This is a genomic window from Pseudomonas graminis (genome assembly GCF_900111735.1).
In the GTDB taxonomy this organism is placed as follows: Bacteria; Pseudomonadota; Gammaproteobacteria; order Pseudomonadales; family Pseudomonadaceae; genus Aquipseudomonas; species Aquipseudomonas graminis.
The window spans coordinates 1-46,001 of record NZ_FOHW01000038.1 but is presented as its reverse complement, the minus strand read 5'-3'; the positions used below and the strand labels follow the sequence as shown (position 1 = coordinate 46,001).

Sequence of the window (46,001 nt, the reverse complement as noted above, 5' to 3'; positions counted from 1 at the left end):
AGCCGGTCCCACTAGCTACCGCGTGCAGTCAGTCAAACCGGGTGGAACGCCGACTATGGGACTGCCTGGACCTCGACTGTGGGACCGGCTTTAGCCGGGAAGACGTCAGGCGTCACTCCGCAAATCTGATGGCGTTCACACCGGCCCCTTCCCGGCTGAAGCCGGTCCTACTAGATGCCGCGTGCAGTCAGTGAAACCGGGTGAAACGCCGACTGAGGGACTGCCTGGACCTCGACTGTGGGACCGGCTTTAGCCGGGAAGACGTCAGGCGTTTCACCGCAAATCTGATGGCGTTCACACCGGCCCCTTCCCGGCTGAAGCCTGTCCCACTAGATACCGCGCGCAGTCAGTGAAACCGGGTGGAACGCCGACTGTGGGACTGCCTGGACCTCGACTGTGGGACCGGCTTTAGCCGGGAAGGCATCAGGCGTCACTCCGCAAAACCCGAGCCGAACTCGTCACCCATTACTCCCTGCTAGATGAAGATTCACCCCATGCGGCATCCCGTCCCTAGAGAACCCTCGCCCATCGCTGTATAGTTTTTTACACACCGAAACAATGAGCAACAGATGTTCCCTTCCAAGCTGTATACCCCTCTGTTGCTCAGCCTGTTGGCGTTGATCGTGACGGCCCTCTGCGCGCTGTTATTGGGCCGCTATGAGATTTCAATCCACGAACTCAGCACGTTCATCGCAACCCTGCTGGGCCTCAGCGACATGCCGGCGCAGCGCTACGACCTGCTGCACAGCCTGATCATTGAGGCGCGACTGCCCCGGGTCGTCGCGGCGGTGCTGGTGGGCGCCGGGCTTTCAGTCTCGGGCGCGGCGTATCAGGGCGTGTTCCGTAACCCGCTGGTGTCGCCGGGCTTGCTTGGGGTGTTGAGCGGCTGCGCGTTCGGCGCGGCGCTGGGGATTATCTGGCACCTGCCGCCCCTCGCCATTGCGCTGGTGGCGTGCGTGACCGGGCTCATCGCCGTGGCGGTCGGTCTGGGCATCGCCCACATGTTTCAGACCCCCTCGATCCTGCTGCTGGTGCTCGGCGGCATTGTTGCGAACGCCCTCTTCACCTCGCTACTGTCCATCGCCCAATACATGGCCGATCCGGTGGATCAGTTGCCGAGCATCGTCTATTGGCTGCTCGGCAGCCTCAGCGCCGTCGACGTGCAGGCGCTGTGGATCATCGGTCCGATTCTGGCCGTGGCCATCGTGCTGCTGTGCCTGACCGGCCGCGCCATCGATGCGCTGTCCCTGAGTGATGACGAGGCCCTGAGCCTGGGCGTGCCGGTGGAGAAAATTCGTGGAGCCCTGATTGTGCTGACCACCCTCATCTGCGCACTCACTGTGAGTCTGGCAGGCATGGTCGGCTGGATCGGCCTCTTGATTCCGCACCTGGCGCGGCTGCTGGTCGGCCCCGGCAATACTCGATTGCTGCCCCTCAGCGCCTGCCTCGGCGGGATCTTCCTGCTGGCGGCCGACGGCGTAGCTCGCAGTGTGTCGGCGGGAGAAATCCCCCTCGGCATCATCACCGAACTGTTCGGCGCGATCGCCTTTGTGCTGGTGCTGCATCGCGTGCGCAAGGGTTGGCTATGAAGCGCTTGCAGGCCCGCCAACTGAGCTATCGGATCGGCGACCGTTTGATCCTCGACAATGTCTGCCTGGACATAAAAGCCGGCGACAACATCGCCCTCCTGGGGGCCAACGGCGCTGGCAAAAGCACGTTGATGAAGCTGCTGCTGGGTTTGCTGACGCCCCACGCCGGCGAGGTGCTGATCGACGGCCAGCCGATGGCCTCGATGAAGCGCCGCGCCGTCGCCCGGCAGATCGCCTACGTGCCCCAGAGCCACGTGCCGAGCTTTCCGTTCAGCGTCGCTCACATCGTCGGCCAGGGTCGACTGCCCAACGTGGGCCTGGGCCATGCACCGAGCCGCGACGACCAAACCTATGTCCAGCAGGCCCTGACCGACCTGGGCATTCTTCACTTGAGTGAACGGCCATACACCGAGCTATCCGGCGGCGAGCGCCAGTTGGTACTGATCGCCCGGGCCATGGTCCAGCGCGCCAATATCATCATTCTCGACGAGCCGGTCACCGGTCTCGACTACGGCCACCAGCTGCGCCTGCTGGCCTTGCTCAAGCGCCTCGCCGCCCAGGGCATCAGCCTCCTGTCCAGCACCCATCGCCCTGAACACGCTCTCGCTTCGGCCAATCGCGTGCTGGTCCTGCACGAAGGCAGACTCATCGCCGACGGCGCTCCCCATGACGTCATCGACAGCCCCCTCATGGCGCGCCTTTACCAGGTCGCCGTCGAGCAGATCGACACCGACGGCCACCGCTTTTTTATTCCTTGCCGAGTGTTTACATGACCCGATCCTTCTCATCGCGCCTGGCGTTCGCGCCGCTTTTGTTTGGCGGCTTCGCCCAGGTCAGCCTGGCGCAAGAAATGACCCTGGCGCCGCTGGACATCAGTGCCGAACAGTCGATTACCGATCAGGCGCGTGAGAAGTCGGCGACCCTCGGCCCCATGGGTGAGCGCAGGCTGCTGGACACGCCCTATTCCATCAGCGTGCTGTCCTCCGACCTGATCGACAGCCAGCAGCTGAAAAGCTTCAAGGACATCATTCGCTACATGCCCTCCGTACAGGCCGACGGCGCCCGGCCACAAACCCGGGGCCTGCAGGGCAGCGTGGTGCAGAACAGCCGGCTCGACGACCTCAACGTGGTGTCGACCACCGATTACCCGGCCGAGCAACTGGGCGGCGTCGAAGTGCTGAGCGGGCTGTCGGGGTCGCTGTATGGCCCGGCGAATCCGGCCGGCACCTTCAACCTTCTGTCGAAACGCCCGACCGATTTCACCCGCAATCGAGTGACCCTCGGCGTAGGCACCGGGCTGACCTGGCTCAAGGCCGCTGACCTGAGCGGCCCGTTCGACCCGGACGGCAAGATCAAATACCGCCTGAACGTGGCCGACGAACAAGGCCACAGTTATGCCCCCGGCAGCACGTTGCGCAGGCAGCTGGTTAGCCTTGCCACGGATTTCCAGATCAGTGATGACAGCGTCATCGAAACCAATTTCAGCCACTACGACTACCTGTCCAAGGGCCTGCCCGGCAAGTTCGCCGTCGCCTCAGGGGTGACGCTGCCCCACGCGCCGGACCCGACACGCAGCAATCTCGGGCAAAATTATTCCGGCGACAACAACACCACGGACACCGCCAGCGCGCATTTCAAGCACGACTTCGACGGCAACTGGAAACTCGACATTGGCGCACTGCGGCAGATCGCCGACCGCGAGTCCACCGCGGTCACCAACACCCTGATCAACAACGCCGGCACCTATCGCAGCTCGGTGGCGAGCGCGACCGCCAGCCGCTTCACCATCAACAGCTACCTGGCCAACCTCAATGGCAGCGTCTACACCGCCGGCATTCGCCATGATTTGACCGTCGGCGTCACCGGTTTTGACTGGGACAACTACAACCCCGTGGCTGGCGGCACGAAAACCCTCGGCACCGCGTCATTGAACAACCCGATCGCCTTCGACGGGCCGGACTTCCCCGATTTCACCGACCGCTACCACTCGGCCAACGCCCGCCAGCGCTCGTTCGTGCTGGGCGACACCCTGACGTTCACGCCGAAATGGAGCCTGATGCTCAGCGGTAGCCAGAGTCGCCTGACCGCCGACAACTATTCTCAAGCCGGCGTCCACACCTCATCGCAGGACTCGGGCATCAGCACGGCGAGTAGCGTGATGTACAAGCCGGTGGACGACCTGACGCTGTACCTGACCTACGCCGACAGCCTGCAACAGGGCGACAGCGCCGCGGCTGGCAGCAGCAACGCCGGGGCGATCCTGTCACCGTACCGCAGCCGCATGTGGGAGCTGGGCGGCAAATGGGTCGCGCGCGGGGTCAACCTGTCGCTGGCGGCATTTCAGATCAAGCGCCCCTTCGCCTACACCCAGCCCGATAACGTCTATGCCGTGGCGGGTGATCAGCGCAATCGCGGGGTGGAATTCCTGGCCGACGGTGACCTGAGCCAAAACCTCAAGATGTTCGGCGGCATCACCTGGCTGGACCCAAAGCTGCTGTCCACCGGCAACGAAAGCACGGAAGACACCCGGATCGTCGGGCTATCACGGATGACGGCCAGTCTGCTGACCGAATACCGCATCGATCAGGTGCCGGGCCTCGCCGTCAACCTCAACGCCCGTTACGCCAGCGCCCGCCCCACGGACGACAACAACGATCACTGGGTGGGCAGCTACAAGACCTTCGACGCCGGCGCCAGCTACAGCACCCGGTTGATGAAGCGCGACACGGTCTACCGCCTCGAAGTCACCAACCTGGCCAACGAACGCTACTGGACCAACATCGTCCCCGGCGGGCTGAACGGCTATACCGGTGCCGGGCAAGCCAGCGCCACCCCGGCCGCGCCGCGCATGGTGCAGGCGTCGATTCAGGTGGACCTGTGAACAGGCGGCGGGGCGGCATGGGCCGTTTGCTGAGCGGTTTGCTGCTGGTCAGCCTGAGTGCCAGCGCCTTCGCTGATCCGGGCGACGAGGGCCAGACCATTCAGGCCAGCCCGCTGAAATCGAGGCAGGTGCAGGACGATGGCGGACAACAGGTCAAGGTCCCGGCAGCACCCGCGCGGATCGCCGATGGCTGGTATGCCCATCACGTACTGCTGATGACGCTGGGCGCCGGCTCGCGCATCGTTGCGACGGTCAACCATCCTGAAAGCCAACCATGGATGTTCAAGATCCTTCCCGCCCTAAACCAGGCCACGGCCATCGAAGGTACGGGTTTCAATGCCGAGACCCTGCTGGCCGGGCACGTCGAGCTGGTGTTCACTGCCCTCGGCGACCGGCAGGCCATTGCCTACAGACAGCTTGGCCTGCCGGTCATGCAGATGGGCTACACCGACCTTGCCGGGCTGAAACGCTCGATGCTCAACACGGCCGAGGCCCTTGGCGGTGCCGAGCCACGCACGCGGGCACTCGCCTACAACGGGTTTCTGGATCAGCAACTGGCATCGGTCAATGACGCAGTGGCCGGCATCCCGGCGGAGCAGCGGCCGAAAGAGCTGCACATCGCGTCGGTCAATCCGCTGAAAGTGGATGGCGCCGACACGCTGATCAACGACTGGATCAAGCTCGCCGGAGGCCGCAATGCCGCGACGGGGCTAAAGGGCAATCTGCAGATTGTGTCGGCCGAGCAGTTGCTGGCCTGGCAGCCGGATGTCCTCATCCTCGCAGCGAACGCAGGCCGGCTGGACCAAGCGGCACAAGCGCAACTGCTGAACCAGCTTGAGGCCGTGCGCAACGGACGCGTCCTGCGCAATCCGGCCGGGGTTTTCCCGTGGGATCGGTACGGCACCGAAGTGGCGCTTCAGGTCCCGTGGGCGGCGCAGCAGTTGCATCCCGCGTTGTTTACGGACGTGGACATGGCGGCACAGACGGTGGACTTCTACCGGCGCTTTTTCGATTACCCGCTGACGCCCGAAGATGCCCAGAGAATTTTGCACGGTGAGCCGCCAGCGACTGCCCCCTAGGACTCGACCTTGGGGAAGACTACAATCGCCGTCCTCGTGCACTGACTGATCCACGCCTCGCATGCCAACTTGCTCCGTACACCCACTGCCCTATCACGCTGACCCCAGCGGTTACTTCGCCCGCGTGCGCGTTGCCCCGGGCGCCGTGCTGCTGGACAGCGGTCGCCCGACGGCGGACCGTGGCCGCTTCGATCTGCTCAGCGCCTGGCCGATGGAAGCCCTGCTGCCCGTTGCGGACGAATCCGGTCCGGCCTTTCTTCAGCGCCTGCGTGAATCACTGGCCCGCCTCGGTGAAGCCGACCTGCCCGAGCACTGCGCGCTGCCGTTCGCTGGCGGATTGATCGGTTATCTGGCGTACGACTTCGGTCGTCTGTTCGAGCCCCTGCCCGATCAAGCCATTGATGACTTGTACCTGCCCTCGGCGCGGCTGGGGCTGTACGCCTGGGCGCTGATCAGCGATCACCACGAGCGCACCAGCCAGTTGGTGTTTCACCCGTCCCTTGACCACGCCGAACGCCAGCGGCTCATCGCGCTGTTCGAGCAACCGGGGGCGCAAGCGGACGCCTCGTTCAAGCTGACAGCGCCCTTCGCGCCGGACATCGATGCCGAGCAGTACCAGCAGGCCATCGAGGGGATTCACGCCTACATCCAGGCCGGTGACTGTTATCAGGTCAATTTCGCCCAGCGCTTTCGTGCGCAGTACCTCGGTGATCCGTGGGCAGCGTATCAAGCACTGCGGGTGGCCTGCCCCACGCCGTTCGCCGGGTATCTTGCGCTGCCAGCGGGCGATGCGGTGTTGAGCCTGTCGCCGGAGCGGTTTGTCAAAGTCAGTCAGCGTCAGGTCGAGACACGGCCGATCAAAGGCACGCGGCCGCGGGGACGGGATGCCGATGAGGACGCCGCGTTTGCTCAAGCGCTGCTTTCGAGCCCGAAAGATCGCGCCGAGAACCTGATGATCGTTGACCTGCTGCGCAATGATCTAGGGCGCACCTGCCGGATTGGTTCGGTGAGCGTGCCGGAGTTGTTCAGCCTCGAGAGCTATCCCAACGTGCATCATTTGGTCAGCGCGGTGACGGGCGAACTGGCCGACGGCAAGGACGCGCTGGACCTGATTGGCGGCAGTTTTCCCGGTGGGTCGATCACCGGCGCGCCGAAGATCCGCGCGATGCAGATCATTGACGAACTGGAGCCCACTCGGAGGGCGCTGTATTGCGGCTCGTTGATGTACCTGGACGTGCGCGGCAGCATGGACAGTTCAATCGCCATCCGCAGCCTACTGGCAAAAGACGGCCAGATGGCGTGCTGGGGCGGCGGCGGCATCGTCGCTGATTCGCAGTGGGAAGCGGAATATCAGGAGACCTTCACCAAAGTTCGGGTGTTGATGCAGACGCTTGAGGGGTTGTGATCAACCGATTGGGGATTGGTGCTGGATCGCGCGCCTACGCGAATCTATGGGTCTAGGGTGGCCGTTGGGGCGTGAGCACACGTAGATACCTAGGAGCCGGCTTGCTGGCGAAAGGAGTCGGTCATTGAATAGCTCATCTCCTGACCTGACGCGTTCGCCAGCAAGCCGGCTCCTACAGAGGGAGGCGTGCGTCCACTGAGAACATGCCAGCGACAACCAACGGTGGCAGCCGTCCGGAGTCAACGCCAGGTATGAGATCCGTAGGAGCCACATCCGCGTGTCCGTCTCCGTGCAGCTGCTTTCGGGCAAACGGCCCGACGTTTTTTGTTACCATCTGCGCCATTACGAGCGCCTAAGCGCCAGCCCTGATCAGGAAGCCGCCCAGATGAACCACCCTTTCGACGTTGACGACATCGCCGCCACTTTCGCCAACAAATCCCCGTCCGACATCCTCAAATTCGCCTTCCAGCACTTTGGCGACGACCTGTGGATTTCCTTCAGCGGCGCGGAAGACGTGGTGCTGGTGGACATGGCCTGGAAAATCAACAAGAACGTCAAGGTGTTCAGCCTGGACACCGGCCGGCTGCACCCGGAGACCTATCGCTTCATCGATCAGGTCCGCGAGCAGTACAAAATCGACATCGACATCGTCAGCCCGGACCGCGAAAAGCTCGAGCCGATGGTCAAGGAAAAGGGCTTGTTCAGCTTCTACCGCGACGGCCACGGCGAGTGCTGCGGGATCCGCAAGATCGAGCCGTTGCGCCGCAAGCTGTCCGGCGTTACCTCTTGGGCCACCGGCCAGCGTCGTGATCAGAGCCCGAGCACGCGCAATAACGTGGCCGTGGTTGAAATCGACGGCGCGTTCTCGACTCCGGAACGCACGCTGTACAAATTCAACCCGCTGGCCCAGATGAGCAGCGCCGATGTGTGGAACTACATCCGCATGCTCGAGCTGCCGTTTAATGCCCTACACGAGCGCGGCTTCATCAGCATCGGCTGCGAACCCTGCACACGCCCTGTCCTGCCGAATCAGCACGAACGCGAAGGCCGCTGGTGGTGGGAAGAAGCGACGCAGAAGGAATGCGGGCTGCATGCCGGGAATATGATCGCGAAAGAATAGAAAAGCAGCTTCAAGCCTCAAGCCTCAAGCTGCAAGAGAACGGCGGTCCGCGTGAGGTCTGCTGTTTCTTGCAGCTTGAAACTTGCCGCTTTAAGCTGAGGCTCGCCTCTCAATGCTCCGGCAGTTGAACGCCGGCAAACAGCTCTTCCAGTTCCTGCTTGTTGTGGCACTGAATGGCTTTGGCCATGACGTCGCGGGTCAGGTGCGGGGCGAATTTCTCGATGAAATCGCACATGAAGCCGCGCAGGAAGGTGCCGCGGCGGAAACCGATCTTGGTCACGCTGGCTTCGAACAGTTCGCTGGCGTCGAGCACCACCAGATCGCTGTCCAGCTTCTGATCGACGGCCATTTTCGCAACGATGCCTACGCCTAACCCCAATCTCACGTACGTCTTGATGACGTCAGCGTCGGCGGCGGTAAACACCACTTTCGGCGTCAGGCCACGGTGGCTGAACGCTTCATCGAGCTTGGAACGGCCGGTGAAACCGAATACGTAAGTCACGATCGGGTATTCGGCGAGAATCTCGAGGGTCAGCTTCGGCACCTTGGTCAGCGGATGGCCCTGGGGGACGACCACGCAGCGGTTCCAGGTGTAGCACGGCATCATCACCAGATCGCCGAACAGCTCCAGCGCTTCCGTGGCAATGGCGAAATCGACCGTGCCGTCCGCGGCCATTTCCGCGATCTGCATCGGTGAGCCCTGATGCATGTGCAGCGCGACATCCGGGTACTGCTTGATGAAATTGCTGATGACTGGCGGCAGCGCATAACGTGCCTGGGTGTGGGTGGTGGCGATGGACAGCGTGCCCTTTTTCTCGTTGGAGAATTCCTGGGCAATCTGTTTGATGCTCTCGACCTTGCGCAGGATCTCGCCGGCGGTGGTAATGATGCGCTCGCCCGCCGGAGTGACGCGTGTCAGGTGCTTGCCGCTGCGGGCGAAGACCTCGACCCCCAACTCGTCTTCCAACAGGCGGATCTGCTTGCTGATGCCTGGCTGGGAGGTGTAGAGGCTTTGTGCCGTCGCTGAAACGTTGAGGTCGTGGTGCGCCACTTCCCAGATGTAGCGCAGTTGTTGAAGCTTCATATGTATCCCTCAAAGCCGGAAGACGCCACGGGCATCAGCGACGGTATATAACTGGATTATTGGTCAGGAAGGCAAAGCTAGAACTTTTTATCACTTTTACCCGGCAATGGCACGCAGCTTTTAGCGCCCTTGGCACATTCCCGGAACGCAATCACGTTTGTGTACGCCTGTGCAGCATTGGCACCATGTACACCGGCACGTCGGACAGTTGCAGAACTCGCGCCGCCGTCCGGCCGATCGGCGTATCGCCCTCCCCTCCGTGGCTGCGACTGCCCACCACCACCAGGTCGACGCTGAGCAGGCGCGCCTGATCGAGTATCACATTGGATGGATCGCCCTGGACCACGCGAACGCTGCGGATCAGGGCAAGGTCCTCATGCCCCTCCCCCAGTTCTTCACGGAAACTGGCCATTACCCGGGCCTCAATACCGTCGATCACCGTGTTGACGCCCTCGCTGTGCAGCTCTTTGAGCACGTCGGCGGCCAGGTAACTCTGCAGCACGGACTCGGCGAACAGGCCCATCGGCTCGACCACATGCACGACGTGCAATTCGGCATCGAAGGTCCGCGCGAGTACCAGCGCGTGCTGCAGCGTATACGGCGCATAAGCACCAAGGTCCGTGGCGTAGAGCATCGAGCGGATCATGGGACCCCCGGTCAGCCTTTGAAGTGAAGACTTGATCAGCGTAGCAGCGCGCCGCGCACTCCGACGGGCAACGGGTACTTTTCGTTCTAACGCCTCAGGGTTTTAGCTCGTTGCTGATGCCATGGGGCACATGGCCGGTCGCCACGACTTCCCGCGCGCGCTCACAATGGCCGGGCTGATCGTCGAAGAACACGTCGGCAGCGAATGCCTCCAGAAACGCCGATTTGTCCAGGCCGCCGAGGAACAGCGACTCATCCAGACGGATGTCCCACTCGCGCAGCGTACGAATCACCCGTTCGTGAGCCGGAGCCGAGCGCGCAGTCACCAGGGCCGTGCGAATCGGGCAGGACTCTTCAGGGAATTCGCGCTGCAAGGCGTTCAATGCCGCGAGAAAGGGTTTGAAAGGCCCGCCGGGCAAGGGCCGTCGCGCCGCCTCGCGCTCGTTGGCCTGAAACGCCTCAAGGCCACCAGATTGATACACGCGCTCGGACTCATCGGAGAACAGCACAGCGTCGCCGTCGAACGCGATGCGCAGCTCGGCACTGGCCGCGCGACGGGCGCCACCGGAGAGAATCGTCGCGGCGGCGAACCCCGCATCCAGCGCGCTGCGCACGTCTTCGGCGTGGGTGGACAGGAACAGATGACTGCCGAAAGCGGCCAAATACGGAAACGGACTGCGCCCGCCGACGAACGCCGCGCGGGAAATGTCGAGGCCGTAATGCTGAATCGAATTGAACACACGCAAACCGGTGTCGGCACTGTTGCGCGAGACCAGCACCACTTCCACCCGGGACTGGTTGAGGCTGGCGTTCAGGCTGAGCAGTTTTTCCACCAGACGGAACGCATCACCAGGCTCGAGGATTTCATCCTCGTGGTCGATCTGGTACTGACGGTACGCAGCGACCCCGCTGGCCATATAAACGTCATGACTTTCGCGCAAATCAAACAGCGCCCGCGAGGAAATCGCCAGCACCAGCTTGCTCCCCGGGGTTTTAACGTTCAGCTGAGTGCTCATCAGTTTTCCTTGAAGCGGGAGGTGGGCAGACGTACGGCAATGGCCATCAACGATTGCCGCGATCAATAAACGCCAGCGCGTGATACAGGGCGCGCACCTTGGGCATGTCGCAGCCGGCGGCAAGCGCAGCCGCGAGGGGCCGGGCGTAGATGGCGTCGAGTTCCAGAGGGCGTTTTTCGGTGAAGTCGTGGTACATGCTCGGCCGGTAATCCGGCATCTGGCCGGTGACCTTGAGCAATTGCTCGGCGTAGCCCTCCGGCAGCACGTGCCCGCACGCTTCGGCGCCTTGCACCACTTCCGCCATCAGCCCCTGGATCAGCGCGCGGCTGTCGCCGTCGGCCATCAGCGGCGTGGTGCTGGCGTTGAGCAGAACGGAAAGCCCGTTATAGGGCACGTTCCACACCAGCTTTTGCCAGCGCGCCTTGTCGAGGTTGTCCATGGCCACAGAGTCGATGCCCGCCTGGTGAAACAGCGAAGCGCCCTGCTCGACCCAGTGCCCGCGCGTTGCCGTATCGGCCGGCCCGCTGTGGTAACCGATATTCACGGCACCGAAGGCCTGATGGGTGATCTGCCCCGGCCCTGTGCGATAAACGCAGACGAAACACAGGCCGCCCAATAGATGCAGGGAATCAGGCAAGGCTGCGCGCAGCTCTTGCTCGACACCCAAGCCGTTTTGCAGGAGCAAAACCTTGGCGTCCGGCGCCGCGGCCTGAACGATGGCGGAAGCGACCCCGCCGTTGCCGGTGGTCTTGGCGCCGATCAGCAACCAGTCGCAGGGTGGCATGTCGGCAGCTGAGGCGTAGGCATGGACGTTTTCCAGCACCAACGGGCCATGCACCTGACTGTCGACGTGCAGGCCATTGCGGGCGACGGCATCGAATTCGCTGCGCAGCAGAAAATGCACATCAAAACCGCCCCGGGCCAGCATCACGCCGTAGAAACCGCCGATCGCACCGGTGCCGATGATGCCGATCCGGGGTTTGATCGCGCTTTTGCTCGCTGCGTCTTCGCTCATGGAAACTCCGCTTCAGGGTAATTCGTCTGGTGGCGTTGCCAGCGCCTGGGCCAGGCCCGTGACAATGGCTTCGGCGGACATCTGCGTGCGAAGGGGCCCGAAGAAGGCACCGTCACGCACCACAAACATCGTCGGCAGATGAAACACGCCATAGCGCTCCACCGCGCCGCCGTTCTCTTCGGCATCAATCCAGCACAGGCGATCCAGGGGCAAGGATTGCTCGGGTAAATGGTGCCGGGCCCAGCGGCAACTGGAGCAGCCCAGGCTGGTGAAAATCAGCAGTGAGACGCCGGGCAGGTTGAGAAGTTGCTGGTCGAGGTCGAAGTCCGTCAGTTGCAATTGATCCACGCGCTTCTCCTCTGAATGATGTTCGGTTGATTGAATATCCGGCGCCTGCTTTCGTAGGACCGGCTTCAGCCGGGAATCGCGGTCTATCAGTGGGACCGGCGTTAGCCGGGATGATCCATCGTGCGGTTCCGCAGCCTGAAACAGGTCAGACAATGCCGCAAGCGTTGGACGAAAGCCACGTTTACCCATTGTCGAACCACCGGCTAACGCGCTAAGGTTCGGCTCCCCCGTTGCGCTCAATCATGCTCGGCTCCGCCGCACGGGGACGCTGGCGGCCAGCATCCGTGACCTGATGAGTAACACGATGGCTGATTTACCGATTGACGACCTCAACGTTGCCTCCAACGAGACACTGATCACCCCGGATCAGCTGAAACGCGAAATCCCGCTGACTGCCGCCGCACAGGCCACTGTCAGCCAGGGCCGCGAAGTCATCCGCAATATCCTCGATGGCAAGGATCACCGCCTGTTCATCGTGATCGGGCCCTGCTCGATCCACGACCTCAAGGCCGCCCACGAATACGCCGATCGCCTGAAAGCACTGGCCGCCGAGGTGTCCGACACCTTGTACCTGGTCATGCGCGTCTATTTCGAGAAGCCACGCACCACCGTCGGCTGGAAAGGCCTGATCAACGATCCGTACCTGGACGACTCCTTCAAGATCCAGGATGGCTTGCACATCGGCCGTCAATTGCTGCGCGACCTGGCCGAAAAAGGCCTGCCGACCGCAACCGAAGCGCTCGACCCGATCTCGCCCCAGTACCTGCAGGACCTGATCAGCTGGTCGGCCATCGGCGCGCGCACCACTGAATCCCAGACTCACCGGGAAATGGCCTCGGGTCTGTCCTCGGCAGTCGGCTTCAAGAATGGCACCGACGGCGGTTTGACTGTGGCCATCAACGCCCTGCAATCGGTGTCCAGCCCCCATCGCTTCCTTGGTATCAATCAGGAAGGCGGCGTGTCCATCGTCACCACCAAAGGCAACGCCTACGGTCACGTGGTATTGCGCGGCGGCAACGGCAAGCCCAACTACGATTCGGTCAGCGTCGCCCTGTGCGAACAGGCGCTAAACAAGGCGAAGATCAAACCGAATATCATGGTTGATTGCAGCCACGCCAACTCCAACAAGGACCCGGCGCTGCAGCCTTTGGTGATGGAGAACGTTGCCAACCAGATTCTCGAAGGCAACCAGTCGATCATCGGCCTGATGGTCGAGAGCCATCTGAACTGGGGCTGCCAGGCGATTCCCAAAGACCTCGCCGACCTGCAATACGGCGTGTCGATTACCGATGCCTGTATCGATTGGGATAGCACCGAAAAAACCCTGCGCAGCATGCACGCCAAGCTCAAGGACGTACTGCCCAAGCGCACACGCGACTGACCGGCCCGCAGAAACGACAACGCCGAGCACATGCTCGGCGTTTTACTGTGTGAAGCGCTTCGGTCAGATCTTGGCAGCCTGCCGCTGGTTGCGCTCCATGTAGCGCTCCACGTAGGAACACGACGGAATCACGGTGTAGCCGATCCGGTCGGCGTAGTCGAGGGCCACCTTGGTCAAGGCCGCCGCTATCCCCCGCCCGCGCAGTTCGTTGGGCACGAACGTACGGTAGATATCCAGGGTCTCTTTACCCAGGTCCATGTACGTCAGATAGGCACGGTAGCCGTCGATATTGACTTCGAACTGGTGACCGGTCTCGTCATGGTGGATGGACAACGCCTCGCTCATCACTACTCCTCGCGGGTCTTGGAATTGGACCCTTACCTTATCGACATTTTCCCGGCGAAGGAACCTCTACAGGCAGTATGACTACTATTGGCTTTCGCAATAGCGCCCTCTGCAATAGAGCGGACTGCGCCACCCTGTGCGGTTTGGACACCGCGAAGAGCATCGCTGTTCTCAAACAATTTGAGCACAGGCAAATAGTAGGCGCCCTGAGCAAGCGCGCTCAAGTGAATCAACTGTTAATTGCGCTGCCGCACATCTGACTGCGTGACCATGGAACCTGTTATCGCCGGCGAATGTCCATTGAGACGGAACGCCCGGATTCAAGTCACTTGAAGGTCGTCCAGACCTCCCTGAAATGGTGCGCCTGCCACGATAATCCACTCGGCTAAAGAGATTGCCGGCACTGCGAAATTGCGTGGACCGGGGGTCGCCTGACAGACGCTTTCGGGTGGAGGTTTTTGTCTACGAAGAAAAGGCGTGAGGAGTGGCACGGAACCCGTTCAAGCCCAAGAATTTTATGCACATCTTGCGCGCGGTCCGTTTACTTACTACAAACAATGAGTAAGATGTACGCCGGTCGTTTTCTCACTCTCGAGAGATGACTAATTTGATAGAAGTCCTTTAAGGGGAACACGATGAACAACGTTCTGAAATTCTCTGCTCTGGCCCTGGCCGCAGTTCTGGCTACCGGTTGCAGCAGCGCATCCAAAGAAACCGAAGCTCGTCTGACTGCAACTGAAGACGCAGCCGCTCGTTCGCAAGCCCGTGCCGATGAAGCCTATCGCAAGGCTGACGAAGCTATGGCTGCAGCTCAAAAAGCTCAGCAAACTGCTGACGAAGCCAACGAACGCGCTCTGCGTATGTTGGACAAGGCTAGCCGTAAGTAATAATCCCTCGGGATTATTAATAAGCCGACCCGTTACCGGGTCGGCTTTTTTATTGCCCGGGATATGCCGGTGGCGTCTCTTGACGAGGCATTTGCCGGGCAATAAAAAACCCGCCCCCCTGCGGCGCAGGACGGACGGGCATCAGCACCGCTCTGGTTTGCAGCGCGAGTGTTATTGCAGCGTCATCGGCGCGCCGCCCAGAACGGGCGCCGGCGTTGTCGGCACGGCGATCTCGACCGGCATGCCGTCTTCGGCAGCGACCACGTCCCGCACTTCATCCCAGTTGATCCGCAGGCTGTTGGCCAGGTCTTCACGCTTGAGCAGTGCATTGATCACGGCGGTGTGCTTGTCGACCACCGACGGCTTGCCGCTTTCGTCCAGCGGCGTGTGCGCTTCCAGGTAGACCTTGCCGCCGCTGACGCCGAACTTGTAGGGCTCGCTCATGATGCGCACGGTGGTGCCCACCGGGACCATGTCCGCCATTTCCAGCACGTTGTTGTTGTACATGCGGAAGCAGCCGTGGCTGGTGCGCATGCCGATGCCGAACTTCTTGTTCGAACCGTGGATCAGGTAGCCCGGCAGGCCGAGGCCGAATTTGAACGGTCCCAGCGGATTGTCCGGCCCGGCCGGTACAACATTGGGCAGGATGTCGCCGTCGGCGGCGTGCTCAGCCTTCACCGAGGCCGGCGGCGTCCAAGTCGGGTTAGGGGTTTTGGCGGTGACCTTGGTGGTGGAAACCGGCGAACCCCAGCCCTCGCGACCGATACCCAGCGGGAAGGTGTACACCACGTTCCGGCCTTTCGGGTAGTAGTACAAACGGTACTCGGCGAGGTTGATGACGATGCCTTCGCGCGGACCCGGCGGCAGGATGAAACGCGTTGGCAATACCACTTGTGTGCCTGCGCCCGGCAGCCAGGCATCGACGCCCGGGTTGGCGGCGATCATCTCCAGGTAGCCCAGGTCGTAACGGGTGGCCAGGTCGGCGAAGGTGTCTTCGTACTTGGCGGTAACGGTTTGCACCTGGCCGATGATGTCCTCACCGGGCGGCGGCAACGGAAACTCCAGGGCGGAGACGGGGCCGGCCGCGCACAGCGCAGCGAGCGACAGACAGCGGGCGAAAGCTGGAATGCGCGACAACATCCGGAGAATCCTTGGTAAACGGAAGGCTTGATTGTGCGCGATTGTACACGCACGCCTTCGCGTTCGGGGAGTGCTCGCGCGCCCTTATACGCCGGCTTCCAGTTCCGGCCAGATCGGGTGCCAGCCGCGCCGTTGGGCGTCGATGATCGCCCGGCACAGGGGGCACAGCCGCTCGTCCTGATAAACCGTCTGCTGCACTTCCGACCAGCGCGGCTGGGCGGGCAACAAAGTGCCACACAAGGTGCGGTCGGCAGAACCTGCCAGTTCGAGCTGGCGAGCGACCAGATGCACGAGGATTTCCTGGCACGCGAACAGGTCGAGCTGTTCGTCAGGCTCGATCAATTGATAGGCATAAAGGGACCAGGCAGGACGGCGCGGCATTGGGGGCTCCAGAGCGGGGGCGCCACATTAGCCGAAAGCCCCCGTCCGGAAAAGGCCTGCAGGCCTTTAAATCAGCGGTTTTGGTCTGAGGGTCTGGAAACCGTACAGCTGCCGTCGCGGCATCGGCGGCTGCCATCCGGATGAGGTAACCACGCCAACTGGGGACGAAAGCGGCAGAACAGCCGATAACCGACGTTGAGCAAAGGCCGCAGGGGCCGCCATGACAGCGGTGCAGCCCATGCCCCAAGCCCGGCGGCGCGCCAGCTCCAGAGGGTAGCGTCCAGTCCGGTAACCCAGGTGCCGTCGTCGAATCGGGCATGCAACACAGACTGCATCTGCTCATGGGTGAATCCGAGAGCCTGTGCATCAAAGCCCTCTTCGCTCATGTCGACAAACCGCAGTCGAGGTGCCGTTGCGTCAGCCGTAGCGGGCGCTTCTGCGTGGGCACGCAAGAGCTTGATCTCCCGCGCGCAAAGCGGGCAGTCACCGTCGAAATAAAGCGTGAGTGGCCACTGCTCTTTCTTGTACATCGTCAGCGTCCTGTATAGGTTTCGCCCACCATAGGCGCAAACCGGGCCGCTGACAATGGACGGCTGGTGCAGACGTCATGCCGAACACGGGCCACGCCACAAGACCAGTGGCGGTCTCACGCCCGGCAGAGAAAGACGCCTATGGTCCAGGTCTGCCTCCAGACAGTCCCGTTTAATTTATTAAAATGTCCGACTCATCGACCGGTTTGTCGAAAAAGTGCCGTGGGACCATCACGGTAGGCCTGAACAATCCATTTATTACGCGGTTAACAGATTCGCCTTCGAGTAGCTCGCGACTCATGTCGTCCGGCATGCTGTTTCTGCAGGTTTGAATAATGGACAAAGCGAGCCCTATTTTCATATGCGGGCCATGAAATGTGGCTTCGCCAGGGGTAAAGGCGCGCGATTCAAGTTTATCGATAGCGTCCGCTGCCTCTTCTTCGTCCATATGCTCTTCAATGGCGTCAAAGCGTAAGCCCACAGAGGGCGGTATGGCGGTCAATGGGTCGACAAGATGCAGGGTCGCATGGCTGAGGATCTTGGGCTGATCAAACTTGAATCTCATCAATTTGTCGCCAAACCGGCTGCTGTCTTTCTGAGGTTGATCACCCGCCTCAAGTGAAAAAAACACGTGATCATCGTTGGCAAGCATGTCGATATCGTGGTCCGTCGTGTTTTCAGTGTTGAATGCTATTTGCCTTTCCTCCAGCTTTCTTCTGGAAAATAACGAAACCGTACCGTCCGGACGTTTTATGTCGGCATCAGATGGCGCTGCGTGGGTGATATAAAGCGGCTCATCAATCAGGCTTTTGATGAAGGCCTTTTCATAACCTTTGAGGTTTGCAGCATTGACCTCGCCTCTCAGGGTGCCGATGTTTTCGGCTGAAAGCTTCTTGAGCGTCAGGTCTTCCCCGGATTCCAGTTCCCAGTACCATTTCGGACCGTTTTTCAGCATTGATGCCTGGACGTTATCCGCGGTTTTCGACCTCAATCCTGAGATCAGTTTTTCTGCAAAGTGGCCGAGCTTGCTATCAAATCGAAGATCCAGAACTGTTTCTTTATCAGAGACTCGGGCTGCCACGAGTGATTTAAGGTACTTATTTTGATCCACGTCAACGGACACGGCTAAAACATCGGGTCCGGGCGTCTGGTTATCGTCCGTCTCGTGCTGCACCAAATAGGAAACGATTCCGTCCTGACGTTGCGTGGTAGGCGTGTTTTCGTCTGGATTCAGCGCCGTACGCAAATAGGCTCTGGACTGAGCATCAAGACGGCTTCTGAGCGTTCCTATCAGAAAGGAATCTCCGCCTACTTTCACCTTTGAAGGCATCGCTACGGAACGGTTTCTGGAAGGCGCCAAGTCGGCTGGATAGGCTTGGTTCGACGACCGCGTTGAGGTTGGGGCATTGGAACTGTGCAGCTGCGCGCTTTCAGGAATGTGGAAAGCAGGTTGCTGACCTTGATAGGGGCGAATGGGATTCATGTGGGCCTCCTGGTGCCTGGAAGCATCTAGGTGGTCTAAAGCGGTCCCGCGGTTCCCGGCGTGATCATGACTTGCTCATCACATTGGGCGTCACCGTTGCTGATGAGAGCATTGGTTGTAACAACGGTGGGACAAAGCTGTAAAAAAAAACCGCATCACGAGCCGATGAGGCACCAGGAGGGAAGTCCATCCTGAACGCCTCAGCGATTGCATTTAAAGAAGTGGCTTAAGCACGGGCCAGACGTTATCCAGCAAGTACGGCTGAGCCGGCACATTGGGGTGGATGCCGTCTTGTTGCGTCATGTCGGGTCTGCCACCCACACCCTCCAGCATGAACGGCACCAGCGCGACATCGGTGGCTTCGGCGACTTTCGGGTAAACCGCCGCGAAGGCCGTGGTGTAGCGTTCACCGTAGTTGGGCGGGATTTTCATGCCCAGTAGCAACACCTTCGCCCCTGCCGCTTTGGACTGCTCAACCATGTCGGTAAGGTTTTGTTGCAATTGCGCCGGCGGTTGCCCGCGCAGGCCGTCATTACCCCCCAGTTCAAGGATCACCAGATCCGGTTTGTGCTCGGCAAGCAGCGACGGCAGCCGCGCCTGGCCCCCTGCACTGGTGTCGCCGCTGACCGACGCATTGACCACTTTTTCCTTGAAGCCTTCCTTCGCCAGACGCTGTTCCAGCAGACTGACCCAACCCAACCGGGTATCCAGGCCGAAAGCCGCGCTGATACTATCGCCAACGATCAGCACCGTGCCTGCCATCGCGCCTTGTGATACCAGCAGCAAACCCAGGCCAGCACTTAAAAACCACGCACGCATCGGATTCTCCATGAGCGAAAGTATTCTCAGTGCTCGGAACCTCAGCAAAGTGGTCCCAAGCACCGAAGGTGACTTGACCATCCTGCACGAACTCTCCCTGGAACTAAACAAGGGCGACACGCTGGCCATCGTCGGCGCGTCGGGCTCGGGCAAATCCACCCTCCTCGGTCTGCTGGCCGGCCTCGACCTGCCCAGCGCCGGTTCCGTCGTCCTGTCGGGGCGTAACCTCAGCGAGCTGGACGAAGATCAACGCGCCCGGGTGCGCGCCGAGCACGTGGGCTTTGTGTTTCAGTCCTTCCAGTTGCTCGACAGCCTGAACGCGCTGGAAAACGTCATGCTGCCGATGGAGCTGGAAGGCCGCAAAGACGCCCGCGATCAGGCCCGGCATCTGCTGGAGCGCGTCGGCCTGGGTCAGCGCCTGACCCACACGCCACGGCAGCTGTCGGGCGGCGAGCAGCAACGGGTCGCCATCGCCCGCGCGTTTGCCGCCGACCCGGACGTGCTGTTCGCCGATGAGCCCACCGGCAATCTGGACAGCCACACCGGCGAGCGCATCAGTGATCTGTTGTTCGAACTGAACCAGGAACGCAACACCACCCTGGTGCTGGTCACCCACGATGAGCGTCTGGCCCACCGTTGCCGGCGCCTGATCCGTCTCGAGGGTGGCCGACTGGTCGCCCCAATGGAGCCTTGATGGCACGCCTGCCTTTTTCACGCCTGCTCAGCCTCGCGGCGCGCCAGCTCATGCGCGATGCCCGCGCCGGCGAGCTGCGCGTGCTGTTCTTCGCACTGGTGGTGGCGGTTGCCGCCAGCACCGCCATCGGCTATTTCGGCGCACGCCTCAACAGCGCCATGCTGCTGAGAGCGACGGAGTTTCTCGGGGCCGACCTGATCCTCGGTGGCTCCGCGCCGGCAACCCCTGCGCAGATCGACGCCGGCAAGGCGCTGAAGCTGGATCACTCGCAGATCGTGATTTTCTCCAGCGTGGTGGCCACCGACAACGGCATCCAGCTGGCCAGCGTCAAGGCCGTAGATGAGGCGTACCCGTTGCGCGGTGAGCTGAAAAGCGCCCCTGCCCCCTACGAAACCGAAACCGTTGGCGGTGAGCCGCAACCCGGTGAAGCCTGGGCGGAAGCGCGGATCCTGGTGGCGCTCAACTTGAAAGTCGGCGACAGCATCGACGTCGGCTCCAAGACCTTGAAGCTGACCCGCGTGCTGACCTACGAGCCCGACCGCGCCGGCAACTTCTACAGCCTGACGCCTCGGGTGATTATCAACATCGCGGACCTTGAAGCCACCAAGGTCGTGCAGCCCGGCAGCCGCGTCAGTTATCGGGATCTGTGGCGCGGCACGCCGCAAGACCTCGCCGCCTACCGCAAGGCCGTTGAACCCGGGCTGGCGCCAAACCAGAAAATCGACGACGCCCGGGATGGCAATCAACAGATCGGCGGCGCCCTGGGCAAGGCCGAGCGTTATCTGAACATGGCCAGTCTGGTCGCGGTGCTGCTGGCCGGCGTGGCGGTGGCCTTGTCGGCGGCGCGTTTCGCGGCTCGCCGGTTCGATGCCAGTGCGCTGTTGCGTTGCCTGGGCCTGTCGCGCAATGAAGCGCTGGCGCTGTTCGGTCTGCAGCTCGCCATGCTGGGCGTTGCGGCCAGCACAGCGGGCGCCCTGCTCGGCTGGTTTGCCCAACTGGGCCTGTTTCATTTGCTGGAAAGCCTGCTGCCCGCCGCCGTGCCGCCGGGTGGCTGGCTGCCGGCAGTCGCCGGTATCGGCACAGGGCTCGTTGCCCTGGCCGGCTTTGCACTGCCGCCGCTGGCGGCGCTGGGTCGCGTGCCGCCGCTAAGGGTGTTGCGTCGGGACATGCTGCCGATCCCGGCCAGCACCTGGCTGGTCTATGGCGCAGCGCTGTTCGCGCTGGGCCTGATCATGTGGCGTTTGAGTCTCGACCTGGTGCTGACCTTCGCCCTGCTCGGCGGCGGTCTTATCGCGGCGCTGATACTCGGCGGCGTGTTGCTGCTGGCCCTGAAAAGCCTGCGCCGCTTGCTCGCCGGTGCCTCGCTGCCGTGGCGTCTGGGCCTGGGTCAGCTGTTGCGCCATCCCATGGCCGCCGCCGGCCAGTCGCTGGCGTTCGGTCTGATTCTGCTGTCCATGGGGCTGATTGCGCTGCTGCGTGGCGAGTTGCTCGACACTTGGCAGAACCAGCTGCCCAAGGACGCGCCGAATTACTTCGCGCTGAATATCCTGCCCAACGACAAAGACAACTTCGCTGAACGCATGGGCCGCCTGTCGACCCACAGCGCGCCGCTGTACCCGATGATTCCGGGGCGTCTGATGACCATTAATGGCGAGCCGGTGAGCAAGTTCGTCACCAAGGACTCCCGTGGCGAAAACGCCACCCAGCGCGACCTCAACCTGACGTGGGCGGCAACGCTGCCGGAAGGCAACAGCATCACCGCCGGGCAATGGTGGGCAAGCGATCAGCCGCCTGCGGAGGGCGTGGTTCCCGGAGTGTCGGTGGAAACCAAACTGGCCAACAGCCTGAACATGAAGCTGGGCGACACCCTCGGTTTCGTGATTGGCGGTCTGACCCGCGAGGTCAAGGTCACCAGCCTGCGCGATATCAACTGGGACACCTTTCAGCCTAATTTCTTCATGATCTTCCAGCCCGGCACCCTCAAGGATGTGCCGGCCACGTACCTGACCAGTTTCTACCTGGCGCCGGGCAATGATCAGCAGATCGTCGAGTTGTCCCGGGCCTTCCCGGCCGTGACGATCCTGCAGGTGGAAGCGTTGCTGGAGCAACTGCGCAGCATTCTCGATCAGGTGACGATGGCGGTGCAGTACGTGTTGCTGTTCGTGCTGGCGGCGGGGATGGCGGTGTTGTTCTCCGGCTTGCAGGCGACCCTCGATGAGCGGATTCGACAGGGCGCGCTGCTTCGGGCGCTGGGTGCCAGCCGGGCGTTGTTGATCAAGGCCCGGCGCATCGAGTTCGGTCTGCTCGGGGCGGTGAGTGGTGTGCTGGCGGCGGTTGGCTGTGAACTGGTGAGCTTTGCCCTGTACCGTTACGCCTTCAACCTGCAGTGGCACCCCCACGCCTGGCTGCTGGTGCTGCCACTGATCGGCGCTCTGCTGGTCGGCGGCGCGGGCGTGTTCGGCACGCGGCGCGCGCTGAACGCCAGTCCGCTGCAAGTGCTGCGCGAGGGTTAGCGGTGGGGTTTGACGGTGGGCGGCAATGCGCCGCCCACCGTCTACCCAGATAGCCAGACCGGCAATCGCAAAGCCGCGGCTAGTTCAGGTACTCGATTTTAGTGATCCACCACTGCTTGCTGCCTGACGGAACCGGTACCGAGACTTCGTCGTCAACTTGTTTCTTCAGCAGCGCCCGGGCCATCGGCGAATCGATGGAGATGTAGTCCATGCGACCGTAGATCTCGTCATATCCGACGATGCGGAACCGCTTGCTCTCACCCTCTTCGTCCTCGACTTCGACCCACGCGCCGAAGAACACCCGGCCTTCCTGCTCCGGCGAATAGGCGATCACGCGCATGTCTTCGAGACGCTTGCGCAGATAGCGCACGCGCCGGTCGATCTCGCGCAGCAGCTTCTTGTTGTACTGATAATCGGCGTTCTCGCTGCGATCCCCCAGGGAAGCGGCCCACGCCACTTTTTGCGTGATATCGGGCCGATGCTCGCGCCAGAGGTAGTCGAGTTCCTTCTTCAGGGCGGCATGGCCCTCGACGGTGATGATTTTGGTACTGATTTCACTCATTCACGCTGTCTCTGCCCCGGTTTGGGTTCGTTTGTTCTGTTGGGGGGAAGCCTACAGGGTTGGGATGGCCGAGGGGCAAATCAAGCCAGCGCTCATTTGACCAGGCGCTTTTCTTTGGAAGGCCGATAACCGAAGTACGCGCTGTAGCATTTGCTGAAATGACTCGGCGAGACGAACCCGCAGGCCACCAGCACCTCCACCTGGGACAGCTCGGTGTGCTGCAGCAGTCGCCGCGCCTCGGTGATGCGCAATTCCAGGTAATAGCGCTGCGGGGTCGTGCCGAGTTGTTCCTGGAACAGCCGCTCGATCTGCCGCCGCGAGCGCCCGGCGTACTCCGCCAGTTGCTCAAGCTCAAGAGGCTCCTCCAGGTTGGCGTCCATCAACTTGACCACTTCCTTGAGTGGCGCGCTGACCGTCATGTGCCGACTCGGCTTGATCCGCCGATAGCGCGACTCCTCGAAAGACAGAATGTCTTCGATGCCTTCGATCAGGGCCTTGTCGTGCAGCGTCTTGATCCATTCCAGTGCCATGTGGAAGGCACCGGCGGGGCTTGCGGCAGTAAGGCGATCGCGGTCGATGACGAAGGCTTCGCTGGTCACCTCGCTGACTTTGCAGATCTCCGCCAGGGCGGCGCGGTGTTCGGGGTGAATTGCACACCGGTAGCCGTCGAGCAGACCGGCTGCGCCCAGGAACCAGGCGCCATTCCACAGTCCCGCAAGGGTAATACCCTGCTCGGCGGCGGTGCTTAGCAAATGGGTCAGTTGTTCATCGGCTTTGAGCCCGGTGCGAAAACCGCCACAGACGACCAGCAGGTCCAGACTCTTCAGAGCGGACAGGTCGAGCCGCGCATCGGGCCGGATCACAAGACCCAGATCACTGATTACTTCGCCCTCGTGCAAGCCGAATGTGCGCGACGTAAACAGCTCGGGGCGAAGCAGGTTGGCGGTGACGAATGTGTCCAGGGCCTGGGTGAAGGCCGGCAACGAGAAATGCTCGAGCAGCACGAAACCGGTTCGGGTCTGGGCCGACGGCGTTCGCCTGTTCTCATCCACGTAGCGAAGGTTCTTGACCTTCATGCCTCCGCTGAATTCTCGCCGCTCGATCACTGCCGCCTCGCTTTTCGTCATGCCTGGGTTGCCGATGGTTGCAGCCGTTCGCTGCCAAAAAATACCTTGATCAACGGCGGCAGGACCGGGTCCGCGCCATTCTAGCGGAACGGCGCCGGCGTTAAAGTTTTGTCGGGGTGGCCGATACACAACAGCCAGCGAAAGAAAGCCTCCAGGCGCTTCGACTCGCGACGACACCGCAACCCCCACACATCAGGCTGCTTATGGCGCTCGACCCGATCACCCTGCTGACGATGACCATCGCCCTCGCTGCGGCCGCCGCGCTGTACCTGGCCGTGGAGTGGCGGACGGTGCGCGAGCCTTCGCTGCTGTTCTGGAGCGCGGGGTTTGCCACTATTTCGGTGGGCTCGACCCTGGCATTACTGCGCAGCAGCGGCATTCTGGTGATTGGCATCTGGTTCGCCAACGGCTTGCTGGTCACCGCCCACTGGCTGTTTCTGCTGGGCGTTGCGCGGTTTACCGAGACCCGGTTGTCGCGGGCCTGGTATTTGATCTTCGTCCTGTGGATGGGGCTGTTGCTGCTGCCAGACCAGCCGTGGTGGTCGAAAGTGATGCTGGCAGCCAACTCGCTGTTGATCTCTCTGCTGATGGTCAAGGCCAGTGGGTTGCTGCGCCCTCACGGCAAGTCCCTGAGCGTCGGCGCGGTGCAGTTGCGCTATGTGCTGCTGGCCCACGGCGTGTTCTATTTTTCCAAGGCAGTCACTGCGGTGGTACCTGGCACGCTGATCGATCTGGCGGCCTTTCGTGGCGAGATCATCCAGATTTCGCTAGTTGAAGGCACGATCGCGGTGATGCTGATCGCCTTGTCCATGACGGGCTCAGAGCGTCATCGTCGGGAAAAACGCATGGCCCGGCTGGCGGCGCGGGATCCCCTGACGGCGCTGTACAACCGCCGCGCGCTGGAAATGCGCGGGCAGCGTGTGCTGGAAAAAGTCTCACAGGTGCGTCCGGGAGCGCTGCTGCTGATGGACGTCGATAATTTCAAACTGGTCAACGACCTCTATGGCCACAGCGCCGGCGACCGGCTGCTGGTCGCGCTCAGCGAAATCATACGTGCGGCCTTGCCCAACGGCTCGCTGGCCGCGCGCCTGGGCGGGGATGAATTTGTGGTGCTGCTCAGTGACACCTCCAGCGAGCATTTGCTGGCCGTGGGGAGCACGCTGCGCGAGGCCTTTCACGCGACCGCCTCGGCAACCTTTCCCACCCCCCAGCCCGTCACGTTGAGCATCGGTGCCAGCCTGTTCAGCCAACCGCCGTCCAGCCTGGGAGAGTTGATCGAGCGCAGCGATGCCGCCTTGTATGAGTCCAAACGGGGTGGACGCAATCGCATTCAGCTGGTAGATCAGAGCGTCAACGCCAGCGATCCGCTGCAAATACTGTGAAGGCTGAAAGAAGGATCACCCGCCATGCCCATGAGCAGCGCTCAACTGATCTACCGCGCCCCGGAACCCGATGATCTCGACCGCCTGTTCGCCATCTACAGCGACCCGCGGACCCAGCTGTTCAATCCTTCCGGGCCAATGACCGACGAAGCCCAGGCGGCTGGGATGCTAGAAGGCTGGATCGAGCACTGGGAGACCCATGGTTACGGCTGGTGGGCGATTGCGCGCAAGGATGCGCCCGAACACATCATCGGCTTTGGCGGCATTGGGCTTCACGACTTTATGGGCGAGCAGCGGATCAATCTGGGCTATCGGTTTGCGGTTGAGGCGTGGGGAAAGGGGTTTGCCACGGAAATGGGCAGAGCGGCACTGGCGTTCGGGTTCTCGAGCTTGAACCTGGGGGATGTCTACGGCTATGTGCGGCCGACCCACGCAGCATCTATCCGCGTGCTGGAAAAAATCGGCATGAAACGTTGCGGCGAACTTGATGACGTACCGGGTCAGGCGCCAAGCCTGATGTTCAAGGGCGTGGCTGCAGGGTGAAGGCGGCGCTGTTCAGTCAGATATCTGCTCAGTGAGAGAGCTGCATTCCGCAACTGGCGTCCAGTTCATCCCACGGATGCGCCGCTTCACGGGCATAGCCGCAGGTGGGCAAATGCACAAAGGTCGCTTCCCTTTCCGCTTCGCTCTGCCTGGCTTTACAGGTCCTGCACAACACTGTGTGGTCGTTTAGCCGCCAGTGGCTGTTCCACCGGACAAGATCGTCGGTCACCATCATTGTTTCCCCTCACCCTCACGTACGTAACCAGTTGATTCCACGTGGCGCAGGAGGTTTCCTTCGAGGAGTGGCTACCTGATCGGCGGTCGTCGTTTCAGGAAGTTCCGCTCATTCATGTTCTGCGCCTCGAGGTAAAACTCGAGGCCAAAACCTGCGCCATGGGCCGTTTGGGGATCGATCCGGGTTTACGCAACCTTTACCAACCCTAGACGTGGGTTTACACGGATCCGGTGTTTCATACGTCCATGGCGAACCCACTCTTTCGCCAAAGGAGACACCATGATGTCCAAGATGACCCAAGCCCTGATCCTGTCCGGTCTGCTCGCCAGCGCCGGTGCGGCGTCCGCCAGCGAACGCAACGTGATTGTGCCTGTCATCGCCGGAGCCGCCGTGGGTGCCGTACTGGCCGCGGTAATCAGTCAGTCGAACAACGACCGTCACGATCGCTATCAGGATTACCGCCCGCAACCGCGTTATGCGCCGCGTTATCAGCCTCAGTACCAGCAGGTTGTCTATGTGCCGGTGCGTGAGCGGGTCGAATATCGTCGCTTCGCACCACCGCCGCCCCACGGCTACTACGACGGCGGCTACCGCAGAGGTTTTGACCACGGCCGTGGCAATGACCGCTGGTAAGCACTAAGCATTGCGTGCAGTCAGTGGGACTGGCTGTGAACCTCAATGTGGGAGCGGCTTTAGCCATGAAGGCGTCGGGTGTCACACCGCAAATCCAGCGGTGTCCATGCGGGCCCCTTCCCGGCTGAAGCCGGTCCCACTAATACATCGCGCACATTGAGTGGGACTGGCTGTGAACCTCAATGTGGGAGCGGCTCTAGCCGTGAAGGCGTCGGGTGTCACACCGCAAATCCAGCGGTGTTCATGCAGGCCTCTTCCCGGCTGAAGCCGGTCCCTCTAAGGGATTTGCGTGCAGTCAATGGGACTGGCTGCGAACCTTAATGTGGGACCGGTTTTAGCCGGGAAGGCGGCCGCTGTCACACCGCAAACTCAGCGGTGTTCATGCGGGCCTCTTCCCGATTGAAGCCGGTCACACTAATGCATCGCATGCATTCAACCCACCCGCTTTCTCTGACAAAACTGCTAACGTGTCCGGCCATCACTGGCCCATCGACCACTGACTGCACGCAGGGACGGACATGTTCGAATTCATTTACCTGGCAATTCTCATCGGCATGGGCGGCACGGCGCTGCTGGATCTCTGGGCGTTGTTGCTCAAGGCGGTGCTGGGTTTGCCGACCCCGCCCTGGCACCTTGTCGGCCGCTGGTTTGCCGGGATGCCCAAGGGGCAGTTCGTGCACCGTAACGGCATCGGCGATTCCCGTCCCGTTTCCAATGAACTGGCGATTGGCTGGTTCATGCATTACACCGTCGGCGTGCTGTTCGCCGCTGCGCTGCTTTTCATCTGGGGCGTGCAGTGGGCCCATGCGCCGACCTTTCTTCCTGCGCTGATCGTCGGGCTGGTCACTGTCGGCGCCGGCTGGTTCATCCTGCAGCCCGGCATGGGTGTCGGGGTCGCCTGCAACAAGGCACCGAAGCCGAATGTCGCGCGGTTGCAGAACGTCGTCGGGCACGTGGTGTTTGCAATCGGCATGTATGGCGCGGCGCTGCTGGTGGGGTGATTAAGGCGCGGTGTGGGGTCGCACCCGGCCAATCGCGGTGAACCTATCTGCGCCGCTGCCGTTCTGAAACCTGAGGGCTGCATGGTTATGAAGCCCGTTCCACTCGATCAATCAGGAGACCCCCATGACTCAAACGGCCTTGGTCGTCGGCGCCAGCGGCATCGTCGGCAGCGCAACCACCCAACTGTTACTCGATAACGGTTGGCAGGTGGCCGCCCTTTCCCGCAGTCCCTCGCAAACGCCGGGCGTGATCCCCGTGGCAGCGGACCTGCAAGATCCGGCATCGGTCAAGCAGGCCCTTGCGGACCTCAAGCCAACCCACGTCTTCCTCACCACCTGGTCGCGTCAAGCGACGGAAGCTGAAAACATCCGCGTCAACGCCGCCATGGTGCGTAACGTGCTGGACGCGTTGAGCCCGGCAAAGAGCGTCAAACATGTCGCGCTGGTGACCGGACTAAAGCATTACCTCGGCCCGTTCGAAGCCTACGGCAAAGGCACCCTGCCGCAGACACCGTTCCGCGAGTCCCAGGGTCGGCTCGACATCGAAAACTTCTACTACGCCCAGGAAGATGAGGTCTTTGCCGCCGCCAAACGCGACGGCTTCACCTGGAGCGTGCACCGTCCGCACACCGTGACCGGCGTCGCGGTGGGCAATGCGATGAACATGGCGACCACCCTCGCGGTGTATGCGTCGATCTGCAAAGCGACCGGCCGCCCGTTCGTGTTCCCCGGCTCCCGCGTGCAGTGGGACAGCCTCACCGACATGACCGACGCGCGCCAACTGGCCAAACAGCAACTGTGGGCGGCCACGACGCCAGCCGCGGCGGACCAGGCCTTCAACATCACCAACGGCGACGTGTTCCGCTGGCAGTGGATGTGGGGCCAGATCGCCGAGTACTTCGGTGTGGACGCTGCCCCGTTCCCGGAGCAGGTTTCTCCGCTGGAGCAGCAGATGGCCAACGATCAGTCGGCGTGGGACGAACTGGTTCGCGCACACGGTCTGAAAGAAGCGGACATCACTCGCCTGATCTCGCCGTGGCACACCGACGCCGACTTGGGCCGCCCGATTGAGGTGGTCACGGACATGTCGAAAAGCCGAGCCCTGGGCTTTAACGCCTTTCAGGCCAGCGACCAGGCGTTCTTTGATGTGTTCGACACGTTGCGGGCACAGCGCCTGATTCCATAACGACGCGGATCACGGACACAAAAAAACGCAGCGGTGATCATGGTCATCGCTGCGTTTTTCGTATCCGGAGGCCTTGGGACTTAAGGAAGCGAGGGTCAAGCCTTTTCCAGCGCGTCCTCTTTGTGCATCGCCAAGTGCCCGGTCTTGTCGCTCTTGACCTCATACTGCGGCGCGTCGGGCGAAGCATGGCGATGACGGCCCATGAACTCCACCTCCCTGGTATGCACCTTGGTCACCTTGCCGACAATGTGTCCGGCTTCGGAATTCCAGCGCACGTGGTCGCCCACCTTAAATGCATGAGCCATCGATTTTTCCCCCAAAAAATTAAAGAACTCAGGGCTGCCAGAGGGTCTGGCTGCCTTCGAGTTTGCGATCCAGAAAACTCGCCGCACTGATCAGCGCCAGATGGCTGAGCGCTTGCGGCGTGTTGCCCAGATGGTGGCCGTGTTCGTCGAACTCCTCGGCATACAGGCCGAGCGGGTTTGCGTAACGCAGCAACTGTTCGAACTCCAGATGCGCCTGCTCCACCCGGCCGGCACGGGCCAGGCACTCGACGTACCAGAACGAGCAAGCGACAAACGCGCCTTCCTCGCCCTCAAGGCCATCGTGGTGGTCATCGTCATTGCGATAGCGGAACACCATGCCGTCGCGCACCAGCGTGCGTTCGATGGCGTCCAGGGTCTTGAGCCACTTGGGATCGCTGGCGCCGACGAACCGCACCAGCGGCATCAACAGCATCGACGCGTCCAGGTTTTTGCTGCCCTTGTACTGGACGAAATGGCCCAGGTCGGCATCCCAGAAGTTGTCCCAGATGTCGTCATGGATGGCCTGACGCGCCTTGTCCCAGCGCTCGAAAGGCGCCGGCAGCGAACGCTTCAATGACAGGCGCAGCGCCCGGTCCAGGGCGACCCAGCACATCAGCCGCGAATGCAGGAAATGCTGATCGGCGCCGCGCATTTCCCAGATCCCGACGTCCTTGCTGCTCCAGGTGTCGCACAGCTCGTTGACCAACCGGGTGACGTGCTTCCAGCCCTCGTGGGAGATGGCCTCACCGTATTTGTTGGCCAGGTACACCGCGTCGAGCAGCTCGCCGTAGATGTCCAGCTGCGTTTGCTTGTAGGCCTCGTTGCCGATGCGCACAGGCGACGCGCCGCCGTAGCCGCTGAGGTGATCCAGCTCTTCTTCAGGCAATTCTTCGCGGCCGTTCAGCGCATAGAGAATACCGAGCTTGTTGGCGTCTTCGCAGCAGTCGCCCATGCGTTCACGCACCCAGTGCATGAAGGCATTTGCTTCCTCGGTATAACCCAGGCGCATGAAGGCGTAGACGGTGAAGGACGCATCGCGGATCCAGGTGTAACGGTAGTCCCAATTGCGCTCGCCGCCCTGTTCTTCCGGCAGACCGAAGGTCGCCGCAGCGACGATACCGCCATGCTTGCGCGAGGTCAGCAGCTTGAGGGCCAGGGCCGAGCGATTGACCACTTCACGCCAGCGCCCGCGGTAGTTGGAATGCCGGCTCCAGTGCTGCCAGTAGTTGACGGTGTTTTTCAGATCGCAGTCGCAGTTTGTGGCCTTCACCAGCGGATCGTCGGCACCGCCGAGCATGAATTCCACGACATCACCCTGCTTCATCTCGAATTCTGCCACCGCAGCCTGGGCTTCGAGCGTCAATTTCGTTGTTGCCGCCAGACGCATGGCAGGCTGGCCTTCGGCCTCAAAACGAATGTCCTCACCGTCCGTGTGCGCGGTGGTGTCGGCGCGGCTGTAGTCGTGGCGCACCCGGCAGAGCATCCGAACGGCGGCCTGGCCGTGACGAACATGAATACGGCGGATCAGGCGCGGCAGGTTGTCAACTTCCGACGCAATGGGCATGACGTCGGTGACTTCAACCACCGCGTCTTTGGCGATCCAGCGCGTCATCAGCACGTTGGTCTCCGGCAGATACAGTTGCTGCCGGCGGGCGTCCGGGAGAATCGGCGCCAGCTGGAAAATGCCCGCGTCGGGGGTGTCCAGCAACGCGGTGAAGATGCTCGGGCTGTCGAAATCGGGCCAGCAGCAAAAGTCGATGCTGCCGGTGTCGGCCACCAGCGCGGCGCTGCGCATGTCGCCGATGATGCCGTGGTTTTCAATGGCGTTCTGCGGCTCTTGTTCATCGGGGTTCGGGGTGTGTTCAGCCATTGTTGCGGAACTCCGGGTAGAGGCTCATGCCGCCGTCGATGAACAGCGTCGTGCCGTGCACATAGTCCGACGCATCCGACGCCAGCCAGACGACGGCATTGGCGACATCCTCAGCCTCGCCCACCCGGCCGTAGGGGATCAGCTCCAGCAGTTTCTTCTCGGCATCGCCGCTGGTGGCTTTGGTGTTGATGGCGGTGCGGATCGCCCCGGGCGCAACGCTGTTGACGCGGATGCGCTGCTCGCCGACCTCCTGGGCAATGCTGCGCATCAGCAAATCGACGCCGCCCTTCGAGGCCGCGTAGTTGACGTGGCCAGCCCAGGGAATGACTTGATGCACCGAGCTCATGTGGATGATCTTGCCCCGGGCGCGGGACACCTCGGGGCGGATGTCCTGTTTGGCGAACTGCCGCAGCGCGGCGCGCGCGCAGAGGAACTGACCCGTCAGGTTGACGTTGATCACGGTGTTCCAGTCTTCGAGGGTCATGTCAGCGATGGCCGCGTCTTTCTGCAGCCCGGAATTGGCGACGAGGATGTCCAGCCGGCCAAACGCCTTGAGGGTCTCGGCGAACAGCTTTTCCACGTCCTGCTCGTTGGACACGTCCGCGCCAATGGCGATGGCCTGGCCCCCGGCATCAATGATTTCTTGCGCAAGCTTCTGCGCCGGTTCGGGTTGCGAGTGGTAGTTGACCACCACCGCCGCGCCTGACGCCGCCAGCCCTTTCGCTGCGCCGGCACCCAGTCCGGAACTGGCGCCAGTGACGAGGGCGACCTGGCCTTTCAAGGAAATCTGCATGGAATGTGGAGCCTCATGGTGAGCGTTTTAATGCTGACTCATGGGGTTCTGCCGAAGTTCATCGGGATGAGTACGCCCATGGCGAAAAGGCCCCTGGTTGGCATTGGCAGGGAGAGCCTTGGCGGTCCGCTGCAAATCCAGGGTGCACAGACTGGCCTCTTCCCGGCTGAAGCCGGTCCCACTAACAGCATGCGCGTACCCAGTGGGACCGGCTTTAGCCGGGAAGGCGTCGGTGGTCACTCCGCAAAATGGAGGGTGCCCGGACTGGCCTCTTCCCGGCTGAAGCCGGCCCCACTAACAGCATGCGAATACCCAGCGGGCCCGGCTTCAGCCGGGAAGGCGTCGGTGGTCACTCCGCAAAATCGAGGGCGCCCGGACTGGCCTATTCCCGGCTGAAGCCGGTCCCACTAACAGCATGCGCATACCCAGTCGGCTTTAGCCGGGAAGGCGTCGGTGGTCATGCCGCAAAATGGTGGGTGTCCAGAATGGCCTCTTCCCGGCTGAGGACGATCCCACTAAGCGCGCTTCAGTCGGGCAGGACTGGCTTTAGCCGGGAAGGCTGGACGCCGAACGACCGCGCTCAATAAACTGTTGCCCATCATGTCGCAGGCCTTCCACAGCAGGGTGACGAATGTCGGGTAACGGGGACGATGTATGAATCGCAATGAGCTGCGCAAGGCGGACATCAACCTGATGGTGGTGTTCGAGACCTTGATGCAAGAGCGTAACGTGACCCGCGCCGCCGAGAAGCTGTTCCTCGGCCAACCCACCATCAGTGCCGCCCTCAACCGCCTGCGTGCGCTGTTCAACGATCCCTTGTTCATTCGCGTCGGTCACCGCATGGAACCCACGGCGCGGGCCAGCGAGATCATCAGTCACCTGTCGCCGGCGCTGGACGCGATGTCCGTGGCCCTGAGCCTCACGCGGGAATTCGACCCGGCCAGCAGCGACATGACCTTCCGCATCGGGCTGTCCGACGACGTCGAGTACAGCCTGCTGCCGCCGATGCTGCGGGCGATCCGTGAGGAAGCGCCCGGCATTGTGCTGGTGATCAAGCAGGTCAATTTCTGGAATGTCTCGGAGCTGCTCATGTCCGGCGACATCACCGTCGGCGTCTGCCTGACCCGTGAACTGCCGGCCAACGCCAAGCGAAAAATGCTGCGCATCATGCGGCCGATGGTGGTGCGCGCCGACGCTTCGCCTGAGCCAATCACCCTGGACGAATACTGCACGCGGCCCCACGTCGTGGTGTCCCACGTGGCGAACATTTCAAGCTTTGCGGATGAGTGGCTGGCCGCGATCGGCCGCAAGCGCACCGCCGTACTGTCGGTGCCGCAATACAGCACGCTGCCGGCGTTGATGGAGGGAACGGATCTGCTCTGCAACCTGCCGGACCACCTGACCCGGGCCATGGCCCGAACCGGTCTGCGTGGCGAGCCGCTGCCGTTCGTGACGCCGGATCTTGAGCTGTCGATGGTCTGGCTCAGCGTCATGGACACCGACCCCGCCGAACGCTGGTTGCGCAAGCGGCTGGAGGCCTTCATGGGGGATGCCGGCGCTTCCAGTCCCGCGCCTTGAGGCCCGACGAGTTCCCGGCTGAAGCCGGTCCTACAAACCAGCGATCGAATGTAGGACCGGCTTTAGCCGGGAAGAGGCCGGTTTGAACACCCACAAATCTGCGGTGTAGCGGCCGAAGCCTTCCCGGCTAAAGCCAGTCCTACGACGCGCGCGTGACTTAGTGGGACCGGCTTCAGCCGGGAAAGCGTCAGCGGTGACAGCACAAAATGATGGCGTTCACACCATTCTCTTCCCGGCTAAAGCCGGTCCCGCTAAAACCTCTTGCAGCGCCAGCAATACCCTCAATCAGCCAAAACGACCGGTGATGTAATCCTCGGTCTGGGTCTTGGACGGCTTGGTGAAGATGGTGTCGGTGTCGCCGTGTTCGATCAGTTCGCCCATGAACATGAACGCGGTGTAGTCCGAGCAGCGCGCGGCCTGTTGCATGTTGTGGGTGACGATGATCACGGTGAACTGCTCTTTGAGCTCGGTGATCAGCTGTTCGATGCGACCGGTGGAGATCGGGTCGAGGGCCGAAGTCGGCTCATCCAGGAGCAGCACTTGCGGGCGCAACGCGATGGTGCGGGCGATGCACAGACGCTGTTGCTGACCACCGGACAGGCTCTGGGCGCTCTGCTTGAGCTTGTCTTTGACTTCATCCCACAACGCCGCGCCGCGCAGAGCCTGCTCGACGCGCTCTTCCATCTCGCGACGGGAGAGTTTTTCGTGGTGACGCACCGCGTAAGCGATGTTGTCGTAGATCGACATCGGGAACGGCACCGGCTTCTGGAACACCATGCCGACGTTGCTGCGCAGGCGGTTCATCGAGTAACCCGGGGCCAGAATGTTCTCCCCGTTGAGCATCACTTCGCCTTTGGCTTCCTGTTTCGGGTACATCGAGTAAATGCGGTTGAACACCCGCAGCAGCGTGGACTTGCCGCAGCCGGACGGGCCGATGATCGCGGTGATGCGCTTCTCGGGGATGATCATGTCGACCGACTTCAGCGAGCGCTGAGTGCCGTAGTAGAAATCGAGACCGCGTACCTGGATTTTGGTTTTTTCGTCGGCGAGGGAAAGGTTGTTCATCAGGACGCCCTATTGCGCAAAAGGAGAAGACGGGAACTGAGGCTCAGTACCAGTACAAACATGGTCATAATCAAAGCGCCGGCCCAGGCCAGGGAATGCCAGTCGTCGAACGGACTCATCGCGTACTGGAAAATCACCACAGGCACGCTTGCGATCGGTTTGAGCAGGTCACTGCTCCAGAACTGGTTGCCGAAGGCGGTGAACAGCAACGGCGCGGTTTCGCCGGTGATGCGCGCCAGCGCCAGCAGGATGCCGGTCACCACGCCGGCCTTGGCCGCACGCAGGACAATCTGCAGCGTCAGCTTCCATTGCGGCACACCGAGCGCCAATGCGGCTTCGCGCATGGTCGACGGTTGCAGCTGGAGCATTTCGTCGGTGGTTCGCACCACTACAGGAATCACCAGCAGGGCCAGGGCCAGGGCGCCGGCGATGGCCGAGAAACCGACCTGATGGTTGGTCACGGCGCTGAGGGGCAGGATCACCGCGGTGTACACGAACAGACCGAGCACGATCGACGGCGCCGACAGCAGAATGTCGTTGATGAAGCGCACCGCGTTGCCCAGCTTGGTATTACGGGCAAACTCCGCCAGCCAGATACCCGCCATCAAACCAATCGGCGTGCCGATCAGCAGGCCGATGCCGGACATCAGAATGCTGCCGTAAAAGGCGTTCGCCAGACCGCCCGACGAGCCCGGTGGCGGGGTCATGTCAGTAAACAGGCGCAGGTTCAGCGCTGCGAACCCGTTGACGATCGTGGTCAGCAGAATCCATACCAGCCACAACAGGCCGAAGGCCGTCGCGGCGCAACTGAGGACCATCGCGATCTTGTTCTTGATCGCCCGGGAGCGGTACAGGTTTTCGTTATCGGCCTTACTCATAGACCCTCCTTGCGCGACAGACGAGAGAGCATCAGACGGGCGATCGCCAGCACGATGAAGGTGACCACGAACAGCAGGAAGCCCAGGGCGATCAGCGCAGAACGGTGCAGGTCGGTGTAGGCCTCGCTGAACTCGTTGGCAATCACCGAAGCAATCGAGCTGCTCGGCATCATCAGCGATGCCGAGAACTGGTGGGCGTTGCCCAGCACGAAGGTCACCGCCATGGTTTCACCGAGGGCACGGCCCAGACCCAGGAACACACCGCCAACCACCGCAGAGCGGGTGTACGGCAGGACGATGTCCCAGACCACTTCCCAGGTCGTGCCGCCCAGTGCGTACGCCGATTCTTTAAGGGCGATGGGCACGCTGCGGAACACTTCGGTCATGACCGAGGTGATGAACGGGATAATCATGATCGCCAGCACGATGCCGGCGGTGAGCATGCCGATGCCCAGGGGCGGGCCCTGAAACACCGGGCCGATCAGCGGCAGAGCGCCGAGGTTGTCGTTGATCCACGGGGCCATGTACTGGGCCATGAACGGGCCGAACACGAACAGGCCCCACATGCCGTAGATGATCGAAGGAATACCCGCCAGCAGCTCCACAGCCGAAGCGATGGGCATGCGCAGCCAGGGCGGTGCGACTTCAGTCAGAAAAACCGCGATGCCGAAGCTCACCGGAACGGCGATCAGCAGTGCGAGAAAGGAGGTCACCAACGTGCCGTAGATCGGCACCAACGCGCCGAACTTGCCGTTGACCACGTCCCATTCGGTACTGGTAAGAAATTCGAAGCCAAACGTTTTGAATGCCAGGGCACCGCCCCAGAGTGTCGAGCCGGCGATACTCGCCAGCAACAGCAGCACCAACAGAGCCGCTCCCAGCATCGTGCGCCGAAACCAGGCGTCGTGTCGGTGATCGCGGGCCGCGCGTTTTTCGCTCTCGGATATTGCATCCGGAATCACAGCGGACATGTATTGGGTGTTATCAGTCATGGTAGGTCCACTCGCAAGGAAACCCTGCCATCGAGCGCTCGGTGGCAGGGGTAAGCCGGATTACGTCGAGTTACTTGGTGAACTCGGTTTTCCAGTAGTCTTCGATCTTGCTGACCAGCGATGCAGGCAGAGGTACGTATTCCAGTTTTTCAGCGGCGCTCTGACCTTTTTCCAGGGACCATTTGAAGAAGTCGAAAGCAGCAGCGCTTTTCTCGGCGTTCTTCGGTTGCTTGTACATGATGATCCAGGTGGTCGCGGTGATCGGCCATGCCGTCTTGCCCGGCGCGTTGGTCATGATCAGGTTGAAGTCTTTGGCGTTGGCCCAGTCGGCAGTGTCGGCCGCTGCGGCGAAGGCTTTGGCGTCAGGCTTGATGAACTCGCCAGCCGAGTTTTGCAGTTGGGTGAAAGCGATATCGCTCTTGGTGGCGTAGGAGTATTCAACGTAACCGATCGAGCCCTTGATCTGTTTTACGTAAGCCGCCACACCTTCGTTACCCTTGCCGCCCACGCCCACTGGCCATTGAACAGCGGAGCCGGTGCCTGGACCGGATTTCCATGCGTCGCTGACTTTGGTCAGGTAGCTGGTGAAGTTGAAGGAAGTGCCCGAGCCGTCCGAACGGTGAACGACGGTGATGTTGGTCTCAGGCAGTTTCAGGCCTTCGTTCAGTTTGACGATCGCAGGATCGTTCCACTTGGTGATTTTGCCCTGGAAAATGTCGGCCAGTACTTGCCCGCTCAATTTCACGTCGTTGGCTTTCACGCCTTCGAGGTTGACGACCGGTACGATGCCGCCGATCACGCTTGGGAACTGACCCAGACCGCCCGCCTTCAGGTCTTCAGCGGACATCGGAGCGTCGGACGCGCCGAAATCAACGGTGGCAGCCTTGATCTGGGCAATACCGCCGCCCGAGCCGATCGACTGGTAGTTGACGCGATTGTCAGCAGTTTTGCTGTAGTCCTGCGACCACTGCGAGATAACCGGGAATACGAAACTCGAACCAGCGCCAGTCACATCAACGGCGTGTGCCATACCCGACAGGCACATCGAAGCCATCAGAAGCGACAGGCGTTTTTTAGTCAGCAGAATCACGGCAATACCTCAACAAGAGAATTTTGTGTGTGTGGTCACAGTTGAAGACCCGAGGCAGATTTAAAACCGGAAACATTTCTGTTTGATGACAGTCTTGAGACCGCGCGGAAAAACGGAGGCTTCTGTCAGCCATTTCCTACAGCTTGTAAAACTGAAGTGCCCGGTTTTGCTGGCTAAGGCTGAAGTTGTCTAGCGGAAGGGAATTTAATATCAATGCGCCACATATCACCCTGTAGGCATGCATTTTGTGGCAATTGCGCCCGGTGTTGGGCGCCGCAGGGCCGTCGCCAGGGGCAGGCAGAACTCACCGGCCGTGCCGCACGGCCGATTCATCTCGGCAATGTGTATCGAGATTTTGCGGCCAGCCCCACTCCCCTGGAAGGCCAGCCCTCACACCGCTTCGGCAAGCCGTCCGATGTCGGCCATCACTGCGTTGATCTGATCAGCGCTGGCTTTTGAGCCGGTGTAATAGGCCGTCACCAAAATCGGTGGCCTGTCGCCGGGCCAGATTACGGCGACATCGTTGGTGGCGTTGTTGGAACCCGAACCGGTCTTGTCTCCTACACGCCAGCCGCCGGAGACGCCGGCGCGCAGCTTCTTGTCGCCGGTCTGATTGTTCACCAGCCACGCCGTCAACTGATCCCGCGAGGGCAGCGTCAGTTCGTCACCCAGCACCAGGGTGTTCAACGTGTGCAACATGGCGACGGGCGTGGTGGTGTCGCGCAGATCCTGCGGCCGGTTTTCATTCAGATCGGGCTCACGCCGGTCCAGGCGGGTTCGCGTGTCACCGATCAAACGCAACCAGGCGGTCAACCCTTCGGGACCGCCCATGCTGTCGAGCAGCAGGTTGGCTGCGGTGTTATCGCTCAGCGTCATCGCCGCCTCGCACAGGGAACCGACGCTCAGCCCCTGCCCGCCCACATGCAGCTCGGTGGTCGGCGAATACGCCACCAGTTGCTCGGCGGAATAGACGATACGCCGCGACAGGTCCTCCTGCTTTCGATCAACCCGCGCCAGCACATGGGCGGCGGCCAGGCATTTGAAGGTGCTGCACAGGGCAAAGCGTTCATCGCCGCGATGGCTGATCAGGCGCTGGCTGGCCGTGTCCAGAATGGCGACACCCAGCCGGCCGCCGTGACGAGATTCGAGGTCGGCCAGTTGCTGCTGGATGGCTCGGTCGGAAAAGCGGTCGGGAGACGGCTCGGGACGCCGTTCGGCAGCCAGTGAGGAAAGACTGAACAGCGCAGGCACGGCCAGCAACGACGCGCCAATGAGACTTCTGCGGGTGATCAAGATGGACGTCCTTGTGAAGGGCAACGAGCGCCGCAGGGATCATGGCGCTTATCCCGATGGGATGAGCTGCCGCTGAGCCGCTGCGAAGGGTGAGCAAACCGGCGCCCATCATCCGACCAGACGCAGCCTCATTTCAACCGCTGCCGGCGCAAACGTCCTGTTTGCCCCACCTTTGCCATTATCGCGGCCGGTCAAATCCCGACACCGACCGCACCCACATGAACAGCCGCAGGGTCGCAGGGTTGTCGATGGGCTCGTGGTTCGCCGCCAGTTCGCCGGCCAGAGATGCCAGCGACTGCGGCAACAGCCAGGAAATCTCCTGCTCGGTGGCCTGATACGGCACCGGGGTTTCATCGTTCTCGAACGCTGGCCATGGGTTCATCGCCGTCTCTCCCGCACACACATGGATGGTTACAGATCGAGCACCAACGGCCCTGAAGCCGGGACTGCGCAGCAGATCAGCACGTGGTCCGACGCCGGCCTTTCAGCGGGCGGGACCGGGTAATGCACCTGGCCACTGATGAGCCGGGTCTTGCAGGTGCCACAGGATCCACCGCGACAGCTGAATTCCGGGTTCAGCCCGCGGCTCTCGGCCAGTTCCAGCAGACTGCCACCGGTAGGCTGCCAGCGCGCTTCCTTGGCGGAGCGTTCGAACACCACCCGCACCGCTTCGGTGGCGGCAGGCGGTTGCTCAACCGCGATCACTTGGGAATCGCCGCGGCGCTTGAGACTGGACGGGCCGAAGGTCTCGGCGTGGATGCGCTCGTCGCGAATCAGCAAGGCGCGCAGGCCGTCGTAGATTTCCTGGGTAAACGCGGCCGGCCCGCACACATAGAAATCAAAATCGTTGAACGGCAGCAGTGCCTTGAGCAGATCAAGGTCGATGCGGCCGGTCAGGTGGAAATCCTCACCCACACGCGCCGACGTTTCCGGCTGGCTCAGCACGCGGATCGCGGTCAACTGATCGCCAGCCTTTGCAATGAGTGTGTCCACTTCTTCGCGAAACGCCAGGTCGGCCAGACGACGTGCACTCTGGATGAACCAGGTCGCCCGCCCTCCCCGCACCCGTTTGCCTTCGTAGATGACTTCTCGCAGCATCGACAGCATGGGCGTGACGCCGATGCCCGCACCCAGCAGCACCAACGGCCGGCGCTCTTGCGGGTCCACCACGAAACTGCCTTGGGGAGAACGCGCCTGGAGCAGATCGCCGACCTTGACCTGGTCATGCAGGTACACCGAGGCCTGTCCGTCGCGCTTGACGCTGATGCGGAAGAATCCGTCGGACGGCGCGCTGGACAGGCTGTAGGTACGAATCAGCGGCGGCTTATGACTTTGCTGCGACAGGGGGAGCGACACGCGCAGCGGCAGGTGCTGACCGGCCTTGAACGCGGGCAACCCGGCACCGTCGGCAGGCTCGAAATAGAACGAACGAATGCCGGCGCTTTCGTCCTCGATCCGCGTCACCCGCATGGGCCGCCATTGATCGCGCAGGGCATCGGCCTGCAAACGGACGGCGGTCTGCTGCCAGTCGCCGGTCATCAGGCTGTTCGGCGACCACCCCTGGAATTCCCAGCGCGAGCGCAACGCCGCCGGCCGACGCACCACCTGTTCCACACGCACCTGCCAGAGCCGCTCGGCGCCCTGGAATGCCGCGATTTCCGGCCCGTCGAGGATCAGCGTGACCGTGCCCGCCACCTGCAACAGCTCGCCGGTCTGGAAATCAACGAACAGCAGACCCGCTCTGGGATTGAGCTGAAAATTGCCCAGCGTGTTGAAAAAGAGATTGCCGGCGAAATCCGGAATGGTCAGCACATCGCCCTCCACCCGCACGAATCCGGGCTGGCCGCCACGGTGGGACACGTCCACCGAACGGTGGGGCTGGGCGCCCTCAAGGTCGACATAGCTGGCGACGAAGAACGTGTCGGCGCCACGAATGGTGGCGATCGCGGCGTCATCCAGTGCAGACAAGCGTTGCGCGGCCGGCCGCTGCGTCGGCGACGGCAGCGGTTTCAACGCCCGCAGTTGAATGTACTGCGGGCAATTGCCGAACGCGTGTTCGACGCTCACGGAAAAACCGTTCTCCCACAGTTCGCTGATGTGGCCGTTGAGGCGATTGCGACGGCGGGTGTGCAGGTCGATGCCAAGCATGCCCACCGCCGCGCCCGGCGCAACCCCGGCGCCGACCGGGTCTTCAGCATCGGGGCGTCGGCTGATGTCCAGACGCCTGGCGTCAGGGGACTGGATAAACCCCGGTTGGGCATCCAGCAGGGTCGCCCACGGCCAGCCTTCATTGTCGACGGCACCGAGAATCAGGTACGGCAGGTGCTCGTAGAACTCGCGGTGCTGATCGGGCATGTAGTCACGAATCACGCGCTTGCCCAAGGTTTCCATGCGCTCTGCAACGCCGACGTTGGCCTGCAGAGCGCGCTCGCCGGAATGCCATGGCGATGCCGTTTCAACACGAATCTCGTTCATGGCGCGAACTCCCTGGGATCACTGAGAACTTACTGAGAATTACTTGACCAGGCCTGCTGCCGTGCGTGGCATTGGCGTGAAACCCGGCAGGTTCTCGATGCGCGCCAGCCATGCCTGCACGTTGCCGTATTCATCCAGCGAGACGTTGCCTTCAGGTGCGTGGGCGATGTAGCTGTAGGCGGCGACATCGGCGATGGTGGCGTGATCGGCGGCAAGAAATTCACGACCGCTGAGGTGCTGATCGATGACCCGCAGCGTTTCGTGGGCACGCTGGATCGTATCCTGGGGATCGAAACCGGCACCGAACACGGTGATCAGACGTGCCCGCGCCGGGCCCAGATAAATGGCGCCGGAGGCGGCAGACAACCAGCGCTGGACTTGCGCGGCGCCCTCGGGATCATTTGGCAACCAACGGCCCGATGGGTCGTACTTCTTCGCCAGGTACACCAGGATCGCGGTTGAATCAGCGACGATGACCCCGTTGTCGTCGATCACCGGCACTTGGCCGAAGGCGTTGATGGCGAGGAATTCCGGCGTCGTCTGCTCGCCCTTGGCCAAGTCAACGAATTGAATGGCCGGCGCAAGGCCCAGCAGCGACAACATCAGCTCGGCGCGGTGGGAGTGGCCGGACAGCGGGAAGTGATAGAGCGTGATGGCGGTCATGGGGGTGGCTCCTGCTAGTGGATCGACTCAGCGCGGAGCGGCGGTGCCGCAATGGAGGGCCGCGCTGGTGAAACCGATAGTGGGCCTGACCGCCAGATTGCGGAATGACCAGAATCGGCAATCCACTGTTTCACAGGATGAAATGCTGAGGGCGAAACCGTGTTGCATTGCCGGCGCGCGGCGCTGAGAACCAGCTATAGGCACCCTTCAGAAATATCCCCCGGCCTGCTGCGCGCGATTGCTGCGTTGATCGGGCACAGCAGGCCGGGGGAGACGGCCGAGGTTTGCTTCTACCTCACAAAGGGCTCAAAGCCACTGACGCGCCGTCAGCCACATTCCATAACCCACGGCCATCAGCGCCCAGGCCAGCAACGGGTGAAACATCACCCGCCAGGCCATCGCCCGCGGCTCGAAACCGACGCCGTGGACGAAGCCCCCGGCCACGCCCCACATGATCAGCATCAGCAGACTGTGGGAATAATGGCCGTTGGCGTCGAGCATTGATGCGGGGTGAATCAGCAGCACCAGACTCAGCGGCACGGCCATCAACAGGGACAATGCCCGGCCGACGGCGTGCCTGAAAGGTGCGTTCAGCGCTTCAGCGGTCACGGCCGCTCTCCAGTGCGGCGGCGTCGGACGACTCCAGCCACAGCGCGTTGATGATGCCAAAGCTGCAGGCCAGCAACACGCCGAGAATCCAGGCGAAATACCACATGATTGTCTCTCCTCTAAAACGCGGGTCAGTACAGGCCGTGGGGGTTGTGGTCGATGTGGGCGGTGGTGACCTTGCCCCACATCTTGGCGTAGCACCAAAGCGTGTAGCAGAGGATCAACGGCACGAAGATGGACGCTGCGATCAGCATGATCATCAGGGTTTTATGGCTGGACACGGCGTCCCACACGGTCAGGCTCGACGCCGGGTCCAGGCTCGACGGCATGACGAACGGGAACAGCGCAAAACCTGCCGTGCACAACGCGCCGACGATCGCCAGGCTGCTGCCGAGGAACGACGTCCCGCCCTTCCCCGCGCTGGCGCCGAGCAATGCCAGCAAGCCACCGAAAATCCCCAGCAGCGGCGCGATGACGGTCAGCGGGTACTGCTGATAATTCCCCAGCCAGCCAGGGTTGCTGGCCGTCACGGTTTTCGCCAGCGGGTTCAGCGCAGCACCCGCATCAAAGGTTGAGGTGATCGCCAGGCCCTGAATGCCACCGAGCAACAGCCACACGCCGGCGCCAATGAACGACAGCAAAAACACGAGCGACAGCCACTGGGCGGCACGCCGTGAGCGTCGGGCAATCGCGCCCTCGGTGCGCATCATCAGCCAGCTGCCGCCGTGCAGGCCGAGCATGCTCAGGCTGACCACGCCGGCCAGCAGACCAAACGGGCTCAACAGCTGCCAGAAGTTGCCGTGATAACTGGAGCGCAGGGTGTCGTCGAACTGGAACGGCACGCCCAGCAACAGGTTGCCGAACGCCACGCCGAAGACCAGCGACGGCACCACGCCACCGACGAAAAGGCCCCAGTCCCAGCTCTGCCGCCAGCGGGTGTTTTCCAGCTTGCTGCGGTAGTCGAAACCCACCGGGCGTACGAACAGCGCAAACAGCACCAGCAGCAGCGCCCAGTACAAACCGGAAAACGCAGCGGCATACACCAGCGGCCAGGCCGCGAACAGGGCGCCGCCCGCAGTGATCAGCCAGACCTGATTGCCGTCCCAATGCGGAGCGATAGTGTTGATGACCACGCGTCGCTCGGTGTCGCTGCGACCGACGTAGGGCATCAGCATCGCTGCGCCCAGGTCGAAGCCATCGGTGAGGGCGAAGCCGATCAGCAACACGCCGACCAGCACCCACCAGATCATTTTCAGTGTCTCGTAATCGAACATCGTGAATTCCTCAGGTCAGGGCCGGTTGTCTGGCGCCAGCAGCGTTGCCGTGGGCGCCTTGCTCGAAGTGATAGCGGCCCGTGTGCAGGCTGCTCGGGCCGAGCCTTGCGAACTTGAACATCAGGTACATCTCGATGATCAGCAGGACGGTGTAGAAGCCGACCAGCGCCACAATCGAACCGATCACGTCCCCCGCCGACAGGGTCGAGGCCGACAGGTGCACGGGCAGCACTTCGCCGATGGACCAGGGCTGACGACCGTGCTCGGCGACCCACCAGCCGGTTTGGGTGGCAATCCACGGCAGCGGCAGGCTGAACACCGCCCACTTGAGCAGCCAGCGCTTGCGGGTTTCGTTCTTGCGCGCCGACGCCCAAAAGGCACAGGCGAACAACAGCAGCATGAGCACCCCGCTGAGCACCATCACGCGGAAGGTCCAGAAGATCGACGCCACCTGCGGGATCGAATCCAGCGCAGCCTGTTTGATCTGCTGCTCGTTGGCGTCGACGACTTTGTCGGTGTACTTCTTCAGCAACAGGCCGTAGCCGAGGTCCTTCTTCACCGCATTAAAGGCGTTGAGGGTCTGCTCGCTCTTGTCGCCGCCGCGCAGTTGGCCGAGCAAGTCATAGGCGGTCATGCCGTTGCGAATGCGGCCTTCGTGTTCGCGGACCAGGTCTTTGATCCCGGTGACCTGCTTATCCACCGAGCGGGTGGCGATGATGCCCATCACATAGGGAATCTTTACCGCGTAATCGGTGCGCTGCTCGGCCTGATTGGGCAAACCGAACAAGGTGAACGCCGCCGGCGCCGGTTCGGTTTCCCACTCGGCTTCGATGGCGGCCAGCTTGGTCTTCTGTACGTCGCCGATCTCGTAGCCGGATTCGTCACCCAGCACGATCACCGACAGGATCGAGGCCATGCCGAATGCCGAGGCGATGGCGAACGAACGCCGGGCGAAAGCGATGTCGCGGCCTTTGAGCAAATACCAACTGGAGATCGCCAGGACGAAGATCGCGCCGGTGACGTAGCCGGATGCCACGGTGTGGACGAACTTGACCTGAGCGACGGGGTTGAACAGCAGGTCGCTGAAGCTGGTGAGTTCCATGCGCATGGTGGTGAAGTTGAACTCGGCGCCGACCGGGTTCTGCATCCAGCCGTTGGCGATGAGGATCCACAGCGCCGACAGGTTTGAGCCGAGGGCCACCAGCCAGGTGACGGTCAAATGCTGGACGCGGGTCAGGCGGTCCCAGCCGAAGAAGAAAAGGCCGATGAAGGTCGACTCGAGGAAGAACGCCATCATGCCTTCGATGGCCAGTGGTGCGCCGAAGATGTCGCCGACGTAGTGGCTGTAGTAGGCCCAGTTGGTGCCGAACTGGAACTCCATGGTCAGGCCGGTGGTGACGCCGAGGGCGAAGTTGATGCCGAACAGCTTGCCCCAGAACCGGGTCATGTCTTTGTAGATTGGCTTGCCGGTCATGACGTAGACCGATTCCATGATGGCGAGCAGGAAGGCCATGCCGAGGGTCAGCGGGACGAACAGGAAGTGGTACAGCGCGGTCATCGCGAACTGCAGCCGGGAGAGGTCGACGACTGATTCCGATATCATTTTGGGGTTTTCTCAGAGGATGCGGGTGGGGCGCCCAGTACATGCAGGCCGGCTCGCACGCCGTCGTCCTTGACTTCGACCGGGGCGTCGAACCAGACGCTGCGGATGCCCATGAGCAGGACGAGTTTGATCAGGAGGATCAGACTGATGTCTTTGGCCAGGGGGTGTTTGAGGAAGTCGAAGGGACCGGGCATGTTGAGGACTCGTCGGGGTGCGGGGTATTTTTCCTACAGCCGCTTCCTACGGGTTTGATCCAGGTCAATAAGGCGCGTTCATTGGGGTGTGGCAGATCGCCACAGCTCTGCCTAACGGCAGATTGTTTCGCCTTCGGCGACTTACTTTTAAAAAGCACTAAAAGTAAGCAAAAGTGCCTGCTCTCGGTTGGGCCCTTCCTTCGTCAGGGTTCCTTCACTCCGGTCTCGCTCCGTGGGCCCGCGCCGAACGGACATCCATGTCCTGACGGCGCTCTCGCCGCATCCATGCGGCTCG

At 61.9% G+C, this 46,001-nt stretch carries 45 protein-coding genes; 16 read left to right on the top strand and 29 right to left on the bottom strand.

Annotated elements, in window-relative coordinates; all coding sequences use genetic code 11:
• The first annotated feature begins 569 nt into the window (after positions 1 to 569).
• The 6 genes from BMY98_RS22155 (at position 570) to BMY98_RS22130 (ending at position 8,074) form a co-directional block, all read left to right on the top strand.
• Complete coding sequence (locus BMY98_RS22155; RefSeq protein ID WP_074892516.1) at positions 570 to 1,589, top strand: FecCD family ABC transporter permease; 1,020 nt, start codon at positions 570 to 572, stop codon at positions 1,587 to 1,589.
• Positions 1,586 to 2,362, top strand: coding sequence for an ABC transporter ATP-binding protein (locus BMY98_RS22150; RefSeq protein WP_074892515.1), 777 nt, complete (start codon positions 1,586 to 1,588; stop codon positions 2,360 to 2,362). The genes BMY98_RS22155 and BMY98_RS22150 overlap by 4 nt, the downstream gene beginning before the upstream one ends.
• Positions 2,359 to 4,470: a TonB-dependent receptor gene (locus tag BMY98_RS22145; protein WP_245760106.1), complete on the top strand. Its 2,112-nt coding sequence runs from the start codon at positions 2,359 to 2,361 to the stop codon at positions 4,468 to 4,470. The genes BMY98_RS22150 and BMY98_RS22145 overlap by 4 nt, the downstream gene beginning before the upstream one ends.
• Before the next feature lie 17 nt (positions 4,471 to 4,487).
• Positions 4,488 to 5,549 (top strand): ABC transporter substrate-binding protein, encoded by a 1,062-nt coding sequence (locus tag BMY98_RS22140; RefSeq protein ID WP_083398860.1) that lies wholly within the window; start codon positions 4,488 to 4,490, stop codon positions 5,547 to 5,549.
• A 61-nt stretch (positions 5,550 to 5,610) separates the two neighbouring features.
• Entirely contained in the window at positions 5,611 to 6,954 is a 1,344-nt protein-coding gene (gene pabB, locus BMY98_RS22135) for an aminodeoxychorismate synthase component I (protein WP_074892514.1), read from the top strand.
• A 385-nt stretch (positions 6,955 to 7,339) separates the two neighbouring features.
• On the top strand, positions 7,340 to 8,074 hold the full coding sequence (locus BMY98_RS22130) for a phosphoadenylyl-sulfate reductase (protein ID WP_074892519.1): 735 nt from the start codon (positions 7,340 to 7,342) through the stop codon (positions 8,072 to 8,074).
• A gap of 109 nt (positions 8,075 to 8,183) precedes the next feature.
• On the opposite strand, the gene cysB is transcribed toward BMY98_RS22130, so the two are convergent.
• From cysB to BMY98_RS22105, 5 genes are all read right to left on the bottom strand, one after another.
• Positions 8,184 to 9,158: an HTH-type transcriptional regulator CysB gene (gene cysB, locus BMY98_RS22125; RefSeq protein ID WP_074892513.1), complete on the bottom strand. Its 975-nt coding sequence runs from the start codon at positions 9,156 to 9,158 to the stop codon at positions 8,184 to 8,186.
• Between the two features lie 151 nt (positions 9,159 to 9,309).
• Positions 9,310 to 9,804 (bottom strand): universal stress protein, encoded by a 495-nt coding sequence (locus tag BMY98_RS22120; protein ID WP_074892512.1) that lies wholly within the window; start codon positions 9,802 to 9,804, stop codon positions 9,310 to 9,312.
• A 94-nt stretch (positions 9,805 to 9,898) separates the two neighbouring features.
• Positions 9,899 to 10,819, bottom strand: a complete 921-nt coding sequence (locus BMY98_RS22115; protein WP_074892511.1) for a 5'-nucleotidase — start codon at positions 10,817 to 10,819, stop codon at positions 9,899 to 9,901.
• Positions 10,820 to 10,865: 46 nt separating this feature from the next.
• Complete coding sequence (locus BMY98_RS22110) at positions 10,866 to 11,834, bottom strand: putative 2-dehydropantoate 2-reductase (RefSeq protein WP_074892510.1); 969 nt, start codon at positions 11,832 to 11,834, stop codon at positions 10,866 to 10,868.
• Between the two features lie 12 nt (positions 11,835 to 11,846).
• Positions 11,847 to 12,182: a YbbN family protein gene (locus tag BMY98_RS22105; RefSeq protein WP_175514203.1), complete on the bottom strand. Its 336-nt coding sequence runs from the start codon at positions 12,180 to 12,182 to the stop codon at positions 11,847 to 11,849.
• A gap of 304 nt (positions 12,183 to 12,486) precedes the next feature.
• Between BMY98_RS22105 and BMY98_RS22100 the strand changes: the two genes are divergently transcribed.
• Positions 12,487 to 13,563 (top strand): 3-deoxy-7-phosphoheptulonate synthase, encoded by a 1,077-nt coding sequence (locus tag BMY98_RS22100; RefSeq protein WP_074892509.1) that lies wholly within the window; start codon positions 12,487 to 12,489, stop codon positions 13,561 to 13,563.
• 63 nt (positions 13,564 to 13,626) lie between these two features.
• Here BMY98_RS22100 and BMY98_RS22095 read toward each other — a convergent pair whose 3' ends face one another.
• Entirely contained in the window at positions 13,627 to 13,908 is a 282-nt protein-coding gene (locus tag BMY98_RS22095) for a GNAT family N-acetyltransferase (RefSeq protein ID WP_065988521.1), read from the bottom strand.
• Positions 13,909 to 14,543: 635 nt separating this feature from the next.
• On the opposite strand from BMY98_RS22095, the gene BMY98_RS22085 reads away from it, so the two are divergent.
• Positions 14,544 to 14,795, top strand: coding sequence for an Lpp/OprI family alanine-zipper lipoprotein (locus tag BMY98_RS22085; RefSeq protein WP_065988522.1), 252 nt, complete (start codon positions 14,544 to 14,546; stop codon positions 14,793 to 14,795).
• Between the two features lie 171 nt (positions 14,796 to 14,966).
• Here the strand turns inward: BMY98_RS22085 and BMY98_RS22080 are convergent, their stop codons facing one another.
• The 5 genes from BMY98_RS22080 to BMY98_RS22060 form a co-directional block, all read right to left on the bottom strand.
• A complete protein-coding gene (locus BMY98_RS22080) occupies positions 14,967 to 15,935 on the bottom strand; it encodes a L,D-transpeptidase family protein (RefSeq protein ID WP_074892507.1) in 969 nt (322 codons plus the stop codon).
• Between the two features lie 84 nt (positions 15,936 to 16,019).
• Positions 16,020 to 16,316 (bottom strand): hypothetical protein, encoded by a 297-nt coding sequence (locus tag BMY98_RS22075; RefSeq protein WP_065988524.1) that lies wholly within the window; start codon positions 16,314 to 16,316, stop codon positions 16,020 to 16,022.
• 71 nt (positions 16,317 to 16,387) lie between these two features.
• A complete protein-coding gene (locus BMY98_RS22070; RefSeq protein ID WP_074892506.1) occupies positions 16,388 to 16,846 on the bottom strand; it encodes a thiol-disulfide oxidoreductase DCC family protein in 459 nt (152 codons plus the stop codon).
• Between the two features lie 172 nt (positions 16,847 to 17,018).
• Positions 17,019 to 18,329 carry a hypothetical protein gene (locus BMY98_RS22065; RefSeq protein ID WP_074892505.1) on the bottom strand — a complete coding sequence of 437 codons (1,311 nt, stop codon included), beginning with the start codon at positions 18,327 to 18,329 and terminating at the stop codon, positions 17,019 to 17,021.
• A 213-nt stretch (positions 18,330 to 18,542) separates the two neighbouring features.
• Positions 18,543 to 19,148, bottom strand: coding sequence for an arylesterase (locus BMY98_RS22060; RefSeq protein WP_074892504.1), 606 nt, complete (start codon positions 19,146 to 19,148; stop codon positions 18,543 to 18,545).
• A 10-nt stretch (positions 19,149 to 19,158) separates the two neighbouring features.
• Here BMY98_RS22060 and BMY98_RS22055 point away from each other — a divergent pair, with 10 nt between their 5' ends.
• Entirely contained in the window at positions 19,159 to 19,842 is a 684-nt protein-coding gene (locus tag BMY98_RS22055) for an ABC transporter ATP-binding protein (RefSeq protein WP_065988527.1), read from the top strand.
• On the top strand, positions 19,842 to 22,355 hold the full coding sequence (locus BMY98_RS22050; RefSeq protein ID WP_074892503.1) for an ABC transporter permease: 2,514 nt from the start codon (positions 19,842 to 19,844) through the stop codon (positions 22,353 to 22,355). The genes BMY98_RS22055 and BMY98_RS22050 overlap by 1 nt, the downstream gene beginning before the upstream one ends.
• Before the next feature lie 79 nt (positions 22,356 to 22,434).
• On the opposite strand, the gene greB is transcribed toward BMY98_RS22050, so the two are convergent.
• A complete protein-coding gene (gene greB, locus BMY98_RS22045) occupies positions 22,435 to 22,908 on the bottom strand; it encodes a transcription elongation factor GreB (protein WP_074892517.1) in 474 nt (157 codons plus the stop codon).
• Positions 22,909 to 23,009: 101 nt separating this feature from the next.
• Entirely contained in the window at positions 23,010 to 24,044 is a 1,035-nt protein-coding gene (locus BMY98_RS22040) for a GlxA family transcriptional regulator (RefSeq protein ID WP_074892502.1), read from the bottom strand.
• A gap of 203 nt (positions 24,045 to 24,247) precedes the next feature.
• Here BMY98_RS22040 and BMY98_RS22035 point away from each other — a divergent pair, with 203 nt between their 5' ends.
• From BMY98_RS22035 to BMY98_RS22015, 5 genes are all read left to right on the top strand, one after another.
• A complete protein-coding gene (locus tag BMY98_RS22035; RefSeq protein ID WP_074892501.1) occupies positions 24,248 to 25,426 on the top strand; it encodes a GGDEF domain-containing protein in 1,179 nt (392 codons plus the stop codon).
• 24 nt (positions 25,427 to 25,450) lie between these two features.
• Positions 25,451 to 25,969: a GNAT family N-acetyltransferase gene (locus BMY98_RS22030; RefSeq protein WP_074892500.1), complete on the top strand. Its 519-nt coding sequence runs from the start codon at positions 25,451 to 25,453 to the stop codon at positions 25,967 to 25,969.
• A gap of 514 nt (positions 25,970 to 26,483) precedes the next feature.
• Positions 26,484 to 26,837, top strand: coding sequence for a hypothetical protein (locus BMY98_RS22025; RefSeq protein ID WP_074892499.1), 354 nt, complete (start codon positions 26,484 to 26,486; stop codon positions 26,835 to 26,837).
• 518 nt (positions 26,838 to 27,355) lie between these two features.
• Positions 27,356 to 27,838, top strand: a complete 483-nt coding sequence (locus BMY98_RS22020) for a DUF2938 family protein (RefSeq protein WP_074892498.1) — start codon at positions 27,356 to 27,358, stop codon at positions 27,836 to 27,838.
• 124 nt (positions 27,839 to 27,962) lie between these two features.
• Positions 27,963 to 29,024, top strand: a complete 1,062-nt coding sequence (locus BMY98_RS22015) for an SDR family oxidoreductase (protein WP_074892497.1) — start codon at positions 27,963 to 27,965, stop codon at positions 29,022 to 29,024.
• Between the two features lie 95 nt (positions 29,025 to 29,119).
• Here BMY98_RS22015 and BMY98_RS22010 read toward each other — a convergent pair whose 3' ends face one another.
• The 3 genes from BMY98_RS22010 to BMY98_RS22000 are packed head-to-tail and all read right to left on the bottom strand — an operon-like array spanning position 29,120 to position 31,992.
• Entirely contained in the window at positions 29,120 to 29,329 is a 210-nt protein-coding gene (locus tag BMY98_RS22010) for a hypervirulence associated TUDOR domain-containing protein (protein ID WP_074892496.1), read from the bottom strand.
• Between the two features lie 28 nt (positions 29,330 to 29,357).
• On the bottom strand, positions 29,358 to 31,199 hold the full coding sequence (locus BMY98_RS22005; protein WP_074892495.1) for a glycoside hydrolase family 15 protein: 1,842 nt from the start codon (positions 31,197 to 31,199) through the stop codon (positions 29,358 to 29,360).
• Positions 31,192 to 31,992 carry a glucose 1-dehydrogenase gene (locus BMY98_RS22000; RefSeq protein WP_074892494.1) on the bottom strand — a complete coding sequence of 267 codons (801 nt, stop codon included), beginning with the start codon at positions 31,990 to 31,992 and terminating at the stop codon, positions 31,192 to 31,194. Before BMY98_RS22000 ends, BMY98_RS22005 begins: the two co-directional genes overlap by 8 nt.
• 654 nt (positions 31,993 to 32,646) lie before the next feature.
• On the opposite strand from BMY98_RS22000, the gene BMY98_RS21990 reads away from it, so the two are divergent.
• Positions 32,647 to 33,570: a LysR family transcriptional regulator gene (locus BMY98_RS21990; protein WP_074892492.1), complete on the top strand. Its 924-nt coding sequence runs from the start codon at positions 32,647 to 32,649 to the stop codon at positions 33,568 to 33,570.
• A gap of 285 nt (positions 33,571 to 33,855) precedes the next feature.
• Here the strand turns inward: BMY98_RS21990 and pstB are convergent, their stop codons facing one another.
• The 13 genes from pstB to cydP form a co-directional block, all read right to left on the bottom strand.
• Positions 33,856 to 34,635, bottom strand: coding sequence for a phosphate ABC transporter ATP-binding protein PstB (pstB, locus tag BMY98_RS21985; RefSeq protein ID WP_065988537.1), 780 nt, complete (start codon positions 34,633 to 34,635; stop codon positions 33,856 to 33,858).
• Positions 34,635 to 35,513, bottom strand: a complete 879-nt coding sequence (gene pstA, locus BMY98_RS21980) for a phosphate ABC transporter permease PstA (protein ID WP_074892491.1) — start codon at positions 35,511 to 35,513, stop codon at positions 34,635 to 34,637. Before pstA ends, pstB begins: the two co-directional genes overlap by 1 nt.
• A complete protein-coding gene (gene pstC / locus BMY98_RS21975) occupies positions 35,510 to 36,505 on the bottom strand; it encodes a phosphate ABC transporter permease subunit PstC (RefSeq protein ID WP_065988539.1) in 996 nt (331 codons plus the stop codon). The genes pstA and pstC overlap by 4 nt, the downstream gene beginning before the upstream one ends.
• 70 nt (positions 36,506 to 36,575) lie before the next feature.
• Positions 36,576 to 37,595 (bottom strand): phosphate ABC transporter substrate-binding protein PstS, encoded by a 1,020-nt coding sequence (gene pstS, locus BMY98_RS21970; RefSeq protein WP_074892490.1) that lies wholly within the window; start codon positions 37,593 to 37,595, stop codon positions 36,576 to 36,578.
• Between the two features lie 390 nt (positions 37,596 to 37,985).
• Complete coding sequence (gene bla / locus BMY98_RS21965; RefSeq protein ID WP_074892489.1) at positions 37,986 to 38,888, bottom strand: class A beta-lactamase; 903 nt, start codon at positions 38,886 to 38,888, stop codon at positions 37,986 to 37,988.
• A gap of 178 nt (positions 38,889 to 39,066) precedes the next feature.
• Positions 39,067 to 39,270 carry a hypothetical protein gene (locus tag BMY98_RS21960; RefSeq protein ID WP_074892488.1) on the bottom strand — a complete coding sequence of 68 codons (204 nt, stop codon included), beginning with the start codon at positions 39,268 to 39,270 and terminating at the stop codon, positions 39,067 to 39,069.
• Between the two features lie 29 nt (positions 39,271 to 39,299).
• On the bottom strand, positions 39,300 to 41,363 hold the full coding sequence (locus BMY98_RS21955) for a 2Fe-2S iron-sulfur cluster-binding protein (protein WP_074892487.1): 2,064 nt from the start codon (positions 41,361 to 41,363) through the stop codon (positions 39,300 to 39,302).
• A gap of 39 nt (positions 41,364 to 41,402) precedes the next feature.
• A complete protein-coding gene (locus tag BMY98_RS21950) occupies positions 41,403 to 42,026 on the bottom strand; it encodes a glutathione S-transferase family protein (protein ID WP_074892486.1) in 624 nt (207 codons plus the stop codon).
• 306 nt (positions 42,027 to 42,332) lie between these two features.
• Positions 42,333 to 42,635, bottom strand: a complete 303-nt coding sequence (locus BMY98_RS21945) for a cyd operon YbgE family protein (RefSeq protein ID WP_074892485.1) — start codon at positions 42,633 to 42,635, stop codon at positions 42,333 to 42,335.
• The gene (gene cydX / locus BMY98_RS21940; protein ID WP_065988546.1) at positions 42,625 to 42,741 is read right to left on the bottom strand and encodes a cytochrome bd-I oxidase subunit CydX; all 117 of its coding nucleotides are present in this window, start codon (positions 42,739 to 42,741) and stop codon (positions 42,625 to 42,627) included. The genes BMY98_RS21945 and cydX overlap by 11 nt, the downstream gene beginning before the upstream one ends.
• A gap of 25 nt (positions 42,742 to 42,766) precedes the next feature.
• Complete coding sequence (gene cydB, locus BMY98_RS21935; RefSeq protein WP_074892484.1) at positions 42,767 to 43,909, bottom strand: cytochrome d ubiquinol oxidase subunit II; 1,143 nt, start codon at positions 43,907 to 43,909, stop codon at positions 42,767 to 42,769.
• Positions 43,910 to 43,919: 10 nt separating this feature from the next.
• Positions 43,920 to 45,512, bottom strand: a complete 1,593-nt coding sequence (locus BMY98_RS21930) for a cytochrome ubiquinol oxidase subunit I (protein ID WP_074892483.1) — start codon at positions 45,510 to 45,512, stop codon at positions 43,920 to 43,922.
• Positions 45,509 to 45,706, bottom strand: a complete 198-nt coding sequence (cydP, locus tag BMY98_RS21925) for a cytochrome oxidase putative small subunit CydP (RefSeq protein ID WP_074892482.1) — start codon at positions 45,704 to 45,706, stop codon at positions 45,509 to 45,511. Before cydP ends, BMY98_RS21930 begins: the two co-directional genes overlap by 4 nt.
• Positions 45,707 to 46,001 lie beyond the last annotated feature (295 nt).

Excerpts from the sequence above, each read along its gene's own strand:
- BMY98_RS22155 (WP_074892516.1), top strand. The coding sequence starts at position 570 with ATGTTCCCTTCCAAGCTGTATACCCCTCTGTTGCTCAGCCTGTTGGCG.
- BMY98_RS22150 (WP_074892515.1), top strand. The coding sequence starts at position 1,586 with ATGAAGCGCTTGCAGGCCCGCCAACTGAGCTATCGGATCGGCGACCGT.
- BMY98_RS22145 (WP_245760106.1), top strand. The coding sequence starts at position 2,359 with ATGACCCGATCCTTCTCATCGCGCCTGGCGTTCGCGCCGCTTTTGTTT.
- BMY98_RS22140 (WP_083398860.1), top strand. The coding sequence starts at position 4,488 with ATGGGCCGTTTGCTGAGCGGTTTGCTGCTGGTCAGCCTGAGTGCCAGC.
- pabB (WP_074892514.1), top strand. The coding sequence starts at position 5,611 with ATGCCAACTTGCTCCGTACACCCACTGCCCTATCACGCTGACCCCAGC.
- BMY98_RS22130 (WP_074892519.1), top strand. The coding sequence starts at position 7,340 with ATGAACCACCCTTTCGACGTTGACGACATCGCCGCCACTTTCGCCAAC.
- cysB (WP_074892513.1), bottom strand. The coding sequence starts at position 9,158 with ATGAAGCTTCAACAACTGCGCTACATCTGGGAAGTGGCGCACCACGAC.
- BMY98_RS22120 (WP_074892512.1), bottom strand. The coding sequence starts at position 9,804 with ATGATCCGCTCGATGCTCTACGCCACGGACCTTGGTGCTTATGCGCCG.
- BMY98_RS22115 (WP_074892511.1), bottom strand. The coding sequence starts at position 10,819 with ATGAGCACTCAGCTGAACGTTAAAACCCCGGGGAGCAAGCTGGTGCTG.
- BMY98_RS22110 (WP_074892510.1), bottom strand. The coding sequence starts at position 11,834 with ATGAGCGAAGACGCAGCGAGCAAAAGCGCGATCAAACCCCGGATCGGC.
- BMY98_RS22100 (WP_074892509.1), top strand. The coding sequence starts at position 12,487 with ATGGCTGATTTACCGATTGACGACCTCAACGTTGCCTCCAACGAGACA.
- BMY98_RS22095 (WP_065988521.1), bottom strand. The coding sequence starts at position 13,908 with ATGAGCGAGGCGTTGTCCATCCACCATGACGAGACCGGTCACCAGTTC.
- BMY98_RS22085 (WP_065988522.1), top strand. The coding sequence starts at position 14,544 with ATGAACAACGTTCTGAAATTCTCTGCTCTGGCCCTGGCCGCAGTTCTG.
- BMY98_RS22080 (WP_074892507.1), bottom strand. The coding sequence starts at position 15,935 with ATGTTGTCGCGCATTCCAGCTTTCGCCCGCTGTCTGTCGCTCGCTGCG.
- BMY98_RS22075 (WP_065988524.1), bottom strand. The coding sequence starts at position 16,316 with ATGCCGCGCCGTCCTGCCTGGTCCCTTTATGCCTATCAATTGATCGAG.
- BMY98_RS22070 (WP_074892506.1), bottom strand. The coding sequence starts at position 16,846 with ATGTACAAGAAAGAGCAGTGGCCACTCACGCTTTATTTCGACGGTGAC.
- BMY98_RS22065 (WP_074892505.1), bottom strand. The coding sequence starts at position 18,329 with ATGAATCCCATTCGCCCCTATCAAGGTCAGCAACCTGCTTTCCACATT.
- BMY98_RS22060 (WP_074892504.1), bottom strand. The coding sequence starts at position 19,148 with ATGCGTGCGTGGTTTTTAAGTGCTGGCCTGGGTTTGCTGCTGGTATCA.
- BMY98_RS22055 (WP_065988527.1), top strand. The coding sequence starts at position 19,159 with ATGAGCGAAAGTATTCTCAGTGCTCGGAACCTCAGCAAAGTGGTCCCA.
- BMY98_RS22050 (WP_074892503.1), top strand. The coding sequence starts at position 19,842 with ATGGCACGCCTGCCTTTTTCACGCCTGCTCAGCCTCGCGGCGCGCCAG.
- BMY98_RS22040 (WP_074892502.1), bottom strand. The coding sequence starts at position 24,044 with ATGACGAAAAGCGAGGCGGCAGTGATCGAGCGGCGAGAATTCAGCGGA.
- BMY98_RS22035 (WP_074892501.1), top strand. The coding sequence starts at position 24,248 with ATGGCGCTCGACCCGATCACCCTGCTGACGATGACCATCGCCCTCGCT.
- BMY98_RS22030 (WP_074892500.1), top strand. The coding sequence starts at position 25,451 with ATGCCCATGAGCAGCGCTCAACTGATCTACCGCGCCCCGGAACCCGAT.
- BMY98_RS22025 (WP_074892499.1), top strand. The coding sequence starts at position 26,484 with ATGATGTCCAAGATGACCCAAGCCCTGATCCTGTCCGGTCTGCTCGCC.
- BMY98_RS22020 (WP_074892498.1), top strand. The coding sequence starts at position 27,356 with ATGTTCGAATTCATTTACCTGGCAATTCTCATCGGCATGGGCGGCACG.
- BMY98_RS22015 (WP_074892497.1), top strand. The coding sequence starts at position 27,963 with ATGACTCAAACGGCCTTGGTCGTCGGCGCCAGCGGCATCGTCGGCAGC.
- BMY98_RS22010 (WP_074892496.1), bottom strand. The coding sequence starts at position 29,329 with ATGGCTCATGCATTTAAGGTGGGCGACCACGTGCGCTGGAATTCCGAA.
- BMY98_RS22005 (WP_074892495.1), bottom strand. The coding sequence starts at position 31,199 with ATGGCTGAACACACCCCGAACCCCGATGAACAAGAGCCGCAGAACGCC.
- BMY98_RS22000 (WP_074892494.1), bottom strand. The coding sequence starts at position 31,992 with ATGCAGATTTCCTTGAAAGGCCAGGTCGCCCTCGTCACTGGCGCCAGT.
- BMY98_RS21990 (WP_074892492.1), top strand. The coding sequence starts at position 32,647 with ATGAATCGCAATGAGCTGCGCAAGGCGGACATCAACCTGATGGTGGTG.
- pstB (WP_065988537.1), bottom strand. The coding sequence starts at position 34,635 with ATGAACAACCTTTCCCTCGCCGACGAAAAAACCAAAATCCAGGTACGC.
- pstA (WP_074892491.1), bottom strand. The coding sequence starts at position 35,513 with ATGAGTAAGGCCGATAACGAAAACCTGTACCGCTCCCGGGCGATCAAG.
- pstC (WP_065988539.1), bottom strand. The coding sequence starts at position 36,505 with ATGACTGATAACACCCAATACATGTCCGCTGTGATTCCGGATGCAATA.
- BMY98_RS21960 (WP_074892488.1), bottom strand. The coding sequence starts at position 39,270 with ATGAACCCATGGCCAGCGTTCGAGAACGATGAAACCCCGGTGCCGTAT.
- BMY98_RS21955 (WP_074892487.1), bottom strand. The coding sequence starts at position 41,363 with ATGAACGAGATTCGTGTTGAAACGGCATCGCCATGGCATTCCGGCGAG.
- BMY98_RS21950 (WP_074892486.1), bottom strand. The coding sequence starts at position 42,026 with ATGACCGCCATCACGCTCTATCACTTCCCGCTGTCCGGCCACTCCCAC.
- cydX (WP_065988546.1), bottom strand. The coding sequence starts at position 42,741 with ATGTGGTATTTCGCCTGGATTCTCGGCGTGTTGCTGGCCTGCAGCTTT.
- cydB (WP_074892484.1), bottom strand. The coding sequence starts at position 43,909 with ATGTTCGATTACGAGACACTGAAAATGATCTGGTGGGTGCTGGTCGGC.
- BMY98_RS21930 (WP_074892483.1), bottom strand. The coding sequence starts at position 45,512 with ATGATATCGGAATCAGTCGTCGACCTCTCCCGGCTGCAGTTCGCGATG.
- cydP (WP_074892482.1), bottom strand. The coding sequence starts at position 45,706 with ATGCCCGGTCCCTTCGACTTCCTCAAACACCCCCTGGCCAAAGACATC.